This window comes from Xanthomonas sp. F10, from assembly GCF_014206815.1.
In the GTDB taxonomy this organism is placed as follows: domain Bacteria; phylum Pseudomonadota; class Gammaproteobacteria; order Xanthomonadales; family Xanthomonadaceae; genus Xanthomonas_A; species Xanthomonas_A indica.
The window spans coordinates 1,529,575-1,586,115 of record NZ_JACHNP010000001.1; the positions used below are offsets into that span (position 1 = coordinate 1,529,575).

Below are 56,541 nucleotides of genomic sequence, written 5' to 3' on the forward strand. Positions count from 1 at the left end.
GCGGTATTGGCGATCATCGGCGCATTTTAGAGCCTGCGGCGCGCGACCGCTGCAGGACACGCTGCTCCCCACGCACCGGCGACGCGCGCCAAGGCTGGGGCCCGCAGCGCCAGCGCCGTCGCTAGCCGCGCAGCAGCAGGAACGGCAGCAGCACCAGCGAGGCCACCAGCAGCATGCCCAGCAAGGTCGCCAGCACGAACAGCGGGCGCTGCCGCAGCAGGCTGGCGAAGGTCTCGGCGCTGCCGTCGCGCAGCGCCGCGGCGCGCTCGGCACGGGCACGTTGGCCACGTTCGGTCTGGTACTCGGCCAGCAGCGCCTTGGCTCGCGCCTGCTCGGCGTCCTCGCGCAGCCAGATCCCGCCGGCGGAGATGCCGAAGGTGCCGGCGCGGGTTTCGTAGTAGCCGATGCCGGCGGCGTCGAGCAGCGCGCAGACCTCGGCGCGCTCGTCGTCGGGCACGTGGCGCAGATTGAGCAGCAGTTTGGCCATGCGCCGATGATAGCCGCTGCGGCGATGCGCTACCCTTGCACGCCCTGCCCGCCGTGGACGTCCCGCATGCGCCGAATCCTGCTGCTGTTGAGCCTGTCGTTGCCGGCGTGGCTGCTGAGCGGCTGCACGCCGCCGGGTCCGCCGCCCGGCGGCAGCATCGCCGCGTTCCAGGCCACCGACGAGCGCGTCGGCGATGGCGCCGAGGCCCGGCCCGGCAGTCGCGTCACCGTGCACTACACCGGTTGGCTGTACGACGAGCATGCCAAGGACAAGCGCGGCGAGAAATTCGATGCCTCCGCCGACCACGGCCAGCCCTTCAGCTTCGTGCTCGGTGCCGGCCAGGTGATCCGTGGCTGGGACGACGGCGTGGCCGGCATGCGCGTAGGCGGCAAGCGCCTGCTGATGCTGCCGTCGGATTACGGCTACGGCGCCAGCGGCGCCGGCGGGGTGATCCCGCCGGGCGCCTCGCTGGTGTTCGAGGTCGAACTGCTCGATGTCCAGCCGCGTTGAGCCGCGCCCGCACATGTCCGCTGCCAAACACGCCGCGCCGGTGCGCGGCCGACTCGCCATCGTCGGCGGCGGCCCGGCCGGGCTGATCGCCGCCGAGACCGCGCGCGCCGCCGGCGCCGAGGTCGATGTCTACGAGGCCAAGGGTTCGGTCGGACGCAAGTTCCTGATCGCCGGCAAGGGCGGCCTCAACCTGACCCACTCCGATCCGTTCGCCCGTTTCGTCGCGCGCTATCGCGAGCGCGCCACGGCGGTCGGCGACTGGCTGGCCGACTTCGATGCCGATGCGCTACGCGCCTGGGCGCAGGCGCAGGGCGTGGAGACCTACGTCGGCAGCTCCGGACGGGTGTTCCCGCTGGACCGCAAGGCGGCGCCGCTGCTGCGCGGCTGGGTGCGGCGGTTGAAGGACGCCGGCGTGCGCTTCCACGTGCAGCAGCGCTGGCTGGGTTGGGACGCGGACGGCGCGCTGCGCTTTGCCGGCGCCGACGGCGAGCAGCGGGTGCAGGCCGATGCCTGCGTGCTCGCGCTGGGCGGCGGCAGTTGGCCGCAGCTCGGCTCCGACGGCGCCTGGCAGGACACCCTGCGCGCGCGCGGCGTGGAGGTGGCGCCGCTGCAGCCGGCCAACTGCGGCTTCGACGTGGACTGGAGCGCGCATTTCCGCGAACGCCATGCCGGCGCGCCGCTGAAGCCGGTGGTCGCACACTGGCACGATGCGCAGGGCCAGGCGCAGTCGCTGCAGGGCGAATGCGTGGTCGGCGAGCACGGCATCGAAGGCAGCCTGATCTATGCGCTGGCCGCGGACCTGCGCGAGGCCATCGCCGCGCACGGCCCGGCCACGCTGTGGCTGGACCTAGTGCCCGGCCGCGACCTGCCGCGGCTGCAGGCCGAGCTGGGCAAGCCGCGCGGCGGCCGCAGCTTCGGCGAGCACCTGCGCCGCCAGGCCGGCATCGACGGGGTCAAGGCGGCGCTGCTGTTCGAGATCCTCGGCAAGCAGGCCGGCCAGGATCCGGCGCTGGCCGCGGCCACGCTCAAGCGCCTGCCGCTGACCCTGCAGCGCCCGCGCCCGCTGGCCGAGGCGATCAGCAGCGCCGGCGGCGTGCGCCTGGAGGCACTGGATGCGCAACTGATGCTGCGCGCGCTGCCGGGCACCTTCTGCGCCGGCGAAATGCTCGACTGGGAAGCGCCGACCGGCGGCTACCTGCTCACGGCGTGCTTCGCCAGCGGCGTGCGCGCCGGGCGCGGCGCGGTGGCCTGGCTGCAGCGCCAAGCTGCGCACTGACCGCCGCTGCGCCGCGGCGCGGGTGCTCAGAGCACCGCGATCTGCACCCGCGCCTGCGGGTCGCGCTTGGCCACGTACATGGCCTCGTCGGCGCGCTGGGTGAGCAGCACCGGGTCGAAGCCCGGTCCCGTCTGCACGGCGATGCCGATGCTCGGTTGCAGCGGCAGATGCCGGCCGCTGACCACGCAGCCTTCCGCACACGCCTCCATGATCCGCGCGGCGGCGGCCAGCACTTCGTGCCGGGCGTCGGCCAGCCCTTCCAGCAGGACCACGAACTCGTCGCCGCCCAGCCGGGCGATGCTGTCCTGCCCGCGCAGGCAGCGCTGCAGCAGCCGCGCGAAGTGCACCAGCAGCGCATCGCCGACGTGATGGCCGAAGCGGTCGTTGACGCTCTTGAAGTCGTTCAGATCCAGGAACATCACCGCCACCTGGCCCTGGCTGCGGCGCTCGTTCATGCGCCGCCGCAGCGTCTGGTTCCAGGCCATCCGGTTCGGCAGTCCGGTCAGCTCGTCGCGCAGTGCACGCTCTTCCAGCAACCGTGCCAGCCGGGTCTGCCCGGTGATGTCGCTGATCATCAGGTGCAGGCCGACCCGCTGCGGTGCCAACGCCACATCCGGGATCAGGCTGAAGTGCATGATCCGCAGGGCGTCGGTGGCATCGCACAGTTCGGCGTCGAACTGCGCCGGGACGCCCTGCAGCGCTGCCGGCAGATGCGGTTGCAGCAAGGCCTGCTGCTGTGGATCCAGCACCTCGTGCAGGCGGCGGCCGATGATGCGCTCCGGCGCCAGCCCGAACCACGCCGCATACGGCCGGTTGACAAACTGGTAGCGCAGGTCGTGGTCGAGGTAGGCGATCAGCGCCGGCGCGTTGTCGGCGATGGTGCGCAGTTGCGCCTCGCTGTCGCGCAGGCGGTGCTCGGCCAGGTGCTGCTCGGTGATGTCCTGGATGTGGGTGACGAAGTGCAGCGGACGCTGCTGTTCGTCGCGCACCAGTGACACCGCCAGGCGCGCACGCACGGTATGGCCGTCGCGGTGGTGATAGCGCTTTTCGCTGTGGTAGTCGCTGCGGTGGCCGTCGATCAACGCGGCCACCTGTTCCATGTCTTCGGCGAGGTCCTCGGGATGGGTCAGATCCTGGAAGCGCAGCTCCAGCAGCTCCGCGCGGCTGTAGCCGAGCATCGCGCACAAGGCGTCGTTGACGTCCAGCCAACGCCCTTCCAGCGACACCAGCGCCATGCCGTGCGCGGCCACCGAGAACGCGCCGGAGAAGCGCTGCCCGGCCAGCAGCGCCGCGTGCGACGCCGCACGCTCGACACTGACGTCGCGCATCACGCAGACCGCGCCCAGGCTGCGCCCATCGCCGCCTTCCAGCCGTTCCGCATTGCACAGGACGCTGCGCGGCGCTTGCCCCTTGGCGGCGATCATGATCTCCGCATCGCGCACCGACTCGCCGCGCCAGGCACGGACCAGCGGCACCTCCTCGCTGGTCAGCAGGCGTTTGCCGCTGGCGTCGAACAGGTCGAAGTACTGCGGCCACTGCTCGGGCGGCAAGGCGCGCGGATCGGCGCCATGCCACTGCCGTGCCACCTGGTTGAACTCGCCCAGGGTGCCGTCGGCCAGACACGACACCACGCCGTCGGGCATGGTTTCCAACAGCAGGCCCAGGGTCTTGGCCTGGTCGTGGGCGATGCGCGCGTCGCGGCGCGCTTCCAGTTGCGCGGTGACCTGCCTGGCCAGCCGCCGCAGGCCCTCGCGCTGGCGCGCGTCCAGCTGCCGCGGACGGGTGTCGATCACGCACAGGGTGCCGTAGCTGTGGCCCTGGTCGCCGACCAATGGCATGCCGGCGTAGAAGCGCAGGTGCGGCGCACCGCACACCAACGGGTTGCGGGCGAAGCGCGGGTCCAGCGTGGTGTCCGGCACCTCCAGCAACTGCGGCGACAGCAAGGCATAAGTGCAGAACGCGATCTCGCGTGGATAGCCGGTGGTGCCGCTGGGCAGGCCGCAACTGGCCTTGAGCCATTGCCTGCGTTCGTCGATCAGCGAGATCAGCGCGATCGGCACCTCGCACAGCTGGCTGGTCAGCCAGATCAGGTCGTCGAAGGCCGGTTCCTGCGCAGTGTCGAGCATGCCCAGTTCGGCCAGCGCGCGCAGGCGGCCCGCTTCATCGGCGGGCAGCGGCACGGAAGCGACGTCGGGGACCGAGGGTGGATTCATGCGCTGCACGCTGAGGAGGTAGCGGCACGATAGCGGGCGGCGGTGATGATGGCGAGCACGCCGCGAAATGCTGCAGTGCAAAAAGCACGCTACGGCCGGCTGCGACGCCGCCATGGCTGCCGGCGGCGAACCGTAGAGCGTACCGCGCCTGCCAGCCCGACGCCGCACCGACGGCGTCGATCACCCGGTCGCGGCGGTCTTCTCCATGAACACGCAAGCGAGGACGATGCCGCTCGGGTGCGGATAGCCGCCCTCGCGCACCACCGCGTAGCCCTGCGCACGGTAGAACGCCACCGCATTGAGCGCCGCCGCCACCTGGATGCGCGGGCAGGCGGCCAGGCGCTGCTCCAGCGCCTGCAGCAGGCGCCGGCCGAGGCCGCTGCCGCGCAGCGTCGGGTCGACGAACAGGCCGTCGATCTCGGCACCGGCCAGGTCGACGACGCCGAACCCGAGCACGCGACCGTCGGCGTCCTCGGCGACGATCGCGCCGCCCTCGGCGACCAGCGCGCAGTACGAGGCCGGCGCCGGCGCCGCCGACCAGCGCGCGATCACCTCCGGCGGATAATGGCTGCTGCAGACCTCGCGGACACAGCGGGTGCGCAACGCCCAGAGCGTCGGGATGTCCTCGGGCAGACCCGGCCGCAACCGCGTCGGCAGCGCCGCGCCGCTCATTCCGATTTGCTGTCGCGTAGGCGCCGGATCCGCTCCGGCGGCTGGAACGAATCGCTGCGCGCGTCGCCCCAGTAGTCGTGGAAGACCGCATGGTCGGGCACCGTGCGCAGCAGTTCGCCCGGCTCCAGGTAGCGGTACAGCGAGGCCAGCGAGCGGATCTCCACCTGCGAGATGCGGCGCAGGATGTGCTCCGGCCCCAGTTGCGAGGGATGCGCCAGCCCGGCGGCGCTGAGCAGTTCGCGCAGCGCCTTGAGCGTGTTGGCGTGGTAATGCGCGACCCGGGTGGCCTTGTCGGTAGGATCCAGGTGTTGCCAGCGGCGTCGGTCCTGGGTGGCGATGCCGGTCGGGCAGCGGTCGCTGTGGCAGCTCAGCGACTGGATGCAGCCCAGCGCGAACATGAAGCCGCGCCCGGCATTGCACCAGTCCGCGCCCAGCGCCAGGGTGCGCGCGATGTCGAAGGCGCTGGTGATCTTGCCGGCGGCGCCGAGCTTGATCCGCTCGCGGATGTCCAGCCCGACCAGGGTGTTGTGCACCAGCAGCAGGGCCTCGTGCATCGGCACGCCGACGTGGTCGATGAATTCCGCCGGCGCCGCGCCGGTGCCGCCCTCGGCGCCGTCGACGACGATGAAATCCGGGTACAGGCCACTTTCCTGCATCGCCTTGGCGATGGCGAACCACTCCCAGGGGTGGCCGATCGCCAGCTTGAAGCCAGTGGGCTTGCCGCCGGACAGCTCGCGCAGCCGGGCTACGAACTGCAGCAGTTCCAGCGGCGTGGAGAACGCCGAATGCCGCGACGGCGACACGCAGTCGCGGCCCATGGCGACGCCGCGGGTGGCGGCGATCTCGGCGCTGACCTTGGCTGCCGGCAGCACCCCGCCGTGGCCCGGCTTTGCGCCCTGCGAGAGCTTGATCTCGATCATCTTGACCTGCTCCAGCGTCGCATTGGCGACGAAGCGCTGCGGGTCGAAGCGCCCGTCCTCGTCGCGGCAGCCGAAGTAGCCCGAACCGATCTCCCACACCAGGTCGCCGCCGCATTCGCGGTGGTAGGGCGAGATCGAGCCCTCGCCGGTGTCGTGATAGAAGCCGCCCTGGCGCGCGCCGGCGTTGAGCGCGCGGATGGCGTTGGCCGACAGCGCGCCGAAGCTCATCGCCGAGATGTTGAACACGCTGGCCGCGTACGGCTGCGCGCAGTCCGCGCCGATGGTGATGCGGAAGTCGTGGTCGGCGATCTCGCTGGTGGCCAGCGAGTGGTTGATCCATTCGTAGTCCGGCGCATAGGTGCTGCGCTGGGTACCGAACGGCACCACGTCCATCACGTTCTTGGCGCGCTGGTAGACCAGGGCGCGCTGCTGCCGCGAGAACGGCGCCTCCTCGATGTCGCTCTGCAGGAAGTACTGGCGCATCTCCGGGCCGACCGATTCCAGGCCGTAGCGGAAATGCGCCAGGATCGGATAGTTGCGGCGCAGGGTGCTGCGGGTCTGCAGCAGGTCCACGGTGCCCAGCACCGCCAGCACGGCGAAGGCGGCCACGCCCCAGCCCCACAGCGGCCAGATCGCGCACAGGGCAATGGACAGCGCCAGCAGCAGGCAACTGGCGATATAGGCTAGGTAACGGTGCATCGCGTTCCTCGCAGGAGTCGGAAGCCGGCGAGTGTAGAGGGTGTCGCGGGTCGGGCGCGGCGGTGGCGGCGCGGTCCGCTCCGCCCGGGTACAGCTTGCCGGTGCCGCCACCCGCGTTGCGCCGGCGGCGCGGGAGCGCGGACGGCGCTCGGCGGCATGCTAGAGGCGGTCGTCCACCGCCGCGCGCGGCCACACCGACTTGACGTCGTAGACCACCAGGTCGGGTTTGCCGAGCGCCCGGATCTGGGCGGCATCCAGGTCGCGGTAGGCCGCGTGCGCCACCGCCAGCACCACCGCGTCGTAGCGGCCGGGCACCGGGTCGGGCAACAGGGCGACGCCGTGCGCCTGCGCCGCCTGCGGATCGGCCCAGGGATCGCAGGCGTCGACGCGGGCGCCGGCCGCGGCCAGCGCCTGCACCAGTTCCAGCGCGCGGCTGTTGCGCAGGTCCGGGCAGTTCTCCTTGAAGGTGACGCCGAGCACCAGCACCGACGCATCGGCCATCGCCACGCCCTTGCCGGCCAGCAGCGCCTGCACCCGCGCGGCGACGTGCGCGCCGACCCGGTTGTTGACCTGGCGCGCGGTGTGGATCAGGTCCGGGTGGTAGCCGACGCTCTCGGACTTGTGCAGCAGGTAGTAAGGATCCACGCCGATGCAGTGGCCGCCGACCAGGCCCGGCCGGAACGGCAGGAAGTTCCACTTGGTGCCGGCCGCGTCCAGCACGTCCTGGGTGTCGATGCCGAGCCGGTCGAAGATCAGCGCCAGTTCGTTGACCAGGGCGATGTTGACGTCGCGCTGGATGTTCTCCACCACCTTGGCCGCCTCGGCCACGCGGATCGACGGCGCGCGCCAGGTGCCGGCGGCGATGATGCCGGCATACAGGGCGTCCACCGCCTCGGCGGCGGCCGGGTTCGACCCGGAGGTGATCTTGCGGATGTCGGCCAGGCGCCGCTGGCGGTCGCCGGGATTGACCCGCTCCGGGCTGTAGCCGCAGTGGAAGTCGATGTCGCAGCGCAATCCCGAGCCCTGCTCCAGCAACGGCACGCACACCTCTTCGGTGGTGCCCGGATAGACGGTGGACTCGTAGATCACCAGGTCGCCGCGCTTGAGCACGCCGGCCAGCAGTTCGCTGGCCTGGCGCAGCGGCTGCAGGTCGGGCTGTTCCTGCGCATCGATCGGGGTCGGCACGGTGACGATATACACGTTGCGGTCGCGCAGTTCCGCCGCGTCGTTGCTGTAGCGCAGGTGCACGCCGGCGCGCAATTCCTCGGCCTCCAGTTCCAGGGTCTGGTCGTGCCCGGCGCGCAATTGCGCCACGCGCTGCGCATCGATGTCGTAGCCGAGCGTGTCGTGGCGGGCACCGAAGGCCACCGCCAGCGGCAGGCCGACGTAGCCGAGGCCAATCACGGCGATGCGCGGCGGCGCGGAATCGAACACGGGGGCAACGGGCATGCCAGTCCTTCGCGGGCACCGGCAGCGGCGGCCGTCGGCGCATGGTGGTGGATGGGGATGTCCGCGCGTGCGGACCTCGCCCATGGTAAGCCGCGCCACCGGCACGGACCAAGCCGATCTGCGACATGCCCGACGCGTCGCGCGCGGTGCGTCTTCACACGCGCTGGCGCCCGCCTTCACAACGCCGTACGTGAAAGTCGGCGCGCTACATCACGCTTTGCCGCCTGGCACGTGCGACTTTTGTCACGCACACCACGCCAGCACCACCTGACCTTTACGCATCAGGGCCTAGGGTGATGGAGCGGTTGCTGCCAGGGGGGCACCAGCCGCCTCTCTCTTCCCTCTTACTCAAGGAGAACTCGCGTGAGTCACGCTCCGAGCCTGCTCGTGGATGTCGAAGCCGAATTGGCGCATTGGAAAGCGCTGCACGCGGCGGGCAAACTGGGGTCGCAATCGTTCAGCGAGCATGCGCGTCTGATCAAGATGGCCTGCGACGTGTTCCTGCAGTTGCCACGCGAATCCAACGACGTGCGCCTGCAGCGCCTGCGTCAGCGCTACGACGCCGAGCACCCCTGGCCGCGCATCGCCTGGAGCGATGCCGAAACCCTGGTCGTCGCCTGCTGGGCACGCCTCGACGGATCCGAGCAGCGCGACCGCAGCCCCGATCCGGCGCACACCCCCGCCTGATCCACGAGGTCCGCCATGTCCCCGCCCGCCAACCGCGACAACGCCCACGATCCGCAGCAACGCAGCCAGACGCCCGACAAGATCCACAACGACGACGCGCAATGGACCGATCGCGATCAACCCGATAGCGACCCCAAACGCGACCACGCCGATCCGGAACACGACTATCCGCGCCCGGACGGCAGCGAGTAACTAATAAGAAGCAAGCCACTCCCGCTGCGGCAGACCCTCGTCCCCGCAGCGGCAACCTCCCGCTACCCTACCGACCAGACGTGCGGCGTCAGCGCAGGCTCGAGCCGCGCACGATGCAGCGGCCGCTGAGCACCACCTTGCGGGTCGGCTGCGTCGGCGCGTTCATCCGCTCCAGCAGCAACGACATGGCGGTGCGGCCCATCTCTTCCACCGGCTGTTCGATCACGGTGATGCCGGGTTCGACCAGATCGGTCCAGCTTTCGTTATCGAAACCGGCCAGGGCCAGGTCCTGCGGAATGCGCAGGCCGGCGCCGCGCGCGGCCTTCATCGCGCCCATCAACAACAGGCTGTTGCTGGCCACCAGCGCATCCGGCCGCGGCGTCTGCGTCAGCCAGGCCTGGACTTCGGCGATCGCCGCCTCCGCGCTCGGTGCCACCTCGCGGTAGTCCGGGGCCAGGCCATGCCCGCGCATCGCCTCCAGATAGCCGTCGCGGCGCTCGGCAGCGGTGCTGCTGGTCTTGCCGAACAGGCCGCCGATGCGGCGCACGCCACGGCCGACCAGATGGTCGACCAGCGCGGCCATCGCCGCCGCGTTGTCGAGCACCACGCTGTCGTGGGTGCCGCCCTTGCCGGCGCGGTCCAGCAGCACCACCGGATGATCGAACGTCAATTTGCCCAGTTGGCCCTGGGTGGTGCGGGTGGGGGCGAAGATCAGACCGCTGACCCGCTCTTCCTGCATCAGTTGCAGATACAGCGCCTCGCGCTGCGGATCCTCGTCGGTGTTGCACAGGATCACACGCATGCCGGCGCGGTAGGCCACGTCCTCGACCGCGCGGATGGCCGCGGTGAAGAACGGATTGCGGATGTCGGCGACGATCAGGCCCACCACCCCGGAACGCTGCGAGCGTAGCCGCCGCGCCATCAGGTTGGGGCGGTAGCCGGTCTCGCGCACCGCCGCTTCCACCCGTGCCCGTACCTCTTCGCTGACCGGGCCGTGGCCCAGCGCGCGCGACACCGTCGAGGTCGAGACACCGGCGACCCGGGCCACGTCATGGATGCTGACGCTCACTGGCAACGTTCCCGCATCATTTTCATTTCCACTCCCTGTCGCCTAGCGTGAGGAGATAGTAGCACCGGGCTTTTCCGAAGGATTTGTGCACTGCACATTGACGATTGACTGGGAACGTTCCCACACTGCGCCCACTCGCCGCCCACCCTCAAGGAACCTGCGTGTCCCAGACGCCCTCCTCCCCCCTGGTTTCCAGCGATCTGGTCCGGATCGATGTCCAGGCCCGCGACAAGGCCGACGCGATCGCCCAGGCGGCGCAGTTGCTGGTCGCCGCCGGCTGCGTGCCGCCGGCCTACGAGGCCAGCATGCTGCGCCGCGAAGCGCTGGCCAACACCTTCCTGGGCCACGGCGTGGCGATCCCGCACTGCACCGGCGAAGACCGCCACCTGGTGCGCCGCGACGGCATCGCGGTGCTGCAGCTCCGCGACGGCGTGGAGTGGAACCCGGGCCAGACCACGCGCCTGGTGGTCGCCATCGCCGCCCAGTCCGACACCCATATCGCCCTGTTGCGGCGGCTGACCCGGTTGATCCAGGACCCGCCGCGGCTGGAGGCGCTGTTCGCCAGCGACGATCCGCAGGCGATCGTCGCCGCGCTGAGCGAGGACGCGGCCCCCACCGCGCCCGCCGCCCCGGCCAGCGACCTGGCCGAACGCTTCGACTGGACCGTGCGCTACCCCACCGGCCTGCACGCGCGTCCGGCCACGCGCTGGGTGGAAACCGCGCGCGGGTTCGCCGCCCGCATCCAAGTGCGTGCCGGCGACCAGGTCGGCGACGCCAAGAACCTGGTGTCGCTGCTGCAGCTGGGCCTGCATGCCGGCGACACGGTGACCATTTCCGCAGAAGGCCAGGACGCCGCGGCGGCGCTGGCGCGGCTGCGCAGCGTGATCGACGGCCTGACCGCCCAGGAACAGGCCGACGCCGAGGCGGCGGCGCAGCGCCGCGCCGCGCCGGTCGCCGGCTGGACCCCGCCGCAGGCGCAGCCGGCCATCGTCGGCATCGGCGCCAGCCCCGGGCTGGCGATCGGCGTGGTGCACAAACTGGCCGGCCACGCCGTCGCGGTGGCGGACACGCCGGTGCCGCTGAGCGACGGCGGCGCCCTGCTGCACGACGCCCTGCAGCGCACCCGCGCGCAGTTGCAGGCCATCGAGGAGGACACCCGGCGCCGGCTCGGCGCTGGCGACGCGGCGATCTTCCGCGCCCAGGCCGAACTGCTCAACGACACCGACCTGATCACCCTGGCCTGCCAGCTGATGGTCGAGGGCCACGGCGTCGCCTGGTCCTGGCAGCAGTCGGTGGAGCGCCTGGCCAACAAGCTCTCGGCGCTGGGAAATGCAGTGCTGGCCGGGCGCGCCAGCGACCTGCGCGACGTCGGCCGCCGGGTGCTGGCGCAACTGGATCCGAGCCTGGCCGGCGGCAGCCTGGAGCAGCTGCCGGCCGCGCCGTGCATCCTGCTCGCCCACGACCTGTCGCCGTCGGATACCGCCAACCTCGACACCGGTCGCGTGCTCGGCCTGGCCACCGCCGTGGGCGGCCCGACCTCGCACACCGCGATCCTCTCGCGCACCCTCGGGCTGCCGGCGCTGGTCGCCGGCGGCGCCGACCTGCTGGACCTGGAGAATGGCGCCACCGTCATCGTCGACGGCAGCAGCGGCCGCCTGTACCTGGCGCCGTCTGAGGCCGACCTGGCCTCGGCCCGCGCCTACATCGACGAACAGCAGCAGCTGCGTGCGCGCGAGGCCGAGCAGCGCAACCAGCCGGCGCAGACCGAGGATGGCCATCGCCTGGAGATCGGCGCCAACGTCAACCTGCCCGAGCAGGTCGCCGCGGCGCTGGCGCAGGGCGCCGAGAGCGTGGGTCTGATGCGCACCGAATTCCTGTTCCTGGAGCGCGGCAGCACCCCCAGCGAGGACGAGCAATACGCCACCTACACCGCGATGGCGCAGGCGCTGGACGGCCGCGCGCTGATCGTGCGCGCGCTGGACATCGGCGGCGACAAGCAGGTCGCGCACCTGAACCTGCCGCGCGAGGACAACCCGTTCCTGGGCGTGCGCGGCGCGCGCCTGCTGCTGCGCCGCGCCGACCTGCTGCAACCGCAGCTGCGCGCGCTGTACCGCGCGGCCAAGGACGGCGCGCGCCTGGCGATCATGTTCCCGATGATCACGTCGGCCGCGGAGTTGCTGACGCTGCGCGCCGAATGCGAGTGCCTGCGCGCGGAGCTGCAGGCACCGGAGGTGCCGCTGGGCATCATGATCGAAGTGCCGGCGGCGGCGATCCAGGCCGATGCACTGGCCAAGCACGCGGACTTCTTCTCGATCGGCACCAACGACCTGACCCAGTACACCCTGGCCATCGACCGCCAGAACCCGGACCTGGCCGCCGAGGCCGACAGCCTGCACCCGGCGGTGCTGCGCCTGATCCGCACCACCGTCGAGGGCGCGGCGCGCCACGGCCGCTGGGTCGGCGTGTGCGGCGGCCTGGCCGGCGATGCATTCGGCGCGGCGCTGCTGGCCGGGCTGGGCGTGCACGAACTGTCGATGACGCCCAACGACATCCCCGCGGTGAAGGCGCGCCTGCGCGGCAGCCGCCTGGACGCGCTGCAGGCGCTGGCGCAGCGCGCCCTGGACTGCGAAAGCGCGGCCGAGGTGCGGGCGCTCGACGGCGGAGCCGGCGCATGAGCGTCGATGCCGTCACCGTGACGCTGAATCCGGCGATCGACCTGACCGTGGCGATCGACCGGCTGCAACCGGGCCAGGTGCACCGCGCACGCAGCGCCCACGCCATCGCCGGCGGCAAGGGCATCAACGTCGCCGCCTGCCTGGCCGATGCCGGCCTGCGCTGCGCCGCGCTCGGCGTGCTCGGCGCCGGCAATGCGCCGGTGTTCGAGACCCTGTTCGCCGAACGCGGCATCGACGACCGCTGCCTGCGCGTGCCCGGCGACACCCGCAGCAACCTCAAGCTGGTGGCCGCCGACAGCGGCGCCACCACCGACATCAACCTGCCCGGCCTGGCCCTGGACCAGGCGCAGCTCGACACCATCGGCGCGCGCCTGGCCGAACTGCTGCGCCCCGGCCTGCCGGTGGTGCTCAGCGGCAGCCTGCCCGCCGGCCTGGCTGAGGACACCTGGCGGCAACTGCAGGCGCAGGCCGCCGCCGCCGGCGCGCGGGTGCTGCTGGACACCAGCGGTGCGCCGCTGCACGCCGCACTGGACGCGCCGCGCCCGCAACTGCCGTTCGCGATCAAGCCCAACCGCCACGAACTGGAGGAATGGGCCGGTACGCCGCTGACCGCCACCGCCGACCTGCTCGGCGCCGCGCGCGCGTTGCTGGCGCGCGGCATCGGCCTGGTCGCCGTGTCGCTGGGTACCGACGGTGCGCTGTTCGTGCGCGGCGAGCAGGCGCTGCTGGCGCAGCCGCCGCAACTGACTGGCGGCAGCAGCGTCGGCGCCGGCGATGCGATGGTCGCCGGCCTGGTCGCGGCCTTGCGCGCCGACGCCGACCTGGCGACCTGCGCGCGCCAGGCCACCGCCTTCGCCGTGGCCACGCTGGGCAGCGGCGTCGCCCGCCGCCTGCCGCGCGAGCGCCTGCCGGCGCTGGCCGCCGCGGTCCGCCTGGAGACCCTGGCATGACTTCCGCCGCGTCGCTGCTGTGCGCCGCGCCCCCTTGCGCTCATCGGGAGCCCGCATGAATCCGATCCTCGTGGTGATCGCCGCTGGCGATCGCAGTACCGAAGCCGTCCTCGCCGCCGAGGCGCTGCGCCATGCCGCCACGGCGCGGGGCGCGGTGCTGCAGGCCGAGGTGCGCACGCCGCAGGGCGTGATCGCGCCGTTGGACCTGGCCGCGGCAACCGCCGCCGCGCCGCTGCTGCTGGTCGGCGACGGCGACGCCGATGCCGCCCGCTTCGCCGGCCGCCGCGTGCAGCGCAGCAGCCTGGACGCGGTGCTGGCCGATGCCGACGCGGTGCTGGCGCCGCTGCTGGCGGGCGCCGCGGCGACCACGGCCGCCGTTGCAGACGCGGGCGGCAGCGCCGAGGGCGCCGGCAAGCGCATCGTCGCCATCACCTCCTGCCCCACCGGCATCGCCCACACCTTCATGGCCGCCGAAGGCCTGCAGCAGGCGGCCAAGGCGCTGGGCCACCAGATCCGGGTGGAGACCCAGGGCTCGGTCGGCGCCCAGGACGCGCTCAGCGCCGAGGAGATCGCCGCCGCCGACCTGGTGCTGATCGCCGCCGACCGCGAGGTCGACCTGGGCCGCTTCGGCGGCAAGCGCCTGTTCAAGAGCGGCACCAAGCCGGCGATCAACGACGGCCCGGCGCTGATCCGCAAGGCCCTGGCCGAGGCCAGCGTGCATGCGGCCGGCAACGGCGCCAGTGCGCCGACCAAGGCGCAGGGCGGCCGCTCCGCCGGCCCGTACAAGCATCTGATGACCGGCGTGTCGTTCATGCTGCCGTTCGTCACCGCCGGCGGCCTGCTGATCGCGCTGGCGTTCGCGCTCGGCGGCATCTACGCCTTCGACGACGCGCACAAGGGCACCCTGGCCTGGTCGCTGTTCCAGATCGGTGCCAAGGCCGGCTTCACCCTGATGGTGCCCGCCCTGGCCGGCTACATCGCCTACTCCATCGCCGACCGCCCCGGCATCGCCCCGGGCATGATCGGCGGCATGGTCGCGGCCAACCTCGGCGCCGGCTTCATCGGCGGCATCCTGGCCGGCTTCATCGCCGGCTACGGCGTGGCCGCGCTGAACCGCGCGATCAAGCTGCCGCGCACCCTGGAGGGCCTGAAGCCGGTGCTGATCCTGCCGGTGCTGGGCACCTTGCTGGTCGGCCTGGCCATGCTCTATGTGGTCGGCCAGCCGGTGGCCGAACTGCTGGCCTGGCTCACCGAGTGGTTGCGCGGCATGCAGGGCAGCAGCGCGGTGCTGCTAGGCCTGCTGCTGGGGGCGATGATGGCCTTCGACATGGGCGGGCCGGTCAACAAGGCCGCCTACGCCTTCTCCACCGGCCTGATCGCCAGCCAGGTGTACACGCCGATGGCCGCGGCGATGGTCGCCGGCATGACCCCGCCGCTGGGCATCGCCCTGGCCACCTGGGTGTTCCGCAGCCGCTTCACCCAGGAGGAGCGCGGCAGCAGCGCCGCCACCGGCGTGCTCGGCCTGGCCTTCGTCACCGAAGGCGCCATCCCGTACGCCGCGCGCGACCCGCTGCGCACCATCCCCGCGCTGATGCTCGGCTCGGCGCTGGCCGGCGCGATCTCGATGGCCGCCGGCGCCGAACTGAAGGTGCCGCACGGCGGCGTGTTCGTGCTGCCGATCCCCAATGCGGTCAGCCACCTGGGGATGTACCTGGTGGCGCTGCTCGCCGGCACCGTGGTCACCGCGGTGGCGCTGCGGGTGCTGAAGAAGCCGGTCGTCGCCTGATCCCGTCCATGTGCCGGCGCGTCGCCATGCGATGCCCCTCCCCCCGTCGCCGCTGGCGGCGCGCCGGCCTTTTCCTGCTGAGGAGTTCCGCCATGTCCCGTTCCCTCGTCTCGCACCTGCCCGTGGCCACCCTGGCGCTGGCCCTCGCCGCGCCGCTGGCCCATGCCCAGGACGCCAGCGATGCGTTCACGCCCAAGCTCGCCTACACCGGCGAAGGCGCGGTCTCGCTGGATGGCGGCAAGCACCAGGGCAGCGCCTACGCCGGCCAGCTGATGTTCGGCACCGACGTGGACCTGCAACGGCTGATGGGCTGGAACGGCGCGACGCTGAAGGTCTATGGCATCAACCGCCACGGCACCAACCTGGCCAACGGCAACATCGGCAACAGCACCTCGGTGCAGGAAATCTACGGTGGCCAGGGCACCCGCCTGGCCAATTTCACCATCGACCAGAAGCTGTTCAACGACCGCCTGGAACTGGAGGCCGGCCGCAGCGTGGCCAACATCCACTTCCTGGGCTCGGACCTGTGCAACTACTTCCAGGGCAACTCGGCCTGCGGCAACCCCACCTTCGTGTTCCGCACCAGCAACTTCACCTACTGGCCGGTGTCGAGCTGGGCCGCGCACGCCAAGGCCTGGGTGACCCCGAACGTCTACGTCCACGTCGGCGCCTACGAGGTCAACCCGATCCAGGCCGAACGCGGCCAGCACGGCCTGAACTGGAGCACCAACGACCGCACCGGGGTGATCGTGCCCTACGCGATCGGCTACACCACCCAGGCCAGCGGCGCGCGCCTGCCGGCGATGTACGAGATCGGCGGCTGGCAGGACAACTCCGATTACCGCGATCCGCTCAACGACCGCAACGGCAACCCGGCGCGGCTGAGCGGGCTGGACTACGCCAATCGCAACGGCCGCTCCGGCGCGTTCGTGCGCTTCGAGCAGCAGGTCACCCGCCCCGACCCGGACAGCAACCGTGGCCTGGTGCTGTTCGGCTCGGCGCTCAAGGGCACCTCCGGGCAGTTGATCGAAGACCACTTCCTGGAACTGGGCCTGGTCCAGCGCGGCACCTTCGCCAGCCGCCCGCAGGACAACATCGCCTTCGTCGTCACCCAGCAGCACTACAGCGACGACGCCCTGGAAGACCTGCGCCTGGCGCGCGCGGCGGCCGGCGGCAGCGGCACCCCGCACCGCTCCCAGACCATGATGGAACTGAGCTACGGCATCCAGGTGACCCCGCAGCTGCGCATCGCCCCGAACCTGCACTACATCGTGCACCCGGACCAGTTCAACGAGCCGGCGCGCACCCGCGACCTGCCCAATGCCCTGGTGGCGGGGTTGCGGCTGGACTGGGCGCTCTGAGGGGCCGGGATTTGGGATTCGGGATTGGGGATTCGCAAAGGCCGCGGATTGCGGCCTGAGGGGTCGCGTGCAGGCGTGGCGCGCGGTGTGGCGCTGACGGCATGGTACAGACCGGGCCTGCCGTGCGTGATGCCGACATGATTCCTGCTCGATAGCAGCACGTTGAACGCACGAGGCCCCGGCATGCCGGGGCCTCGTGCGTTTTCTTCCCTCTGATTCCGATCGCAGTGGCGCTGCGCCGATCCTTCGGCGTCTGCGGGAGCGAAACGTGGCCGGCGAATCGAGATCCGTTCGATTCCGTGCGAGCCGCCTCCCTGGCGCGGGAGCGGTGACGTTGCCGACACATGCATGATGCCGCCGCCCCGGGGGCGTGAGGATCGGCGGATGCCGTGGCCGGCTATAGGATTTTTCCTACCCTGTAGGGTCAGGACCGGGAGCGCGCGAACGATGTCATGGATGACAATCGTCATCACCGCATCGCAGAATCTGGATGCAGTCTCCACCGAAGCTACATCGACGTATGTGAACGTACTGACTTCGCGGCCGCCGATTACGACGGTTTTCCCACATCCCCGTTGCAAGCATTCGCGTCATGCGCATCCTGGTTGCCGAAGACGATACGTCCATTGCCGTTGCATTGCGCGACTCGCTCGCCGAGTGCGGGCACGTGGTGGACCATGTCAGCGACGGTGCCGCCGCCGAACGCGCGCTCGGTAGCGAAAGCTATCAGTTACTGGTCCTGGACCTGGGCCTGCCACGCCGCGACGGGCTGCAGGTACTGCAGCGCCTGCGCGCCCGCCGCGACGAGATCCCGGTGCTGGTGGTGACCGCGCGCGACGCGGTGGAAGACCGTATCCGCGCGCTCGACCAGGGCGCCGACGACTACCTGATCAAGCCCTTCGAACTGTCCGAGTTCCTCGCCCGCACCCGCGCGCTCCTGCGCCGCAGCAGCAGCGGCGGGGTGCCGGAACTGGTGCTGGGGCAACTGCGCATCAACCTGGCCGGGCGCCGGGTGTGGCTGCAGGACCAGCCGCTGGACCTGACCGCACGCGAGTTCGCGCTGCTGGAGACCCTGTTGCTGCGCAGCGGGCGCGTGGTCAGCCGCAGCCAGCTGACCGAGGCGCTGTGCGACTGGCAACACGAAATCACCGACAACGGCCTGGACATCTCCATGCACCGCCTGCGGCGCAAGCTGCATGGCGCCGGCGTCGGCATCCGCACCATCCGCGGCCTGGGCTACCTGCTGGAGGAGTCGCGCGCCGCCTCACCGGCCGCCGACCACGCACAGATCCCGCAGTGAGCGCGACCACCGCCGCGCACGCGCCGGCCTACCGCCATCCCAGCCTGCGCCAGCGACTGCTGGCGTTCCTGCTGATTCCGACCGTGCTGCTGATGCTGGTGGTGTCGGCGCTGTTCTACCTGCTGATGCTCAAGTACACCAATCACGTCCACGACATGGACCTGAAGGAGGACACCCAGGGCCTGGCCAACGCGGTCAACGACCCCGGCGAGCGCATGCCGCTGACCCTGCAGGCGCGGCAACTGCTGGAGTACAGCAGCGATGGCCGGGTGTTCTTCAAGCTGGACAGCCGTCGCCACGGGGTGATCAGCGGCAGCACCCAGCCGATTCCGATGCACCCGGATCCGGCCGAGGTCGGCCGGGTGATGCTGTACGACGACCGCATGGACAACGGCGTGCCGGTGCGCGTGGCCAGCCTGTTGCTGCCCTCGGCGCTGGAGCCGGGCGACTGGCTCACCGTGTCGGTGGCCGAGACCCTGGACGACCGCCATCGCCGCGCCCGCGAGATCCTGGTGCTGATGCTGCCGACCGAACTGCTGCTCACCTGTTCCCTGCTGGTGCTGGTCTGGCACGGCGTGCGGGTCGGCCTGCGCATGCTGGAGCCGGCGGTGCGCCGGCTCGACGACAGCCAGCGCGACCTCAGCCCGGTGTCCGGGCCGGACATCCCGGTGGAGATCCTGCCGCTGACCCAGGCCATCGACGGCCTGCTTGGCCGCCTCAAGCACATGATGGCGCTGCAGGAACGCTTCCTCGCCGACGCCGCACACCAACTGCGCACGCCGCTGGCCGGGCTGAGCATGCACGTGCAGCGCGCCCAGGCCAGCCAGCGCCCGGGAGACAGCGCACAGGCGCTGCAACACATCCGCCAGCTGACCGACCGCGCCACCCGCACCTCCACCCAGTTGCTGGCGCTGACCCGCACCCAGGCGCCGCGCGAGAGCATCCGCCCACTGCTGCCGCTGGACCTGGCGCAATGGCTGCCGCAGGCCCTGGCCGAGCGCATCCCCGACGCGCTGCACGCCGGGGTGGACCTGGGCTACGACGGCGGCGATGACGACACGCCCGCCTGGGTGGCCGCCGATGCCTATGCGCTGCGCGAACTGCTCGACAACCTGCTGGACAACGCCTTCCGCCATGCCGCCGGGCGCGTGGTCACGGTCAGCCTGCGGCGCGAGCCGCAGTCCGTGCGCCTGGCGGTGGACGACGCCGGCAGCGGCATCGACGAGGCCCTGCTGCCGCGCCTGGGCGAGCGCTTCTTCCGTGCCCCGGACGCGCCCGAAGGCGGCACCGGCCTGGGCCTGGCGATCGTCGCCAACATCGCCGCCCGCCACCACGCCACGCTGCGCTACCGGCGCTCGGCGCTGGGTGGCTTGCGTGCGGAGCTGGACCTGCCGGCCGACGCGGAGCCGCAGGCATGAACCGGATCCGCTTTCGCCCGGCCAGCGTGCTGGGGCTGGCCGCCGCGCTCGCGCTGACGGGCTGCGCCAGCCAGCCCATCCCCGACCTGCGCCAGCCGTCGCTGCCCGCACAGTGGAGCAGCGCGACGCCGCAGGCGGCCGCGACGCGCCCGCCGGGCAGCGCCTGGTGGCAGGATTTCCACGATCCGCAGCTCGACGCGCTGGTCGCGCAGGCGCTGCGGGACGATCTCGAGGTCGGCCAGGCGCTGGCACGGCTGCGCGCGGCGCGGCGGCTGGACGCGGTCGCCGACGCCACCCTGCGGCCGCAACTGCGCGCGCGCACCGAGGACCCGATCGACCCGGACGCCAGCGCCTCGTTCCTGGTCGTGGGTGTGGATTCGGAGTGGGAGCTGCCGCTGTTCGGCCGCGGCGAAGCCACCAACCGCGTGGCCCGCGGCGACCTGCAGAGCGCCCAGGCCAACCTGGCGCAGGTGCGCGCGGCGACGATCTCCGACGTGGCGCACAACTGGATCGACCTGCGCCACGCGCAGCAGGCCGAACGCCTGCTGCAGGACATCGCCAGCGCACGCCAGCGCCAGGCCAGCCTGCAACAGACCCTGGTCGACCTGCATCTGGCCGCGCCGGCCACCGCCGCACAGGCGCAGGCCGCGGCGCTGCAGGCGCAGGGCGCGGTGAACGAGCCGCGCGATGCCGCCGCCGCCGCGGCGCGGCGCCTGGCGGTGCTGCTGGGCCGCGACACGCCCGACCCGGCATGGAGCGCGGCCGCGGCCACCACCGCGCCGGGACAACTGCAGATCGCCGCGGTCGACAGCGTGCCGGCCGACCTGCTGCGGCGACGCCCGGACATCGCGGCGCACGAGGCCGAGGTGATCAGCGCCGCCGGCGCGCTGGGCATCGCCCGCGCCGACCGCTACGGCAGCATCGGCCTGGGCGGCGCGATCCGCTGGTCGACCAGCCTGCTGAGCCACCGCCGCACCGCCACCCACGGCATCGCCTCGTTCGGCCCGGTGATCGACATCCCGCTGTTCGACTGGGGCATCCGCCAGGCCAGGGCCAAGGCGCGCGGCGACCTGCTGGAAGCGGCCACCCTGGCCTACCGGCAGACCGTGCTGGACGCGGTCAACGAGGTCGAGACTGCGCTGACCACGCTGGAGCAGCAGCGGCGCAACACCGAGACCCAGCAGCAGGTGCTGCAGGCGCAGCAGCAGGTCGCCGAGGCGGCGCAACAGCGCCGGCGGCTGGGCCTGGGCAGCGATCTGGACGTGGCCACGCAGCAGGCCGCGCGCGACCAGGCGGCGCTAGAACTGCTGGAAGCGCAGCGCCAGCGCGACCTGGCCTACGTCGCCCTGCACACCGCGCTGGGCAGCGCCACCGCGCCGATCCCCGGCGCCGGTCACGGCAGCGACCGCAAAGGCGCGCAGCCCTGATGGTCGCGCTGGCCCGCCAGACCCTGCGCTACGAGTGGCGCCGCTTCCTGCCGGTGGTGGTGTCGGTGGGCTTCGCCAGCCTGTTGCTGCTGCTGCAGACCGCACTGGTGCTGGGCATCTTCGGCAGCGCCAGCGTCTATGTCTCGGGCTCCGACGCCGACCTGTGGCTGGGCTATCCCGGCACGCAGAGCGTGGACCAGGGCCGCGCCATCGATCCGGACGCGGCCGCGCCGCTGCACCTCGACCCGCGGGTGGCGCAGATCGAGCCGTTCATCTGGTTCGACGGCGACTGGCGCGGCCCCGGCGACACCGGCGCGGTATCTGTCTACATCTCCGGCATCGACACCCGCGACGGCGGGCTGATGTTCTCGCGCCTGCTCAGCCCCGCCCTGCGCGCGGCGCTGCGCGAACCGGACACCGTGGTGGTGGACCGCGCGGAACTGGACAAGCTCGGCGTCGGCGTCGGCAGCAGCGCGCGCATCAACGGCCACCGCGTGCGGGTGATCGGGGTCGGCCGCGGCCTGCGCGCGCTGGGCGGCGTCAACGTACTGGCCTCGCTGGACACCGCGCGCGCGCTCAACAGCGACACCGCGCATCCGGACTGGCCGACGTACATGGTGGCCAGGCTGCGCCCCGGCGCCGACCCGCAGGCGGTGGCGCAGGCGATCGACGGCGCAATCACGCGGCCACGCGTGGAAGCCTGGAGCGCCGACGATTTCGCCCGGCGCAGCATCCTGTTCTGGATGTTCGACACCGGCGCCGGCTCCGGCGTGCTGTTCCTCGGCGGCATCGTGCTGCTGGTCGGCGTGGCCATCACCAGCCAGACCCTGCTCGGCACGGTGCTCGGCGCCGCGCGCGAGTACGCCACGCTCAACGCGCTGGGCGTGAGCATGCGCAACCTGCGCTGGGTGGTGCTGGAACAGGCGGCCTGGGTCGGGGCGCTGGGCCTGATCGGCGCCAGCGCGCTGGGCGCGGCGCTGGTCGCGCTGGCCCGCGCGCACGACGTGCCGGTGGCGTTCAATGCCAGCGGCTGGGGCCTGTGCGTGTGCGCGGTGATGCTGCTGACCGTGGTCTCGGCCCTGGCCGCGCTGCGCGGGCTGCGCCGCGCCGATCCGGCGTTGCTGCTGCGATGAGCCGCATCGTCGCCCCCGCCGCGCTGCACCCGGCCGCCGCCACGCTCAGCGGCAGCGGCCTGTGCAAGAGCTTCGTCTCCGGCAGCCTGCGCACGCCGGTGCTGCGCGACGTGGAACTGCAGGTGTGGCCGGGCGAACTGACCCTGATCTCCGGCCCGTCCGGCTGCGGCAAGAGCACCCTGCTGTCGATCCTCAGCGGCCTGCAGCGCGCCGACGCCGGCCAGGTGCTGGCGCTGGGCGAGGCGCTGGGCACGCTCGGCGCCACCGCACTGGAGCAGTTCCGCCTGCGCCATACCGGCTTCATCTTCCAGGGCTTCAACCTGTTCCCGGCGCTGTGCGCGCTGGACCAGGTGCGGCTGCCGCTGCAGTACATGGGCCTTGCCCCCGCCGAGGTGCGCAGCCGCGCCGAAGAGGCGCTGGCCGAGGTCGGCATCGCCCACCGCCAGCACCTGCGCCCAGCCGAGCTGTCCGGCGGCGAGAAGCAGCGCGTGGCGATCGCCCGCGCGCTGGCCAAGCACCCGGCGCTGCTGTTCGCCGACGAACCGACCAGCGCGCTGGATGCCGGCAACGGCCAGATCGTGATCGACCTGCTGCACCGCATCGCGCGCCGCCACAACACCATGGTGCTGTGCGTGAGCCACGACCCGCGCCTGATCCGCCACGCCGACCGCGTGCTGTCGATGGAGGACGGCCGCATCCTCGACGACCGCCGCGTGAACGCGCCGCCCTCGCCCCTGCCCTCACGGAATCCCGCACCATGAAAGCGTTCGCCGCCGCGCCCCTGCTGAGCCTGCTGCTGGCCGCATGCGCGCCATCGGACCGCACGCCGGCCCCGGCGCCGGCCGCCGCCCCCGCCGCCTACCTGGCGGTGGCGCGCGGCCGCATCGACGTGGAGGGCGGCGTGCTCAAGCTCGGCCTGCCGGTCGCCGCGACCCTGCGCGAGGTGCCGGTGCACGAGGGCGACGCGGTGCAGAAAGGCGCCTTGCTGGTCGCCGGCGACGACCGCGCCGCCGCGGTCGACCTGGACATCGCCCGCACCCGCGCGCAGGCCGCGGCCACCCACCTGAAACAACTGCAGCAGCGCCTGCAAAGCGCCCAGCAGAAGCAACGGCGGCTGGCCGAGGCCGCGCGCCTGGGCGCCAGCGACGGCCAGAGCGCCGACGACGCCAGCGACGCGGTGCAGAGCCTGGTCGACGCGCTGGACACCGCACGCAGCGATGCGGCCCTGGCCGACGCGCAGGTGCGCGCGGCCGAGCTGCAGCGCGCGCAGTACCGGCTGCAGGCGCCGGTCGCCGGGCGCGTGCTGCAGCTGTCGGCCGCGGTCGGCGCACGCAGCGAGGCCAACGCGCCACTGCTGACCCTGCTGCCGGACGCCCCGCGCCTGGTCCGCGCCGAATTGAACGAAAGCTATGCCGGCAGCGTCACTCCGGGCATGGCCGCCGAGGTCATCAGCGACGACGGCCGCCAGACCGTGCTCGGCCAGGCGGTGGTGCGCTGGCTGGCGCCGGCCTACGGCCCCACCCAACTGCACGACGACGCCACGCCCGCCGGCAACGATCGCAGCGTGGCCTGCGTCCTGGCCTTCACCCAGCCCTCGACCCTGCGCATTGGCCAGCGCGTGCTGGTACGCTTCCGCAATCCGGCCGCGGCCAAGCACTGACCCCTTCGCCGCGGCGGCGGCGAAAGGCTGCTGAAACGCGCAGCGGCCACCCTGCACGGATTGCCGAGACTGCGCAGCCGCGCCCATTCCAATGATCGAATCTGCCGAGTTCCACTTCGAAGGCGGCCGCAACGGCGTGCTGCTGATCCACGGCCTGACCGGCACGCCCAGCGAGATGCGCCTGCTCGGCAAGAGCCTGAACCGCGAAGGCTTCAGCGTCCACGGCGTGCAGCTGGCCGGCCACTGCGGCGACGAGGACGACCTGCTGGCCACCAGTTGGCGCGACTGGTACGCCAGCGTCGAGGCCGCCGCCGCGCGGATGCGCCCGCAGGTCGACCGGCTGTTCGTGGCCGGGCTGTCGATGGGCGCGCTGCTTGCGTTGCGCCTGGCCCAGGAGCGGCCGCAGTGGGTGGACGGCGTCGGCGTGCTCGGCGCCACCTTCCGCTACGACGGCTGGAACATCCCCAAGCGCGCGCGGCTGGCGTTCCTGCTGCCGTGGTTCAAGCGCCTGGGCATCGGCAAGCGCCGCATGTTCCTGGAAGAACCGCCGTACGGCCTGCGCGACGAGCGCATCCGCGCCCAGGTCAGCAGCGCCATGCTCGGCGGCGACAGCAGCGCCGCCGGCCTGCCCGGCAATCCGTGGCACGCGCTGGCCGAGATGTACCTGCTCTCGCGCGACGTGCGCCGCAACCTGCCCAAGGTGGTCGCGCCGTGCCTGGTCGCGCACGCGGCAGAGGACGACATCGCCGACCTGCGCAACGCGCGGCTGGTGATCGCCAACGTCTCCGGGCCGACCGAACTGCTGCTGCTGCACGACAGCTACCACATGATCACCCTGGACCGCGAACGGCGCGTGCTCGGCGCGCGCCTGGCGCAGTTCTTCGCGGCGCTCACCGCCCCGCAGCAGGCCGCCGCCTGATGGCGATGACCGGCTCGGTGGTGGCGATCTGGCTGGCGACGGTGGCGCTCGACACCGCCGGCCAGTTGGCCTTCAAGTACGTCGCCAGCCACCCGCAGGGCACCGGCATGGCGCGCTGGCAGCACATGGCGCGGCAGCCGCAGCTGTGGTTCGGCGTGGCCTGCTACGTGTTCGAATTCCTCGCCTGGACCGCGTTCCTGTCGCTGGTGCCGCTGGGCCGCGGCGTGCTGCTGGGCTCGATCAACATCGTGGCGATCATGCTGGCCGGGCGCTGGCTGTTCGGCGAACGCCTCGGGCGCATGCAGGTGGCCGGCATCTGTCTGGTCAGCGCCGGCGTGGCCGTGGTGGGGCTGGGCTCATGAGCCGGCCGCCGCTGCATCGCTACGCGGTCGGCTTCGCCCTGCTGCTGAGCTTCGACACCCTGGCCCAGATCGGCTTCAAGCTGGCCGGCACCCACGCGTTTCCGCCGCAGGCCGAACTGGCCTGGGTGCTGCGCCTGCTGGGCAGCCCGTGGCTGTACGCCGCGCTGCTGGGCTACGTCGGTGCGTTCTTCACCTGGATGAAGCTGCTCGAGCACGCGCCGATCGGCCCGGCCTTCGCCGCCTCGCACCTGGAGGTGGTCAGCGTGATGCTGCTGTCGGCCTGGTGGTTCAACGAACACATCGGCCTGTTGCAGGCGCTGGGCGCGGCGCTGATCGTCGCCGGCATCGTCTGCCTGGCGATCGGCGAACGCGCGGATCCCGCCGATGCGCATTGAGGTGCCGCCGACCGCGGGCCTGCCGCTGCAGTGGCGCGACCTGTGGCCAGGCCGCCCGCGCACGCGGCTGGCCACTGCGCTCGGCCTGCCGCAGGCGCTGCTGACCTGCTCCGGCACCGCCGCGCTGATCGTGGCGCTGCGCACCCTGACCGCGGCCAGCCGGCGCCGGCAGGTGCTGGTGTCGGCCTACACCTGCCCGCTGGTGGCGCTGGCAGTGGCGCACTGCGGCCTGCAGTTGGTGTTGTGCGATCTGCTGCCCGGCTCGCTGGAACTGGACCCGGCGCAGTTGGCGCAACGCTGCGGCAGCGACACCCTGGCGATCATCGCCACCCACCTCGGCGGGCGCCTGACCGACCTGGCGCCGCTGCGCCGCGCCGCCGAAGGCTGCGGCGCGTTGCTGATCGAGGACGCGGCGCAGGCGCTGGGCGGCGTGCACCCCGACGGCCGCCCGGCCGGCCTGGGCGGCGACATCGGCTTCTGCAGCCTGGCCGCCGGCAAGGGCTTGACCCTCTACGAAGGCGGGCTACTGATGTCGCGGCATGCGCCGCTGCAGCGCAGCCTCGCCGACACCGCCGCACGCCTGGGCCAGCGCGACTGGCGCTGGGAACTGCGCCGCAGCCTGGAACTGCTCGGCTACGCCGCGCTGTACCGGCCGCAGCCGCTGCGCTGGGCGTACGGCGCACCGGTACGCCGCGCACTGCGTCGCGGCGACCGCGTGGGCGCGGCCGGCGACCGCTTCGGGACGGCCATCGCCCAGCATGCCGTCGGCGCCTGGCGCGAAGGCGTCGGCGTGCGCGCCAGCGCGCGCTGGCCGGCGTTCCTGGCGCAGATCCGTGAGCAGGGTCGGCGCCGCAGCGCACGCCTGGCCGGCATTCCCGGCCTGACCGTGATCGCCGATACCCCCGGCGCCCAGGGCAGCTGGCCGATCCTGATGGTGCTGCTGCCCGAGGCGGCCGCGCGCGAATCGGTGCTGGCCGCACTGTGGCCGCGCGGGCTCGGCGTGGCGGTGCCGTTCGTGCATGCCCTGCCCGATTACGATTACCTGGACGGCATCGTCGAGCGCACGCCGATGCCCAACGCCCGCGACTTCGCCGCACGCTGCCTGAGCATCAGCAACAGCCCCTGGCTGGACGAGGCGCGCTTCGAGACCATCGTGGCCACGCTGCAGGCGGCCTGCGCCGGCACGGTCGGACCGGCGCCGCTGGATGTCGATCTGGTGCATGCCGCTGCGCCGAGCGCTTGATCGAGCGACGGGCGGCTTCGCCAGCGTCGCGATGACAATGCGCCGCTCGTGACGACGGGAAGCATCCTGTAGGAGCGGCTTCAGCCGCGAGGGCATTACCGGTAACGCCTCTCGCGGCTGAAGCCGCTCCTACACACCGACAAGGCCGCGCTAGCCGACGCTGGACGCGTCCAACGCCGCCAGCAACCGCAGGTTCAATGTATGCTGCTGCGCCTGCCACGCCGACAGATCCGCCGGCGACGGCTCGGGCTGCGCGTCCAGCGCCGCCAGCTTGCGCTTCCACCATTGCGGGTAATGGGCCAGCGAGACTTCGCCGGTGATGTCGCTGCCGCACACCTGGCCGCGCAGCGCGTCGATCGCCTGCAGCAACTGCGGCACGCGCAGCTGGCCCTGGTCCCAGTTGGTACGCACGTCCTGTGGATCCAGCACGTCCTTGTCCAGCGACAGATAGGTCGGCATCGGCGTGCGCCGCAGGTGTTCGACGAAGGCGTCGCTCAGTTCGCTTACGCTGGCGAAGCCGCGCACCGCCTGGCCCAGCCCCAGCCATCGCGCCCAGCCCACGTCCACGCCACTGCACCAGTAACGCAGCTTGCCGCGGTACAGCGGCAGCAGATGGTTCTCCCAGGCATGGCCAGGGCCGACGTCGCTGGAAGTGATGCCGGCCACCTCGACCTGCGCCACCTGCGGCAGCGCGGCGATGCGCCGCACCCACGAGCCGCAGTGCACCCCGAACGGGAAGCGCATGTTGTCCGGATGGTTGTCGAACACCACCACGCGCAACGGCGCCTGCGCGCGCTGCGCCAGGCGCACGATCAGCGGCAGGCTCAGGTGATGGAAATCGCCGCTGCCCAGCAGCACGGTGCCGTACTGCGCCGGCAGCGCCTGCTCCAGCGCCGCGCCGAAGCGGCGCAGCCGCGCCATCGAGCAGGCGAAGCGCAGGCCGTCGCACCAATCGCGCATCGGCAAGCGCACGGCAGCGGGCACCGCGCCCAGCGAATCATCGAGATCGAGCAGGACCGGAGTGCGCATCTCAGTCCTCCTCGGCGGCATCGGCCGCCGGCCCGACGTCGTCGGATTCGAACAGCGGCCGCAACCGCCGCAGCAGCGCGCGCAGCAGCGGATTGCGCAGGTACACCGCATGCCAGGTGTAGGTGAAGCTGGCGCCGAGTTGGGCCTTCACTTCCGGGTCCGTCCAGCCGGCGACATAGGCCGTCAGGCCGTGGCGGCAGGCATAGTCGAGGTTCTCGATCCAGCTCAACGCGTACAGGTTGTGCTCGCGCGCGTCCGGGTAATGCAGGCCGATGTACTTGTCCAGCAGCCGGCCCTGGTGCACGTAGCAAAGGTTCCAGCCGATGATGCGGCCCTGGTGCCGGTACACGAACACCTGCCCGCCGGACTCGGCGTCGGTCAGCAGCGCGTCGAAGAACGGCTGGGTGAGCAGGTCGAAATGGATCTCGCTCTGCGCATACACCTCCTGGTACAGCGCATAGCAGTGCGCGCGCAGCGCCGGGTCGGCGAAGGCCGGGCCGGTCGGCAGCACCTCGATCTCCAGATCGGCGCGCGAGCGCAGCTTGCGGCGGATGTTGCGCCGGCGCCCGCGCGAAAGTCGCGCCAGGTACTCGTCGGTGGAGGCGAAGTCGATCGGCACCCAGGCCAGCGCCTGCCCGCGCAGCAGCACATAGCCATTGCGCTCGCAGGCGTCCAGGAACGTCTGCGCCCAGGAGTTGTCGGCGTCATCCAGCAGCGGCGAATGCTGCGCCACGTCCTTGACGATCAGCAGCGCGCGTTGCCGCCCCAGTTGCGCGCGCCATTGCCGCGGCAACTGCGCCGGGTCGGCCGCGCGCGGCAGCCAGGCGTATTCGCTGACGGTGCTGCCGACGAAGCTGGTGCGCGGCCGCAGCAGGCGCTGCCACAGCCGCTGCAGCGGCAACCGCGCCACCTTCGCGCGCAGCGCCGGTTCGGCGGTGGTGAGCAGGTCGAAATCGGCCTCGAAGGCCGGCACCCCGTGCTCCAGGGGCTGGATCAGGAAACCGGCCGGCGGGTGCTGCAGGAACTGCCGCTGCAAGGCCTGCGGCTCGAGTTGGTTGACGAAAGGCATCTGCAAGATTGATCGTCTAGCGTGGAGAATGGATGCTGCGGCCCAGGCCGCAGCGTGCGATCCACCGGCGGCGGGCGCCGCACGGTGGCCCTTCATTTCGCGGAGCACTGCCATGACCCCGTCCATCGAGTCGCAAATCCACAGCATCGTCGCCAAGCATGGCGAGATCGACCCGGCGCGCCTGACCCCCGATGCCAAGCTGCAGGACCTGGGCGTGGATTCGCTCGAGGCCATCGAAATCCTGTTCGACATCGAGGAACACTTCGACATCACCTTCCCGCAGCGCGACCCGAACCTGGACGACGGTTCGCTCGGCAAGCTGGTGCAGGCGGTCGAGGACGCGCTGGCGGCCAAGGCGGCCAGCGCGGCGCAACCGGCGCACTGACCCGCCATGGGCGCCTCTCCGCACGCGCGGCGCGTCGTCATCACCGGCATGGGCGCGGTCAGCGCGCTCGGCCTCGGCGCCGCGGCGCTGTGGAGCGCGATGCGCGAGGGCCGCAGCGGCATCGCCGCCCTGCCCTCGCCCGATCCGCTCAGCACCCTGAAGATGCGCCTGGCCGCGACCCTGCCCGGGTTCGCGCCCGACGCCACGCAGACCGGCGGCATCGCCCCCGGCCAGCTCGATCGCATGACCCAGATGGCGTTGGTCGCCGCCCAGGAAGCGATCGTCCAGGCCGGCCTGCCGCGCGACGATGCCGCGCTCGGCGCGCGCTGCGCGGTGGTGGTCGGTACCGGCGTCGGCGCCGAACTCAGCCGCGACGAGCAATCGCGCCGGCTGTACCGCGACCAGGCCGAACGCCTGCATCCGCTGACCATCGTGCGCAGCATGGCCAACGCCCCGGCCAGCCAGATCAGCATCGCCTTCGGCCTGCGCGGCCCGGCCTTCGCCGTGTCCAGCGCCTGCGCCTCGGCCAACCACGCCTTCGCCCAGGCCGTGCTGATGATCCGTCACGGCCTGGCCGACGTGGCCATCGCCGGCGGCAGCGAAGCCTGCCTGAGCCTGCCGCTGATCCGTGCCTGGGAAGCGATGCGCGTGGTCAGCGACGACACCTGCCGGCCGTTCTGCGCGCAGCGCAGCGGCTTGGTGCTGGGTGAAGGCGCCGGGATGTTCGTGCTGGAAAGCGCCGAACACGCCGCTGCCCGCGGCGCACGGCCGCTGGCGGAACTGGCGGGATTCGGCATGAGTTCCGATGCCGGCGACATCGTCGCGCCCAGCGTCGACGGCGCCGCCACAGCGATGCGCCTGGCGCTGCAGGATGCCGGCCTGGCGCCGGAACAGATCGACTACATCAACGCCCATGGCACCGGCACGCAGGCCAACGACCGCTGCGAGACGCAGGCGCTGCGCCAGGTATTCGGCGCGCATGCCGAGACGCTGGCGGTGAGTTCGACCAAGGCGGTGCACGGCCACGCGCTCGGCGCGGCCGGCGCGCTGGAACTGGTGGCGGCGCTCGGCGCGCTGCGCGAGCAGGAGGTCCCGCCCACGGCCAACTTCCTCGATGCCGATCCGCAATGCGATCTGGACTACGTGCCCAACCAGGCGCGCGCCCGCCATGTGCAGGCGGTGCTGAGCAATTCCTTCGCCTTCGGCGGACTCAATGCGGTGATCGCGCTGCGCGCGGCGGGCTGAAGCGCCCGCCGCCGCGGCGAACGGCGGGAGGCAACGCGAACCGCGCGCGTCGTCTCCCGCCCGGCTCATGCGACCTGCTTGGCGCGGGTCAGCAACTGGTCCAGCAAGGACAGGCCCAGGTCGATCTCTTCGTGGCTGATGTGCAGCGACGGCGCCAGCGTGATCACGTTCTTGTAGTAGCCGCCCACGTCCAGGATCAGGCCGATGCGCTTGCCGTTGTGGCGCAGCTCGCCTTCCAGGCCCATGTCGACCATGGTGTCGAGCAGCTTGCGGTTCGGCGTGAAGCCGTCCGCCTGGCAGATTTCCGCACGCAGGGCCAGGCCCAGGCCGTCGACGTCGCCGATTTCCGGGTGACGCTTCTGCAGGTCGCGCAGGCCGTCCAGGAAGTGCGCGCCCTTGGCCATGACCATGGACTCGTAGTCGGTCTCGGCCAGCATGCGCATGGTCTCCAGGCCGACCGCGGTGCCCAGCGGGTTGGAGGCGAAGGTGGAATGGGTCGAACCCGGCGGGAACACGGTCGGGTTGATCAGCTCCTCGCGCGCCCAGATGCCGGCCAGCGGATTGAGGCCGTTGGTCAGCGCCTTGCCGAACACCAGCACATCCGGGGTCACGCCGAAATGCTCGATCGCCCACAGCTTGCCGGTGCGGAAGAAGCCCATCTGGATTTCGTCGACCACCAGCAGGATGCCGTACTTGTCCAGCACCCGCTTCAGGCCGGTGAAGAAGTTCGGCGGCGGGATCACGTAGCCGCCGGTGCCCTGGATCGGCTCGACGTAGAACGCCGCGTACTCGCACTGCCCGGCCTTGGGATCCCACACGCCGTTGTACTCGGTCTCGAACAGGCGCTCGAACTTGGCCACGCACTGCTCGCCGTACTCTTCCTTGGACATGCCCTTGGGGCCGCGGAAGTGATACGGGAATTCGATGAACTGGGCGCGGTCGAAATGGCCGAAGCGGCGGCGGTAGCGGTACGACGAGGTGATCGCCGAGGCACCGAGGGTCCGGCCGTGGTAGCCGCCCTCGAAGGCGAACACCAGGCTCTTGCCGGCGCTGGCGTTGCGCACCAGCTTCAGCGAGTCTTCCACCGACTGCGCGCCGCCGACGTTGAAGTGCACGCGGCCCTTGCGGCCCCACTTGCGCTCGGCGTCGACCGCGATGGTCTTGGCCAGCTCGATCTTGGTCGGGTGCAGGTACTGGCTGGCGACCTGCGGCAGGGTCTCGATCTGGCGGGTCAGCGCCTGGTTCAGGCGCGGATTGGCGTAACCGAAGTTGACCGCCGAGTACCACATCTGCAGGTCCAGGTACGGCACTTCTTCGGTGTCGTACAGGTAGCTGCCGTCGCAACGGCCGAAGATGCGCGGCGGCTCGCTGTAGTGCACGGTGTCGCCGTAGGAGCAGTACTGGGATTCGTCGGCCAGCATCTGCGCATCGCTGAGCGCGCGCTGGTGGTCGGCACCGGTGCGCAGCAGCGCCTCCGGATCGGGCGCGGCATCGCCATGCAGCGGTGCGAGCGAGGAAAGCGAAACATTCCGGTTCATCGGGATCAGGCTCGTTGGGTGACGGGAAGCGGGAAGGACACGGCGGCCGTGGCCGGCACGGCCAGGTCGGGCAGCAGGGCGATGGCGTCGTCGAAACCGGTGATCGCGCAGTGGGCGATCCCGTTGGCGCGGCAATGGCGCAGCAGACCGTCCTTGGCGAACACCAGGTCGGCCTTGCCGGCCAGGCAGAAATCGGAGCGGCCGTCGCCGATCAGCAAGGTGGCGCGCTCGGGCGGCTGTTGCGCCATGACCGCGCACTTGCAGGTGCCGCTGGGGCAGTCCGGCCGCGCATGCGGCGAGGCCATGCGCCATTCGCCGGCGTCGGTGCGCAGCAGGCGGTTGGCGATGATCGGCAGATGGTGCAGGCCGTGGCGGGCCAGGATCCGGGCGATACCGTAGTCCAGGCCGTCGCTGACGATGCTCAGCGGGATGCCCAGGCGCTCGGCCTGCGCGACGAAGCGCACGAAGGCCGGGTCGATCCGCACCGCATCCAGCACCCGGTGCAGCGCATCGACGTCGCCGTCGAGCAGCGCGACCTGCTTGCTCATGCACTCGCGGGCGCCGATCCGACCGGCGACCCAGTCGTCCTCCAGCGCCTGCCAACCGGGGCGCCCGAGGTGCTCGAGCAGGCTGTCGGTCACGTCCTGCAGGGACACGGTACCGTCAAAATCGCAAAGGATGTTCCATTGGGCGCGCAAGGTGGCTCTCCGGCTGATGGGGCAGAGCCTAGGCACGCTGTCTTTCGCACTCCTTTCGGCGAGGCGAAAGAAAGCGGAGCGTTCACATTGGGCGTGGTAGGCCGGCGGGACAGCCCCCCTACGCTTTAATCCGGGATGCCCAGCACAGAGACCTCGCCGGCCGAGCGGACAGGCGTGTGCGCTTGCAAGATGCAGAGAGCGCGTCGGCGAAGGTGAGCCAGTCACCGTCCTGGAGCCAGCCAACGCATGTGGCCACCTGTTGCCGGGCGAATGACGCTGCGTGTTCGACGGTCGAAACGCGCTGGATCGTGAGCGGATCCAGGCAGGCGTGTCGTTACACGACAAACCATCCGGTCGGGTACTGCTCCACCATGAACTCCACAAACGCCTTGACCTTCGGGCTTTGCAGGCGACGCGACGTATGCATCACCCAGAGCTGGGTGTCCTTGCCGGCGACGCCCCAGGACACGAGCTCCCCAGTGTCCAACTGGGTTCCGATGATCGACTGCGGCAACAGGGCGACCCCCGCACCCGCCACGACGGCATCGCGGATCGACAGCAGCGAAGACAGCGTGAGCACTGGCTGCGGCTCATAAGCGACCTCCCCCTCTACGGACCAGACGTCTCCTTCGCGATGGGTCCGCATGACGACCGCAGGAACAGGAGCGGGCCCGCCAGAATGCGCTGCAGGAATCCGTAGCGACGGGGCCGCTGCGAGGATCAGCCTGTCTTTGGCGAAGCACCTGCCGACTAGGCCCCCTTCCTCTCTTGGGTTGACACGGATGGCGACGTCGAAATGCTCCTCGACCAGATCGGCCAACCGGTCTTCCGCAACGACCTCGATCTGAACGTCCGGATGTAGGGCCCTGAACCGCGCAGCCAGCCGACCGAGCGCGACCTGCGAGAACAGCTGCGGTGCGGCGACGCGAAGACGTCCACGCGGCCCGGTCAAGCCTTCCCGCGCCGTCATGACCGCCTCGACGATCTCACGCATCGGGCCAACGGTCTGGGACAGCAACAGCGTTCCGGTCTCCGTGAGTACCAGGCTTCGGCCCCCTCGTTCAAGGAGGCGAACCCCCAGGGCATTTTCGAAGTCGGCGAGCCGTCGCGAGAGGGTGGCCTTCGAGCGGCCGCTGGCGCGGCTGGCTTTGCCAAAGCCGCCGTGAGTCGCCACGAGCTGGAAATCCTGGAGGGCGTCGAGATCCATATTCGTCCCATATATGAGACGAGCAGTCTATGTTTTTCCGCCTGTGATTCGCAAATGAAACGACCTACAGTTCATTCGCACCCACCAACCCACCCATCAAGGAGTACTCGCTATGACCATCCTCGTCACTGGCGCAACTGGCCGCGTCGCCGCCACGTCGTCGCACACCTCTCCCAGCGTGGCGCAAGCGTCCGCGTTCTGAGCCGCGACCCTTCCAAAGCCGCATTCGGCACCGATGTCGACGTGGTCAAAGGCGATCTGCTGGACATCGACTCCCTGCGCCACGCGTTCTCCGGGGTCAAGACGCTCTTCCTCCTGAACGCGGTGACCGGCGATGAGTTCACCCAAGCGATCATCACCCTCAACGTTGCGCGAGAGATGGGCGTCGACCGGGTCGTCTATCTGTCGGTGTTCGATGCCGACCGCGCGGTGAACGTGCCGCACTTTGCGGTGAAGTACGGCGCCGAACGGATGCTGGAAGCGCTGGACTTCAGTGCCACGATCCTGCGGCCGACCTACTTCATCGACAACGAGGTCATGATCAAAGACGTCGTGAAGAACTACAACGTCTACCCCATGCCCATCGGCTCCAAGGGCGTGGCCATGGTCGACGCTCGCGACATCGCCGAAGTCGCCGCGATCGAGCTGATTCGCCGTGATCAGGCGCCCGGCAAGCTCCCGATCGAGACGATCAACATCGTCGGCCCCGACACCCTGACCGGCGCGGACGCGGCTGCCATCTGGAGCGAAGCGCTCGGCCGCCCGATCGCCTATGGCGGCGATGATCCGAGCGGCTTCGAAGCGAACATGGCCAGTTTCATGCCGACGTGGATGGCCTACGAAATGCGGGTCATGGCCGAGCGCTACGTCAGCGATGGCATGCTGCCCAACGCGGGCGACCGCGAGCGGCTGGTCGAACTGCTTGGGCGTCCCCTGCACTCCTATCGCGGCTTCGTCGCTGCGCTTGCCGGTTGACGCCCTCGCACGGCTCGGAGGCTGGAGTTCCAGACGTGGAACTCCAGAACCTCGTCCTGATCAGGCATCGTCACAGCAGAGGCCAGCAGCAAGTAGAACGCGGCAAGTGCACGCCCCAACGTTTCTGGTCCTGGAGTCACCGGATCGGTCGGGCCTTCGTTGAATGCGGTCACCCGGCCCAGCGGGTCGTCGTCCAGTTCGACCACGGGGCGAGATTGCCCGGTGCGGTCGGCGCGCCCAGGTCGCCGACCGGGTCGGAGGCAAAGCCCACCGCAACCCATCGCGGCGGACCCAGCCAGAGCGCACGATTTTGCGCGTAGACCGTGAGCGGGTGTGGACTTTTCCGAAGTCCCGATGCGCCCCTGCTCGCGCGGGAGCGGATCACGCGCAGACGTGATGCGCCATCGTCAGGAAGGCTGGGCGCGCTGAGCGGCCGCGTCCCAGACCTGCATGACCTCGGTCACCGCGCTGTCCAGGGCGGCCGACGTCAGGCCATCCCGGGCCAGGGTGGACAAGCCCACCAGAAAGCTCCCGAACACCATCGCCAGCGCGCGCACGTCGGTACCGGCCGGCAACTCGCCCGACTCCACCGCGCGCGCGACGCATGCGGCGATGCCCTCGCGCGTGCGAGCGCGCGCCTTGGCCAGCATTTTTTGCACGTGGGCATGCTCGGGCGAACAGACGGCAGCCGACAACACCATCAGGCAGCCCCTGGGGTGGCCGCGTTCGCTTTGCATCTTGGCCGAGCGGCGCAAGGTCAGTTCGATGGCCTGGCGTGCCGGAACGCTCGGGTCCCACAAGCTTTCCTCCACGCGCCCGTGCGTGGCCAGGTAGTGCGCCACGACCTCCTTGAACAGCGCCTCCTTGGAGCCGAACGCCGCATAGAAGCTGGGGGCCGTGATGCCGCCGCCCATGCCGGCCTTGAGCTGGGCCAGCGAGGTGGATTCGTAGCCATGCTCCCAGAAGATGTGCATGGCCTGATGGATGGCCTCGTCACGGTCGAAGCTGCGGGGGCGGCCCATTTGCGCCATGGTGAACTCCTCTGGGGACGAGATAAATACTAGTCGATATAAAAGTCGTTGACGAGCGGCGCAGCGCATCGCTACATTTGTATCGATCGATATGTAACTAAACCACCTCACGCGGCGCTGGGTCGACCGGCCGCCTGTCCCTTCTCCCCCAACCTCCCAGGGAAGTGATGCGATGACTGACATTATCTTGCCGCCACGCAAGGGGGCGGCACGCCCCGCCGATGCCGGACGACTGCCGATCGCGGCGCTGCTGGCCCTGGCCATGACCGGCTTCATCTGCATCGTGACCGAGACCCTGCCCGCGGGCCTGTTGCCGCAGATCGGTGAAGGGTTGGGCGTGTCCCCATCGCTCGCGGGGCAGATGGTCACCGCCTATGCCCTGGGATCGCTGCTGGCCGCCATTCCCCTGACCATCGCCACCCGCGGCTGGCGGCGGCGCAACGTGCTGCTGCTGACCATCGTGGGGTTCCTGGCCTTCAACTCCGTCACCGCGCTGTCTTCCAATTACTGGTTGACGTTGGCGGCGCGCTTCTTCGCCGGCACGGCGGCAGGATTGGCCTGGAGCCTGCTGGCAGGCTACGCGCGCAGGATGGTCCAGCCGCACCAGCAAGGGCGTGCCATGGCCCTCGCCATGGTGGGAACACCCATCGAGCTCTCGCTGGGGGTGCCACTGGGCACCTAGCTCGGGGCCCTCGCCGGTTGGCGCACGGCATTCGGCATCATGTCGCTGCTGACGCTGGCGCTGATCGTCTGGGTGCAGGTGAAGGTGCCCGACTATCCGGGCCAGTCGGGCCGCGACCCGATGCCGCTGCGCCGTGTCTTCACCACGCCCGGCGTGCGCCCGGTGCTGGGCGTGGTGATCGCCTGGATGCTGGCCCACAACATCCTCTATACCTACGTGGCACCGTTCGTGGCGCCCGCAGGCTTGGCCGCCAAGGTGGACAGGGTCCTGCTGCTGTTCGGGCTCGCTGCGCTGGTGAGCATCTGGATCGCCGGTCGCTGGGTCGATCGCCGTCTGCGCGCGGGTGTGCTGATCAGCCTTGCAGCATTCGCCCTGACGGCGCTGGCGCTCGGGCTATGGATGGCGTCGCCCCTGGTCGTCTACGTGGGCGTGGCCATCTGGGGGTTGACGTTCGGTGGTGCCGCCACGTTCCTGCAAACGGCCCTGGCCGATACCGCGGGCGATGGCGCCGATGTCGCCCTGTCGATGAACGTGGTGGCCTGGAACGGCGCGATCGCTGGCGGCGGCCTGTTGGGTGGCGTTCTTCTGGATACCCAGGGCGTCGCTTCCCTCCCCTGGGCGGTCCTGGCGTTGCTTTGTGTCGGCTGGCTACTGGCCTGGTCGGCTCGCGCGCGGGGATTTCCTTCCGGTCCTCGGTCGTCCAACGTGGCGGTGGCGGGGCATTGAGACGCCCTTTGGTTGAAACGGCTGGCGTGTGCTTCGGTCAGTCCGTGGACGCTGGCACCTGCTGTGGGGCTGCTACACCCCCTGCCCGATGGTGCCCGGAGCCGGAATCGAACCGGCATGGGGTCGCCCCCGGCGGATTTTAAGTCCGATGCGTCTACCAGTTTCGCCATCCGGGCCTGGTGCCGCGTAGCGTGCCTGATCGGGCGGCGCTTGTGAACCGTGGGCGATGCCGATCCTTATGCTTTCCGAATCGGGGCACGGCACGCGGAGACCGGCACGTCCGGACGACACCACCGCAAAGTCCCCAGCAATGCCGCACGGCGGCACTGGGGACACCAACGGCACAGGACGCGCGGCACTCAGATCGCGCGCGAATAGCGCGCCGGCTGGTCCGGCTGGCGCAGGTAGCGGTCGAAGCACATGGCGATCAGGCGCAGCAGCGGGCGGCCGCGAGCGGTGGCCTGGACCACGCCGTCGCGGTCGTCGGCCAGGCCGTCCGCGCAGAGCGGCGCCAGCGCGCGCAGTTCCTCGCGGAAATAACTGGCGAAGTCGATGCCGTGGCGCTGCGCCAGTGCCGCCACGTCCACCCGCCCCTGGCACATCAGCTGCTGGATCAGCTCGGCGCGCAGGGCGTCGTCCGCGCTGAGCTGCAGGCCGCGCAGCACCGGGCTGTCGCCGGCGTCCACCGCCGCTTCCCAGGCCGGCAGCTCGCGCTGGTTCTGGCTGTAGCTGGCGCCGATGCGGCTGATCGCGCTGACGCCCAGGCCCAGCAGGTCGGTCTCGGCGTGGGTGGTGTAGCCCATGAAGTTGCGGTGCAGGCTGCCTTGCCGCTGTGCGCGCGCCAGGTCTTCCTGCGGCAGCGCGAAGTGGTCCATGCCGATGTACTGGTAACCGGCCGCCGACAGCCTGCGCACTGCCAAGCCGAGCAATGCCAGCTTCTGTTCGGCGTCCGGCAGGTCGGCGTCGGCGATGCGCCGCTGCGCCTTGAACAGCTGCGGCATGTGCGCGTAGCCGTAGACCGCCAGGCGGTCCGGGCGCGCGGCGATCACCGTGTCCAGGGTTTGCTCGAACCCGGCCAGGGTCTGCCGCGGCAGGCCGTAGATCAGGTCGACGTTGACCGAGCGCATGCCGTGCACGCGGCAGGCACGCAGGATGTCCAGGGTCTCGTGCACGCCCTGGCGGCGGTTGATCGCCTGCTGCACCAGCGGGTCGAAATCCTGGATGCCGAGGCTGGCGCGGTTGAAGCCCAGCTCGGCCAGTGCGGCGATGTCCTGCGGCGTCACCGTGCGCGGGTCCAGCTCGATGGACATCTCGCGGTCCGGCGCTTGGCTGAAGCGGAACAGGCCGCGCAGTCCCTGCACCAGCTCGCCCAGCAACTCGGGAGCGAGGAAGTTGGGGGTGCCGCCGCCCAGGTGCAGTTGCACCACCTCGCGCTCGCCCTCGAGACACGCCGCCATCATCGCCGCCTCGCGCAGCAGCCGCTGCACGTAGGCGCGGCCGCGCTCTGGGTCGCGGGTGATCACCCGGTGGCAGCCGCAGTAGAAGCAGGGACTGCGGCAGAACGGCACGTGCACGTACAGCGACAGCGGCCGCCGCGGATCGCTGGCCTGGACCGCGGCGAACAACTGCGCCGGGCCGAAGCCGGTCTGGAAATGCGGCGCGGTCGGGTACGAGGTGTAGCGCGGGCCGGGACGGTCGTAGCGGCGCAGCAGGTCGGCGTCGAAGGTCCAGGCGGCGGAGGGATCGGGCGCGGTAAGGATGTCCATGGATCCAGCATGCGCGACGCCCGGCGCGGCCGCCTTGACCTGGATCAATCCGCGCACGCGGCCGGCAGCGGCGACACCGGCTCGAACGGACGCCAGCTCATCTGGTGGCGGCGCCAGAAGGTCTCGGCGATGCGCTGGGCGATGTCGTCGGCCAGCAGGCGCATCGGCTGATTGGTCAGCTCGGCGGTGGTGGCGCGGAACAGGCCCAGCCAGCGCTGGAACAGCAGTGCGCTGAGTTCGCGCATGGCCATGTGCCGGGGCATCGGCGCACCGTGGAAGCGGCGGGTTCCGCGCAGCATCGCCGACCAGAAATCGCACAACTGCTGCTCGTGCGCGTCCCAGTCCTCGATGTGCGCGGCGAACACCGTCGACAGATCGGCGTCGGCGCGGACGCGGCGGTAGAACGCCTCGACCAGGGCCCGCACCTCGGCCTCGCTGCACAGCTCCGGCCCAGGCAAGGGCATCCCCACGATCTCGTCCTGCATGCTGGCTCCGCGTCGCTCGACGCCCACCAGTCTCCACGCCGCCACTGCGACGGCCTTGATCAGGATCAATGTCGGGCCGGCCTTCGCTGCCTAGTCTGCAGCTGCGGCATGCGCCGACGCCGGTGTCGACGGGGGATCGGCGGCCAGGCGGCTGGCAGGCGCGGCGACGTGTGGCGCCGCTGCCTTGGCGCATGCCGCACCCTCCTTTCGCGATGGAATCCACCGTCATGGCTTCTCCCGACGATCCGCTGCTCGACCCGCTCGATCCCGGCACGCCGCGCCCGCTGGTGCAGCGGCTGGGGGTGATCCTGTGGCCGAGCTTCCTGGTCGCCGGGGCCATGAGCGTGCTGTTCTTCGCCCTGGTCGATCCGCTGGCGCTGCGCGACATCACCTTCCCCGGCCGCCAGCTGAGCCGCGAACTGGGCTATACGGTGGGGTTCTTCATGTTCTGGCTGGCGACGCTGGCCTCGAGCCTGCTGACCGGCTTCCTGTTGCGTCCGGCGCCGCACGGCGACGACGCCGCGCCGCTGTCCTGAGCGGGCTGCGCATGCCCCGCCCCATTCCATTGCGCCTGGTCACCCCGCCCGCCCACGCGGCCTGTCCGGCGCCGCCGCATCGCTACACGCAGCTGCGCCGCAGTGCGCTGTGGCTGCTGTTCGCCGGGTTCTACCTGCTGCCATGGCTGCGCTGGCAGGGCCGCCAGGCGCTGCTGCTGGATCTGCCGGCGCGGCGCTTCGACGTGTTCGGCTGGACCCTGTGGCCGCACGACGTCGGCTGGCTGCTGCTGGCCCTGGGCGTCGCCGCCGCGGCCCTGGCGGTGTTCACCACCCTGGCCGGGCGCCTGTGGTGCGGCTTCGCCTGTCCGCAGACGGTGTGGAGCCATGCCTTCGCCTGGATCGAACGCCGCTTCGCCGACTGGCCGCCCGCAGCGCGGCACCTGGTGTGGGCGACCGTGGCGCTGTGGACCGGGGTCAGCTTCGTCGGCTACTTCGTGCCGATCGCCGACCTGGTCGCGCGCCTGCATCCGTTCGCCTGGAGCGGCTGGGAGACGTTCTGGGTGCTGTTCTACGCGCTGGCCACCTGGGGCAATGCCGGCTTCCTGCGCAGCCAGGCCTGCCGCTACCTGTGCCCGTACGCGCGCCTGCAACCGCTGCTGTGCGACCGCGACACGCCACTGATCGGCTACGACGCGATGCGCGGCGAACCGCGTGGCGTCCGCGACGGCGGCCACGGCAGCATCGCCCAGCGCGGGCGGCGCCTGCTCGACCCGGTCACCGCCCGCGACTACGCCTTGCGCGCCAGCATCGCCCAGCTCGCCGGCCAGGGCGGCAGCCGCGGCGAGGCGCTGGCCGCGTATGCCGGCACCCTGCCCAAGTTCAGCGCCGAGCAACTCGGCGACTGCGTGGCCTGCGACGCCTGCGTGCAGGCCTGCCCGGCCGGCATCGATCCGCGCAACGGCGCGCACTATGCATGCACTGCATGCGGCGCCTGCGTCGACGCCTGCGACCGCAGCATGGATCGCCACGGGTTCGCCCGCGGCCTGCTGCGCCGGGCCGGCGCCAATGCCATCGACCGCCAGCCGCGGCGCTGGTGGCGGCGGCCGCGCTTGCTGGGCGGTACCGCGACCTTGCTGGTGGCGTTGCTGGCGTGGTGGTGGCTGGCGGCGTGAGCCGGGCCGCGGCGACGGTGGCGACTCCTTGGGCGCGGCGGAACCGCCTGCCGCCCGCCTGGGCCAGCAAGGGACATTTTTTTGCAACGAAGGGCTAGCGCAGCCCCCGGCAGGCGTGTAGAATGCGCGGCTCCCAAGCGGGAATAGCTCAGTTGGTAGAGCGCAACCTTGCCAAGGTTGAGGTCGCGAGTTCGAGTCTCGTTTCCCGCTCCAAATTGCGTCACTTGCCTCCTGCGATGCGAGTGAGCCACTGAAAAAAGGAGCTTCGGCTCCTTTTTTCGTTTCCGCGATCCGCGGATTCGGCAGCAGCGCTGCCCGGATCAGCGCCGCTCCGGCAATCCGCCGCGGAGCGAACCCTCACTTCAGCGGATTCTCCGGCTCCTTGCCCCGCAACGCCTTGTCTTGCCGGCAGGTCGTCAAGGGCTGCACTGTGGCGGACACGATCGTGGTCACCTCCCGGGCGTCGTCACGTGTGCGCACCTTCAGACAGGCGCAGCCATAGCCGGCACTGCCGGTCCCGGTCGCCACCCAGCGCGCGCGGGGAAACGTCGGCCACGTGCCGTCGGCCTGATGTCCGCCCTGCTGGCCGACCGTCCATTCGCCGTCCCTGTCCACGAGCGTGGCGTTGCCTGGCGAGGGATTGTCGAACCAGCCGCAACGTGTCACGGTCTCCGCCGGCGGCGCGGCCTGCGCGACAGCGCACAGGCTGAGCGCGGCGACCACAGCCGCACCGCACATGCTTGCGAAACGCACAACCGGCTGCGATGGCGTCATGACATCAGGATCGCATGGCGAGGCCGGCATCATCGCAAAGTGGCGTTCGCCGGCGTCGCCGAGAGACCGCGACAGGCGTCGGAGCACCGCGCCGGCGCCGCGCATCAGCGCCCCTGCTCCTGGTAATCGGTCAGGTAGTGCTCCGGGTTACTCTGCGCCGACAGGTCCGCGTCGTAGCGCACCCAAGACGGCTTCGGCGTACCCGGCAGGTACAGTTCGCCGGCAGCGTCGCTGACGATCAGCAGCACGTAGGGGCGCCCGTCCAGTTGCACGGTATAGCGGGTGTCCTTGTCGGTGGCGCGGGTGCTGGCGAGCAGGATCTTGCCATCGAGGGCGCTGTCCGCATCGATGACCTGGATCAACGCCTGCTGGCGCTCGCGCGGCCCGTAGCGCAGCGTGGACACCTTGACGCCATCGGCCGAGGCGTAGGCCTTGACCTGCTTGGCCACCTCCGGCCGCGCCGGCTCCGCATGCGCGGCAACCGTGGCGCCGGCGAGCGGCAGGGCGCACAGCAGAAGGGCGAAAGTGTGGTGACGCAAACGGGACAGCAGGTGCATTGGCCGGGTCCTTGGTGGGAAACTAGAGGGATGAGCGGGCCGATCGCCTCGGCCCGTGCTGGAATAGACGAAGCAGACCGCCGCTTCCCCCATGGCAGCGGCTCAAGGAGAAGCGCGTGACAGGACGCACCCTGCTTTGCCGCTGCGGCGGTTGCCTGGCATTACCGACGCCGCCTCGTGCAGCGACGCGCCGGCCCCGTCGTCTGCGCCGCGCCGGCCGTGCGCGGCGCGCCTGCAGGGAACGACGCGATGCGCAATGAACTGGACCGCTGGTTCGCCCAGCACATCCTCATTCACGAGTCGGCGCTGGTCGCCTACCTGATGCGGTGCTGGCCGCATCCGCAGGAAATCCACGATCTGCGCCAGGAGGTCTACACCCGGGTCTACGAAGCGGCGCGGCGCGCCTTGCCGGACACGCCGCAGGCCTTCCTGTTTGCCACCGCGCGCAACCTGATGGCCGACCGGGTGCGGCGCAGCCGCATCGTCTCCATCGAGGCGGTGGGGAATCCGGACGACTTGAACGTCTTGATAGAAGAACGCTCGCCGGAACGCTGGCTCGGCGGCCGCCAGGTGCTGGCGCGGCTGGCCCACGCGCTGGACCGGCTGCCGGACCGCTGCCGCGAGGTGCTCTGGCTGCGCCGGGTGGAGGAACTTTCGCAGAAGGAGGTGGCGGTGCGCCTGGGGATCAGCGAGAAGACCGTCGAAAAACACATGGCCAAGGGCGTGCGCCTGCTCGCCGATCATTTCCATGGCGCGGTGGTGACCGCCGCGCCGATGCCCGTGGTGGTGCAGGAACCGCAAGATGGAAAGCTGGGCGATTGAAGCGCTGGCCGCGCAGTGTCTGACGCGGCGCGAGAGCGGCAACTGGAGCGAGGCGGATCAGGCCGAACTCGACGCATGGCTGGAGGCGTCCACCGCGCACCGGGTGGCGTTCCTGCGCCTGGACGTGGCCTGGAACGAAGCTGCGCGCCTGCGCGCGCTGGGCGCCGGCATTCCCGCCGGGCAACCGGCGCCGCGCGGCTTGAGCACCGGTCTGGCGGTGACGGCGGGGCCGTCGATCCCGCCGCCGCTGCAGGTGCCGACCGTCGCGCGCTCGGCCCGCACGCACCGGCGCGCCGTGCCCCGCCGCCGTGGCTGGCTGCTGGCCGCGCTCGGCACCGCGGCCAGCGTTGCCGTTGCCGCCGGCCTGTACCTGGGGCTGGCGCCCGCGGCACCGACGGCCCAGGCCTACCGCACCGAGATCGGCGAACTGCGCACCGTCGCCCTCGCCGATGGCTCGCAGGCGACGCTGAGCAGCGACAGCCTGCTCGAGGCCAGCATCGGGCCGCAGGCGCGCCGGGTGGTGCTGCAGCGAGGCGAGGCGTTCTTCGCGGTGCGCAAGGATCCGGCGCGGCCGTTCGTGGTGCAGAGCGGCACACGCCGCGTGGTCGCGGTCGGCACCCGCTTCGACGTGCGCCAGGACCGCGACGCGCTGCGCGTGGTGGTGACCGAGGGCCTGGTGCGCATGGAGGATCCCGGCGTCGCGGACCGAACCCAGGCCGTGCTGCTGCCGGCCGGCAGCATCGCCACGGCCGGCGCGCAGGGCACACGCGTTCATCGTGCCAGCATCGCCGAGGCGGAGCGGCAACTGGACTGGCGCCAGGGCTACCTGAGTTTCGACGACGTGACGCTGCCGCAGGCGGTGGCCGAGATCAACCGCTTCAACCGGCGGCCGCTGGTGCTGGCCGATCCGGCGCTGCAGGCGCTGCGGATCAGCGGCAGCATCCGCTGGAACGATCTGGAGGGCTTCGCGCGACTGCTGGAACGCGAGTATCCGGTGCGCATGGAATCGCATGCGGAAGCGGTGATCCTGCACAGGCGTTAGCCGTCGCGGCCGCGTCATGCCGCGGCGCGCGCCCTTCCCCGTTCCGTCGCGCCACCAGGAGATGCATATGTCGCAGCGGTCGATCCAGCGGAGACGGACGTGGGGCGTGCTGCTCGCCACGGCCGCCGGCTCGGCGATCGCGCAGCCGGGCGGCTTCGACATCCCGGCCGGGCCATTGGCACCGGCGCTGAACACGCTGGCGCGGCAGGCGGGCCTGCAACTGCTGTATCGGCCCGATCTGGTCCGCGACCTGTCCACCCCCGGCGTGCACGACATCGCCGATCCGCTGCGGGCGCTGGACGCACTGCTGCAGGGCACCGGCCTGCAGGCGCAGCGCGAGGGCAGCGACATCGTGCTGCGACGCCAGGCCGCGGTCGTTGCCCCGGCGGTTGCAGCGGCGCCCGCGAAGACGCCGCCCGTCGCTGCGGCGCCGGCGCAACTGGCCACCCTGCACGTCACCGGCTCGCGGATCCCGCGCGCACAACTGGAAGGGCCGGCGCCGGTGACAGTGATCGACGCCGAGCAGATCCGCGCCAATGGCTTCCGCCGCCTGCCGGACGTGCTGCGCGCGCTGACCCAGAACGGTGGCGAGACCCAGAGCCAGCAATCGGCCAGCGGCGCCGACTACACGCCCGGTGCCGAACAGGTGAGCCTGCGCGGACTGGGGCCGAACCATACCCTGGTGCTGATCAACGGCCGCCGCGTGGCCGACTTCCCGCTGCCGTACAACGGCCGCAGCAACTTCGTCGACGTGGCCAGCATGCCGCTGGCCATGGTCGAGCGCATCGAGGTGCTGAGCGGCAGCGCCTCGGCGATCTACGGCTCCGACGCGATCGCCGGGGTGATCAACATCCTGCTCAAGCGCGACGCCGACGGCACCACGCTGGACGCGCGCGTCGGCCAGAGCAGCCGCGGCGATGCGCGCACGCTGCAGGCCAGCCTCACGCACGGTTTTACCGGCCAGGCGCTGTCCGGCCTGGTCAGCATCGAGGCGAATCTGCAGCAGCCGCTGTGGGCCTACCAACGCGACCGCCAGGATTCCAGCAGCGACGCCCCCACCGCGCGCGCGGCCGCGCCGCGGCGTGCGTTCCTGCGCACCGATGCCGACGACCGCTACCTCGACCCGGGCGCCGCGGCCTGCGCAGGGCTGGCGTCGCTCAACGGGCACGACACCGGCTACAGCGCGCGCGACGGCGCCGGTGCCGGCGGCCTGCCCGGCTACTACTGCGGCAGTCCGCACGCCATCGCCTACGGCACCGTGCTGCACCGTCGGCGCAGCCTCGATGCCTATGCCACGCTGCACCGCACGATGGGCACGCGTGCCGAGTGGTTCGCCGACGTGCAGGTGGGCCTGCAGGACATCGCCCTGATGCGCGGCGTCCAGACCTGGGCCTACATGCGCCCGGACGGCAACGAGGAAGGCTATTTCTACAATCGGCATACCGCGCAGGTGGAGTACTGGTACCGGCAGTTCGCGCCGGAGGAAATGGGCGGCCTGGCGGTCGGCATGGTCCACAACCGGCAGCAGCGCCTCAGCATAGCCACCGGCGTCGAGGGCGAGCTCGGCACCGGCGGTTGGTCGTACGAGGCGGTGCTGAGCCACGCCCAGGCGCGCCTGCGCACCACCTGGCCGCAGATCGTCGCCGCGCGCGCCAATGCCTGGTTCCTCGGCGAGCAGGTCGGCGTGGACCCGCGCTCGGGCTATCCGAGCTTCGACGCCGATCCGGCGCGGCTGTACACCGCCCTGACGCCCGCCGAGTACGCCGCGATCGCCGCGCGCACCACCTACCGCCCGCAAACGCGGGTCGATGCGGCCACACTGACGCTGCGCCAGCCTGCGCTGTTCGGCCTGCGCGGCGGCGATGCCGGCCTCGCGCTCACTGCCGAAGTCGGTGAGCAGGCCTACGCCCTGCACCCCGATCCGCTGGCGACCCGGTCCTACTACTACAGCTGGCGCGATGCCGACGGCGCCGGCCAACGCCGGCGCTGGGCGTTGGCCGCGGAACTGCGCCTGCCGCTGCTGGAACCGCTGACCGTGGACAGCGCGGTGCGCTACGACCGCTACGCCTATGCCGGCCGGCAGATCGGCCGCTTCACCTGGAGCACCGGCCTGGAGTGGCGGCCCAGCGACCGCCTGCTGCTGCGCGCCTCGCAGGGCCTGGGGTTCCGCGCACCCGACCTGCACTACCTGTACGCCGGCGAGGGCATCGACGAAAGCCAGGGCACCGACTACGTCCGTTGCGCCCGCGAAGATGCCGCCGTGGCCGCAGCCGATTGCCGCTTCGACAACGAGCCGCTGCTGCGCCGGCGCGCCGGCAATCTGGAGCTGAAACCGGAAACCAGCCGCGCCTGGACCGCCGGACTGGTCTGGTCGCCGCTGCAGGGGCTGGACCTGAGCGTGGATTACTTCGCCATCGATCTGCGCGACCAGGTCGAGGATCTGTCCGCCGACCGCGCACTGCGCGACGAAGCCGACTGCCGCCTCGGCCGCCGCCCGCTCGCCTCGCCCGCCTGCCAGCAGAGCGTCTCGCGGGTCGTCCGCACCGCAGACGGACGGCTCTACGCCGTGGCCTTGGGTCCGATGAATCTGGCCCGCACCACCACCAGCGGCGTCGATGCGCTGCTGCATGGGCAACGCGAAACCCGCTTCGGCACGTTCGACGCATCGCTCGCCTACACCTGGGTCCGCGAATACCGCACCCAGCTCTACGCCGGCGAACCGATGCAGGACGCATTCGCGGTGAACAGCCGGGTCGACATGCCGCGCACCAAGGCCAGCGCCAGCCTGACCTGGTCGCGCCAGGCCTGGTCGGCGACCCTGCATGCGCAGCGGCTGGGGCGCCTGCCCAGCTGGGCCTCCTCCACCGGCACCTACGACCCGAGCAGCGGGCTGCCGGCATGGATCGGCGCCAGCTACCGCGTCAATGCCAGCGTGGAATGCCAGCTGGATGCGCGCAGCACGCTGTCCCTGGGCGCCACCAATCTGTTCGACGCGATGCCGCCGCGCGACCGCAGCGCCGTCGTGTACCCGTTCTACGACCTGTCCTGGTTCGATACCGTCGGCCGCCAGCTGTTCATGCAGTACAACCGACGCTTCGGGGCGGCGGCGCCCTAGGGCGTGTCGCCCAGGTACGGTACGCGCAGTCCGTCTCGCGCCCGATCGGCTCCGAGCACGGTAGGGAAAGCCGCCACTGGCTCGTCTATCTACCGCAACGTCCCCCGCGGGAGACGCTGCCGCGCGCTGGTGCCGGTTCCCGCACCGCCCTGTTCCGGAGCACCCGCTGCATGCAGACCCTGATCCAACGCGGCATGGCCGCCCTTCACCAGGACGACTTCGCCGGCCTGTACACGCTGTGGTCCGGCACGAGCGCGCTCGATCATCTGCAGGAGGCCGACCTTGCGCTGCTGATGCAGCGCTGCGACGCACGGATCCAGGCCGCGCCGGGCGACGCCGGACCGTGGTGGGTGAAGTGCCTGATCTACCTGGACCGCAGCGCGCACTTCAACAGCAACCGCGAGCAGGCGCTGCGCACTGTCGCCGACTGGGCCGGGCGCGCGATCGGCCTGGCGCCGGACAAGGCCGAGGCGCACCGGTTGCTCGGCAGCGCGCACTACTGGCTGGACGAACACGCCGCCGCGATCGGCGCCTACCGCAATGCGCAGGCGCTGCAACCGCAGGTGGACCTGCAGGTCCGCCTGTTCGAGATGGAATCGCTGCCGGCCGGGCAGTCGCCGCAACTGCTGCAACTGGACTTCCGCGACGGCAACGCCTGCCACTACTACGGTGCCGGTGTGTCCATCGGCAAATGGAAGCGCGCGGGGCTGGATCCGGCCGACGCCGGCTACGTCGACGCCGTGCAGTTCGCGCTCTACGAACACTGCACCACGCTGTTCCGGCAGGGCCTGGAACTGGGCGACGCGGCCACCTGCAACACCGACACCCACACCTTCGCGATGTGCTGCAACAACCTCGGCATCCTGTACATGGACCGCGGCCTGTACGCGCAGGCGCGGGCCATCCTCGAGGAGGGCCTGCGCCACAGCCAGTTCCAGTTCCTGTACCAGAACCTGCGCGAGGCCTATCGTCATCAGGGCATGCGCGCCGAGGCGGCGGACCTGGCGCTGACCCTGATGATGGACTACGAACTGGACACGCCGCTGTTCCTGGATTGCGCGCAGGCGGCCTGCAGCCATCTCAACCGCGTCGGCCGCCATGCCGACGTGCTGGAGATCGCCGAGGCGGCGCAGGAAGCGTTCGAGGCGCTGCCCGACGATGCCCAGGCCGATCCGGAACTGCTGCGGATGTACGCGCTGGTGCAGGCGCACCACCGGCTCACCGCGGCGCGGGCGCTGGGCCGGCTGCAGCCGCAGCAGGTCGACACCGCCCTGTCGCGGGCGGCGGCGGAGGCGAATCCGCACGACCTGGACACGCTGTTCGTGCACGCCAGCGCGCTCGGCGAGGCGCGCGAATATCCGGCCGCGGTCGACGCCTACACCACGCTGATCGCCCAGGCCGCACAGCAGCAGGACGCGCAGGCGCTCAAGCGCGCGCGGCACGGGCGCGGCTACCTGCTGCTGTACTATCTGCCGGACGCCAAGGCCGCGCTGCAGGACTTCCTCGCCGTGCAGCGCGACGGCACGGACGACTTCTACACGCACTATTACCAGGCCAACTGCCATTACGTGCTCAAGGACTACCGCAGCGCATTGCCGGCCTGCGACGCGGCACGCGCCCTGCTCGACGACGCGATGTTGCAGGCGGACCCCGGCTCGGCGGCGCAGCTGTACATGATGGAGGCCAATTGCCACATGAACCTCGGCGCCTACCCCGCATCGCTCGCCGCCTTCGAGCGCTCGCTGGCATTGCACGAGCGTGCGGACGTGCGCGAGAGCTACGAGCTGGCCCGGCAACTGGCGGCCAAGCCGAAGAAGCGCCTGTTCGGGCTGTTCTCATGATGGCCAGCGCATGAGCCGCGCTGCGCACATTGCCTGCCCGACGGTGCCGTTGCCGCACCGCGGCCGCGTGCGGCCGTGCGTGGCCTGACCCGGCCGTCGTGTCGCTGTGCCGCGCGCTCCTCGGGCTGAGTCTGCTGCTTGGCGGCTGCGCGGCATCGGCACCGGCGCCACTGGAACAACAGGTCTACGTCTGGCAACGGCAATGGAGCGGCGCGCATGCGATGGCGCTGGCCCAGACCCGCGCGGACTTCGCGGCGCTGCGCGTGCTGGCGTTGCAGGCGCATCCGCGCGCCGGCTGGGGCCGCGCCGCGGTGGATCTGCGGCAGCTCGCCGCCGATGGCCGCCCGGTGATCGCCGTGGTGCGGCTGGACGGGCAGTTGCCGGCACTGGACGCGACGCGCATCGACACCGAGATACTGCAGGTGGTGCGCCGCTGGCGCACCGCCGGCGTGGCGCTGCGCGGGGTGGAGATCGACCACGATTGCGCCACCGCACGCCTGCCCGCCTATGCGGCACTGCTGCGGCAACTGCGCGGCGCGTTGCCGGCCGAGCTGACGCTGAGCATCACCGCCCTGCCCGCCTGGCTGGAGAGCCCGGCGCTGACGCCGCTGCTGCGCACGGTCGACAGTTCGGTGCTGCAGGTGCATGCGGTCAATGCGCCCGCCACCGGCCTGTTCGATCCGGTGCAGGCGCGGCGCTGGGCCGACCGCTACGCCCAGCGCAGCGCCACGCCATTCTGGCTGGCCCTGCCGGCCTACGGCGTGGCGCTGGTCGACAGCGCCGATGCCAACGTTGCCCCGCTGGTCGAGAGTGAAGCGCCGCTGGCGGCACGCGGCACACGCCACGAACTGCGGGTGTCGCCGCAGCAGCTCGTCGCGTTCGTCGCTGCGCTGCGCGACCGCCGTCCGCCGCACCTGGCCGGGCTGGTCTGGTTCCGCCTGCCGCTGCCGGGCGACCGCCGCGCCTGGCCGCTGGCGACGCTGCAGGCCGTGGTGCACGGGCGCCCCTTGCAAGCGGCGGTGCAGGTCCAGGCCAGCGGCACCGGCCCGGTCTACGATCTGACCTTGACCAACCATGGCAACACCGTGGCCGCGCCGCCGCAGCACGTGGTCCTGCACGGCAGCGCCTGCGAAGCCGGCGACGCGCTCGGCGATTACCGCCTGCAATTGCCGGCACAGGCGCCCCGTTTCGACCGCACCACCACATCCCCGCCCCTGGCCGCCGGAGAACGCCGCGCGCTCGGCTGGGTCCGCTGCCGCACCCTGCACCCAGGTGCCATCGATGTCCTGCCGTGATTCCCGACCCGCGGCCGCGCTCGCCGCCGCGCTGACGCTATCCCTGCTGCCGCTGGGCGGCGCCCGCGCCTGCGGCCCGGATTTCCCGTACCGCCTGCTCGACGACCGCGCCGGCGCCCTGGCGCAGTTGCCGGACGGCAGCTTCGCCCGCGAGGTGCAGCGCCTGGGTGCGCCGATCGACGGCCTCGGACGCGCCAGCGCAGCGACCTTGCCGCGCTACTGGGACGCCGGCGCGCAATTCCCGCAGCAGCGCAGCGACGTCGAACGCACGCAACTGAGCGCTGCGCAGTTCGCCCGGATCGAACAGCTCCGCGCGCTGGACGATGCGCGCCGAGTGGAGCGCGAAGGTGCCGACCTGCCGCCGGAACTGCGCCTGTACACCGCCGGCGCGGTGGCGTTCGCGCAGGGCCAGTATCCTTCGGCGGCGGACTACTTCCGCCAGGTGCTGGCGCTGCCCGAAGCGCAGCGCCGCGCGCGCAGCACCTGGGCCGCCTACTCGCTGGGGCGCAGCCTGGCGCTGGGCGCCGAGCGCGCGCTGCCTGGCGATGCCGCCGCGCAGCGGCAGGCGGACCGAGAGCAGGCGCAGCAGGCCTTCCAGCAGACTCGGACGTTGCGCCTGGCCGGGTTCGACGATCCGCTGGAGCTGGGCATCGCCAGCCTCGGCGAGGAGGCGCGCCTGCTGCTGGCCGCCGGCGACTGGAACGGCGCGATCGGCCTGTATGCAGTGCAGGCCGCGCAGGGCTCGGCCACCGGCATGAGCTCGCTGCAGCAGGTGGCCGCCGATCTCGCCCGCCGCAGCGATGCGGCACTGGCACCGCTGCTGCGACAGCAGGCGGTGCGCCGGCTGCTGATCGCCAAGCTGCTCAGCGACACCACCGCCTTCGATCCCGAGACCGGCAGCGCGCTGTCCTCGGCACGCTTCCTGCGCCTGCTGCAGGACGTGCAACGCGATCCGGTGGAAGACGCCGACCGGCTGGCGGCACTGGCCTACCGCCAGGGCGATTATCCCGGCACCGCGCGCCTGCTCGCGCATGCCGGCGACAGTGGCCTGGCGTGGTGGCTGCGCGCCAAGATGGCGCTGCGCGACGGCGACGCCGCGCGCGCGGCACAGGCCTACGCGCAAGCATCGCGGCGCTTCCCGCCGAACGAGGACTGGGGCACACGCCGTGCCGCCGGCTGGAGCAACGAGACGGTCAAACCGCAGTGCCGCATCGACGGCGAAGCGGCGATCCTGGCATTGCAACGCGGCAGCTACGTGGAGGCGTTCGCGCAGCTGTACCGCAGCGGCGACCTCTACTGGGAAGACGCCGCCGCGGTCGCCGAGCGCGTGCTCACCGTGCAGGAACTGCAGGATTACGTGGATCGCCACGTCCCCGCCGCACCGCCGGCCGCCGCGGACGCGACAACGAATGACTGGGAACGGACGCCGCCGCTGAAACTGCGCGAACTGCTGGCGCGCCGGCTGATGCGCACGGGCCATTACGACGACGCGCTGCCCTATTTCGCCCAGCCCGAGTTGCGCGAGGCGGCACGCCGCTATCGCGATGCGCGGCGGCAGGCGGCCTCGGCCTGGACCGGCATCGGCCGCGCCGAGGGCCACTACCAGGCCGCGCTGATCGCACGCCGCCACGGCATGGAATTGCTGGGCTACGAGCTGGGGCCGGACAACCGGGTCTATGCCGGCAACTATGCCGACACCACACCGCACGCGCGGTTGCGCCCCGGCGGCCTGGTCGCCGCCGCCGAAGCGCAGCGCTGGGACGCCACCGCCGCGCAACCCTACCGCCGTTACCACTACCGCTGGATCGCCGCCGCCCTGGCCGATCGCGCCGCGGACGACCTGCCGGCACGCAGCCAGGCCTACGCCGCGGTGCTGTGCCAGGCCACCGACTGGCTGATCACCCTTGACCCGGCACAGGCACGCCGTTCCTACCAGCGCTACGTCGCGCACGGCGCACTCAATCCGGTGCCCGGCAAGGCCTATGTGTTCGGCGTGGGCGCCTGCGAGACACCGGATTTCGACGGCGCGCGGCGGCGCCTGTGGAGCGATCGCGGCCAGGCCTTGCGCCAGTTCGTGCACGCGCACCGACTCGCCCTGGGCGCGACCGGGCTGGCGCTGCTGACCGCGGCGGGCTGGCTGCTGCGCCGGCGCATGCGACGCAAGGCGCGCACCGCCACAGCGTCGCCACCGCAGGACTGATCCATGGCGCGGGGCCGGACGCGGTCCGGCACGTGACCGCCCTCGCCTGCATCAACCGCGAAACCGTCAGGCGCGCTGCGCCGCTCTGACCAATCCCCAATCCCGACTCCCCAATCCCCAAGGTAGGGATCGCCGCCGCTCGCTCGTCTCTTCAACAGGACTTTCCTCTTTCGGGCTGGAATCGCGTCGGCATACGCGGCACCGCCCGCTCCGCCGTCCTGGACGACCGTTCTCCCGATGCAGCACCGCACCACGCGCGACAAGGACGTCACCGCCCGCGGCATGCGCCGCGCGGTGCGCGTGTGCCTGCGTGCATCGTGTGCGCACGCGGGGTGGAGACTGCGCTCAGTTCCAGCAAGACCAGGCCAGGCAGACCAACGCCATCGCGCCCAGGCAGCACCCACGCACCCAACGGCGACGGCTGAGCAACGCGTGCACGCCCTGCAGCAGCACCAGCGCGACCAGCACGCACAGGCCGACCAGGCGCCCATTGCCGCTGTCCTGGAAACCGGCCGAGGACAGCGACGGATCGCTGCCGTCCACCCACGCGTACGGGCTGCCGGAGACGGCGTACAGCAGCAACATGCCCAGCACGTAGACGCTCCAGGACAGCACCTGCGCGGCGATCGCCACGGCCTTGCGCGGGCGTGCCATCGAGCGGCCTCACTCGCACACGAACAGGATGCCGGCGGTCGCATCGGCGCTGCTCGGGCGCACCGGCGTCGCCTCGCAGCGCGCGACATCGCCGACACGCCGGGAGACCTGCACCCGGCCGTCCGGCCCGTATCCGCACACCAGATAGAGGCCATGCGGATCGGGCGCATCGAAGCGCCAGATCGACACGCCCGCATCGCCGGGTCGGCGGGTGTCCTCGTTGCTCGGCACCAGCGCGGCCATCTCGCGCGGCGGCCCGGAATAGACGCCGCTGGAGAACAGCCGCAGCGGCGGCGCGGCGGCGAGATCGACGCGGGCCCCCGCCGGCAGGTCCGGGCTCTGCAACGGCGCATCGGCGACGCGCAGGCGCGCGGGGCAATGCAGCGTCTCCCTGGCCGCGGCAGGCGCCACGAACAGGGTGGCGATGAGCAGCGGCAGCGCGCGGCGCGCCGTGGCGGACATTTCCTGCAACTCCATCGCGTGCTCCTTGTCGACTGCCGCATCGAGACCGGCCGACACCGCGTCCCGGCCTTCCACTCCCGGGGGCGTCCCTCGCAAACACCGCAGGCCGCCTCGCCGGAACGCGCCTACGGTGCCCGCGCCGCCGACAAAGGTCAACGCGGCACCGCCGCACACGGCCGGCGCCCTGGCGCGCACTAGCGCGCGATCACCCATCCCCCGCCCCATCCACCTGCAGAAGAGAACCACGATGCACAGCACCACCCACGATTACAGCCAGTACAGCCCCAAATGGCAGTTCCGCTTCCACTTCTACGACACCTACGGCGAGCCCAAGTCGGCGCGCTTCAAGGACGCGATGAAAGCGCTACCGTTCAAGGAGAAGCTGCGCCTCAACATGAACTGGTTCGCCTTCTTCTTCGGCTTCATCTACCTGTTCGTCATCGGGCTGTGGCGCAAGGCGCTGATGCTGCTCGCCATCTCGCTGTGCTGCGGGATCGCGTTGACCTTCCTTCCGGACGCGGCCAGCCGGGCCTTCGGCATCGCCTATTCGATCCTGGTCGGCATGACCGCCAACTACGCCTACTATCTGGACAAGGTGAAGGGCAGCACCAGCTGGAACCCGTTCGAAGGCATCCGCTGGTAACCGCTCCCTCGCGCAACGCCTTGCATGCGCACCGGTCCGCCGCCGCAGTGGCGGCGGACAACCCCATCCCCTCGCCACCCAGGCCCGCGCCCAGGCAGCCCTTCCCTCCGCCTGTGCGCCTCGTTGGTCGCGCGCAGGCTCCGCAAAGGAGTCGCCTGATGTCGCCCACTTTCTACCGCCCGGCGTTCGCGCGCCGCACCCGCCGCGTCGCACCGCTGGCCGCCGCCATCGCCGTCCTCGCCACGGCCGGCTCACCCGCTGCCGGCGCGCAAACCGACGCCACCACCCTGCCCGCGGTGCGGGTCAGCGAGCGCAGCGATCCCGGCAAGCGCAGCCGCGCCGCCACCAAGACCGACACCAGCCTGCTGGAAACGCCGCAGTCGCTGTCGGTGATCGACGATGCGCGCATGCAGGCCCAGGGCGCGCAGACCCTCAAGGACGCGCTGAGCTACACGCCCGGGGTGATCCCCACCCGCTACGGCACCGACTCGCGCTACGACTGGATCTCGCTGCGCGGCTTCGACGCCTATGCGCCCGGCTTCTACCTGGACGGCATGCCGCTGCGCAATAACGGCAACTGGGGCATCTGGCCGATCGAGCGCTACGGCGCCGAACGCATCGAGGTGCTGCGCGGCCCGGCCTCGGTGCTGTACGGGCAGAGTGGCCCGGGCGGGCTGGTCAACGCGGTCAGCAAGCGCCCCACCGCCGAGCCGCTGCACGAACTGCAAGTGCAGCTCGGCGATCATCGGCGCCGGCAACTTGCGGGCGACCTGTCCGGGCCGCTAAGCGAGGACGGCACCGTCCTGTACCGCCTCACCGCCTTGGCGCGCGAGGCCGAGCTGCCGGCCGGCGGCATGCGCGACGACCGCCGCTTCCTGGCCCCGGCGCTGACCTGGGCGCCCAGCGAGACCACCCGCCTCACCCTGCTCTCGCAACTCGGCCGCACCCGCGCCGGCGTCTACCTGCGCATGCGGCCGGCGGTGGGATCGCTGGTGCCGACGGCGATCGGCACCTATCTGCCCAGCCGCCTGTTCGAAAGCGACCCGGCCTACAACCGTTTCGACCTGGACACGGCGATGTTCGCCACGCTGTTCGAACACCGCATCAACGAGGTGCTGCGCCTGCGCCAGAACGCGCGCTACGGCCGCCTGAAGGTGGACTACCGCAGCGTGCAGGGACGCGGCTTCGTCATCGACGACCCCGCCGATCCGCTGGACCCGGCCAACTTCGCCCGGCTGCGCCGCACCGCCTCGGACAGCAAGGAAACGGTGCACGCGCTGAACCTGGACAACCAGCTCGAGCTGCGCCTGCACGCTGGCGCCGTGCAGCACACGCTGCTGTTCGGCCTGGACTATCAACGCACGCGCATCGACCAGGTCAGCCACAGCGGCGGCACCACCACGCCGCTGGACATCCGCCATCCGGTCTACGGCGATCCGGTGCAACTGCCCGCCCCCTGGTACGACGGCATCGCCACGGTGAGCCAGACCGGCCTGTACGTGCAGGACCAGGTGCGCTGGCGCGAGCGCTGGCTGCTCACCATCGGCGCCCGCTACGACCGGGCCGACAGCACGCTGGACAGCCGCCTGGACGGCAGCCGCAGCGACATCGTCGAACGCAAGGCCAGCAAGCGCGCCGGCCTGACCTACGTGGCCACGAACGGCTGGGCGCCGTACCTGAGCTACAGCGAGTCCTTCGTGCCGACCGCCACGCGCGACCCGCTGAGCGGCCGCGCGTTCCGCCCGGAAAGCGGGCGCCAGTACGAAGCCGGCCTGCGTTTCCAGCCCGATGGCGGCACGCAGACGTACAGCGCCGCCGTGTTCGACCT

At 71.3% G+C, this 56,541-nt stretch carries 49 protein-coding genes, 2 tRNA genes and 2 pseudogenes (2 of these 53 cut by a window edge); 33 read left to right on the forward strand and 20 right to left on the reverse strand.

The window, feature by feature from the left end; genetic code table 11:
• A protein-coding gene (locus FHR56_RS06760; protein WP_160947435.1) for a sulfurtransferase crosses the window boundary here: on the reverse strand, positions 1-17 show its beginning. Its footprint begins 721 nt before the window's first position; 17 of the gene's 738 nt are visible here — the first part of the coding sequence; the start codon lies at positions 15-17; the stop codon falls past the left edge of the window.
• A gap of 104 nt (positions 18-121) precedes the next feature.
• The gene (locus tag FHR56_RS06765) at positions 122-487 is read right to left on the reverse strand and encodes a DUF6164 family protein (RefSeq protein WP_160947434.1); all 366 of its coding nucleotides are present in this window, start codon (positions 485-487) and stop codon (positions 122-124) included.
• Positions 488-553: 66 nt separating this feature from the next.
• Between FHR56_RS06765 and FHR56_RS06770 the strand changes: the two genes are divergently transcribed.
• Positions 554-997, forward strand: a complete 444-nt coding sequence (locus tag FHR56_RS06770) for an FKBP-type peptidyl-prolyl cis-trans isomerase (RefSeq protein ID WP_184502444.1) — start codon at positions 554-556, stop codon at positions 995-997.
• A gap of 13 nt (positions 998-1,010) precedes the next feature.
• Positions 1,011-2,273 carry a TIGR03862 family flavoprotein gene (locus FHR56_RS06775; protein ID WP_160947432.1) on the forward strand — a complete coding sequence of 421 codons (1,263 nt, stop codon included), beginning with the start codon at positions 1,011-1,013 and terminating at the stop codon, positions 2,271-2,273.
• 26 nt (positions 2,274-2,299) lie between these two features.
• Here the strand turns inward: FHR56_RS06775 and FHR56_RS06780 are convergent, their stop codons facing one another.
• From FHR56_RS06780 to FHR56_RS06795, 4 genes are all read right to left on the reverse strand, one after another.
• The gene (locus tag FHR56_RS06780; protein WP_160947431.1) at positions 2,300-4,486 is read right to left on the reverse strand and encodes a diguanylate cyclase; all 2,187 of its coding nucleotides are present in this window, start codon (positions 4,484-4,486) and stop codon (positions 2,300-2,302) included.
• A gap of 180 nt (positions 4,487-4,666) precedes the next feature.
• A complete protein-coding gene (locus FHR56_RS06785) occupies positions 4,667-5,158 on the reverse strand; it encodes a GNAT family N-acetyltransferase (RefSeq protein ID WP_184502445.1) in 492 nt (163 codons plus the stop codon).
• Positions 5,155-6,777, reverse strand: a complete 1,623-nt coding sequence (locus FHR56_RS06790) for an FMN-binding glutamate synthase family protein (RefSeq protein WP_160947430.1) — start codon at positions 6,775-6,777, stop codon at positions 5,155-5,157. The genes FHR56_RS06785 and FHR56_RS06790 overlap by 4 nt, the downstream gene beginning before the upstream one ends.
• Positions 6,778-6,936: 159 nt before the next feature.
• Positions 6,937-8,226 carry a nucleotide sugar dehydrogenase gene (locus FHR56_RS06795; RefSeq protein ID WP_160947429.1) on the reverse strand — a complete coding sequence of 430 codons (1,290 nt, stop codon included), beginning with the start codon at positions 8,224-8,226 and terminating at the stop codon, positions 6,937-6,939.
• Positions 8,227-8,589: 363 nt separating this feature from the next.
• On the opposite strand from FHR56_RS06795, the gene FHR56_RS06800 reads away from it, so the two are divergent.
• Together FHR56_RS06800 and FHR56_RS06805 are read left to right on the forward strand one after the other, a co-directional pair.
• Positions 8,590-8,913, forward strand: a complete 324-nt coding sequence (locus tag FHR56_RS06800) for a hypothetical protein (RefSeq protein ID WP_048488963.1) — start codon at positions 8,590-8,592, stop codon at positions 8,911-8,913.
• A 15-nt stretch (positions 8,914-8,928) separates the two neighbouring features.
• Positions 8,929-9,105 (forward strand): hypothetical protein, encoded by a 177-nt coding sequence (locus FHR56_RS06805; protein ID WP_019797532.1) that lies wholly within the window; start codon positions 8,929-8,931, stop codon positions 9,103-9,105.
• Between the two features lie 88 nt (positions 9,106-9,193).
• Here FHR56_RS06805 and FHR56_RS06810 read toward each other — a convergent pair whose 3' ends face one another.
• Positions 9,194-10,174, reverse strand: a complete 981-nt coding sequence (locus tag FHR56_RS06810) for a LacI family DNA-binding transcriptional regulator (RefSeq protein WP_019797533.1) — start codon at positions 10,172-10,174, stop codon at positions 9,194-9,196.
• Between the two features lie 161 nt (positions 10,175-10,335).
• Between FHR56_RS06810 and ptsP the strand changes: the two genes are divergently transcribed.
• From ptsP to FHR56_RS06880, 14 genes are all read left to right on the forward strand, one after another.
• Positions 10,336-12,849 (forward strand): phosphoenolpyruvate--protein phosphotransferase, encoded by a 2,514-nt coding sequence (ptsP, locus tag FHR56_RS06815; RefSeq protein ID WP_160947428.1) that lies wholly within the window; start codon positions 10,336-10,338, stop codon positions 12,847-12,849.
• The gene (gene pfkB / locus FHR56_RS06820) at positions 12,846-13,799 is read left to right on the forward strand and encodes a 1-phosphofructokinase (RefSeq protein ID WP_160947427.1); all 954 of its coding nucleotides are present in this window, start codon (positions 12,846-12,848) and stop codon (positions 13,797-13,799) included. The genes ptsP and pfkB overlap by 4 nt, the downstream gene beginning before the upstream one ends.
• A gap of 55 nt (positions 13,800-13,854) precedes the next feature.
• Positions 13,855-15,585 (forward strand): fructose-specific PTS transporter subunit EIIC, encoded by a 1,731-nt coding sequence (locus FHR56_RS06825; RefSeq protein ID WP_160947426.1) that lies wholly within the window; start codon positions 13,855-13,857, stop codon positions 15,583-15,585.
• Between the two features lie 92 nt (positions 15,586-15,677).
• Positions 15,678-16,946: a carbohydrate porin gene (locus FHR56_RS06830; protein WP_160947425.1), complete on the forward strand. Its 1,269-nt coding sequence runs from the start codon at positions 15,678-15,680 to the stop codon at positions 16,944-16,946.
• Positions 16,947-17,538: 592 nt separating this feature from the next.
• Positions 17,539-18,246, forward strand: coding sequence for a response regulator (locus FHR56_RS06835; protein WP_160947424.1), 708 nt, complete (start codon positions 17,539-17,541; stop codon positions 18,244-18,246).
• Complete coding sequence (locus tag FHR56_RS06840; protein ID WP_160947423.1) at positions 18,243-19,664, forward strand: sensor histidine kinase; 1,422 nt, start codon at positions 18,243-18,245, stop codon at positions 19,662-19,664. The genes FHR56_RS06835 and FHR56_RS06840 overlap by 4 nt, the downstream gene beginning before the upstream one ends.
• Positions 19,661-21,091: an efflux transporter outer membrane subunit gene (locus tag FHR56_RS06845; RefSeq protein ID WP_160947422.1), complete on the forward strand. Its 1,431-nt coding sequence runs from the start codon at positions 19,661-19,663 to the stop codon at positions 21,089-21,091. The genes FHR56_RS06840 and FHR56_RS06845 overlap by 4 nt, the downstream gene beginning before the upstream one ends.
• Positions 21,091-22,224, forward strand: coding sequence for an ABC transporter permease (locus FHR56_RS06850; protein ID WP_160947421.1), 1,134 nt, complete (start codon positions 21,091-21,093; stop codon positions 22,222-22,224). The genes FHR56_RS06845 and FHR56_RS06850 overlap by 1 nt, the downstream gene beginning before the upstream one ends.
• On the forward strand, positions 22,221-22,985 hold the full coding sequence (locus FHR56_RS06855) for an ABC transporter ATP-binding protein (protein ID WP_160947420.1): 765 nt from the start codon (positions 22,221-22,223) through the stop codon (positions 22,983-22,985). Before FHR56_RS06850 ends, FHR56_RS06855 begins: the two co-directional genes overlap by 4 nt.
• Positions 22,982-23,884, forward strand: coding sequence for an HlyD family efflux transporter periplasmic adaptor subunit (locus FHR56_RS06860; protein WP_160947419.1), 903 nt, complete (start codon positions 22,982-22,984; stop codon positions 23,882-23,884). Before FHR56_RS06855 ends, FHR56_RS06860 begins: the two co-directional genes overlap by 4 nt.
• A 91-nt stretch (positions 23,885-23,975) precedes the next feature.
• Positions 23,976-24,803 carry an alpha/beta fold hydrolase gene (locus FHR56_RS06865; RefSeq protein ID WP_160947418.1) on the forward strand — a complete coding sequence of 276 codons (828 nt, stop codon included), beginning with the start codon at positions 23,976-23,978 and terminating at the stop codon, positions 24,801-24,803.
• Positions 24,803-25,165, forward strand: a complete 363-nt coding sequence (locus FHR56_RS06870; RefSeq protein ID WP_010342593.1) for an EamA family transporter — start codon at positions 24,803-24,805, stop codon at positions 25,163-25,165. The genes FHR56_RS06865 and FHR56_RS06870 overlap by 1 nt, the downstream gene beginning before the upstream one ends.
• Positions 25,162-25,560: a DMT family transporter gene (locus tag FHR56_RS06875; protein WP_160947417.1), complete on the forward strand. Its 399-nt coding sequence runs from the start codon at positions 25,162-25,164 to the stop codon at positions 25,558-25,560. Before FHR56_RS06870 ends, FHR56_RS06875 begins: the two co-directional genes overlap by 4 nt.
• Positions 25,550-26,803, forward strand: coding sequence for a DegT/DnrJ/EryC1/StrS family aminotransferase (locus FHR56_RS06880; RefSeq protein ID WP_160947416.1), 1,254 nt, complete (start codon positions 25,550-25,552; stop codon positions 26,801-26,803). Before FHR56_RS06875 ends, FHR56_RS06880 begins: the two co-directional genes overlap by 11 nt.
• 150 nt (positions 26,804-26,953) lie before the next feature.
• Here the strand turns inward: FHR56_RS06880 and FHR56_RS06885 are convergent, their stop codons facing one another.
• The gene (locus FHR56_RS06885; RefSeq protein WP_160947415.1) at positions 26,954-27,832 is read right to left on the reverse strand and encodes a hypothetical protein; all 879 of its coding nucleotides are present in this window, start codon (positions 27,830-27,832) and stop codon (positions 26,954-26,956) included.
• Position 27,833: 1 nt separating this feature from the next.
• A complete protein-coding gene (locus FHR56_RS06890) occupies positions 27,834-28,901 on the reverse strand; it encodes a GNAT family N-acetyltransferase (protein ID WP_160947414.1) in 1,068 nt (355 codons plus the stop codon).
• 112 nt (positions 28,902-29,013) lie between these two features.
• On the opposite strand from FHR56_RS06890, the gene FHR56_RS06895 reads away from it, so the two are divergent.
• Complete coding sequence (locus FHR56_RS06895) at positions 29,014-29,286, forward strand: acyl carrier protein (protein WP_160947413.1); 273 nt, start codon at positions 29,014-29,016, stop codon at positions 29,284-29,286.
• 6 nt (positions 29,287-29,292) lie between these two features.
• The gene (locus tag FHR56_RS06900; protein WP_160947412.1) at positions 29,293-30,531 is read left to right on the forward strand and encodes a beta-ketoacyl-[acyl-carrier-protein] synthase family protein; all 1,239 of its coding nucleotides are present in this window, start codon (positions 29,293-29,295) and stop codon (positions 30,529-30,531) included.
• Between the two features lie 65 nt (positions 30,532-30,596).
• Here FHR56_RS06900 and FHR56_RS06905 read toward each other — a convergent pair whose 3' ends face one another.
• The 3 genes from FHR56_RS06905 to FHR56_RS06915 all read right to left on the reverse strand — a co-directional run bounded on the left by FHR56_RS06905 (position 30,597) and on the right by FHR56_RS06915 (position 33,974).
• Complete coding sequence (locus tag FHR56_RS06905; RefSeq protein WP_160947411.1) at positions 30,597-32,069, reverse strand: aminotransferase class III-fold pyridoxal phosphate-dependent enzyme; 1,473 nt, start codon at positions 32,067-32,069, stop codon at positions 30,597-30,599.
• Between the two features lie 5 nt (positions 32,070-32,074).
• The gene (locus tag FHR56_RS06910; RefSeq protein WP_160947410.1) at positions 32,075-32,767 is read right to left on the reverse strand and encodes an MtnX-like HAD-IB family phosphatase; all 693 of its coding nucleotides are present in this window, start codon (positions 32,765-32,767) and stop codon (positions 32,075-32,077) included.
• A 334-nt stretch (positions 32,768-33,101) separates the two neighbouring features.
• Positions 33,102-33,974, reverse strand: coding sequence for a LysR family transcriptional regulator (locus FHR56_RS06915; RefSeq protein WP_160947409.1), 873 nt, complete (start codon positions 33,972-33,974; stop codon positions 33,102-33,104).
• A 112-nt stretch (positions 33,975-34,086) separates the two neighbouring features.
• Between FHR56_RS06915 and FHR56_RS06920 the strand changes: the two are divergent.
• Positions 34,087-34,949: pseudogene (locus FHR56_RS06920) on the forward strand (NmrA family NAD(P)-binding protein).
• Positions 34,950-35,356: 407 nt separating this feature from the next.
• On the opposite strand, the gene FHR56_RS06925 reads toward FHR56_RS06920, so the two are convergent.
• Positions 35,357-35,980, reverse strand: a complete 624-nt coding sequence (locus tag FHR56_RS06925) for a TetR/AcrR family transcriptional regulator (protein ID WP_160947408.1) — start codon at positions 35,978-35,980, stop codon at positions 35,357-35,359.
• Positions 35,981-36,242: 262 nt separating this feature from the next.
• Between FHR56_RS06925 and FHR56_RS06930 the strand changes: the two are divergent.
• Positions 36,243-37,388: pseudogene (locus FHR56_RS06930) on the forward strand (MFS transporter).
• An 89-nt stretch (positions 37,389-37,477) separates the two neighbouring features.
• Here the strand turns inward: FHR56_RS06930 and FHR56_RS06935 are convergent.
• The 3 genes from FHR56_RS06935 to FHR56_RS06945 all read right to left on the reverse strand — a co-directional run bounded on the left by FHR56_RS06935 (position 37,478) and on the right by FHR56_RS06945 (position 39,639).
• Positions 37,478-37,564 (reverse strand) — tRNA-Leu (locus tag FHR56_RS06935).
• A gap of 183 nt (positions 37,565-37,747) precedes the next feature.
• On the reverse strand, positions 37,748-39,154 hold the full coding sequence (gene hemN, locus FHR56_RS06940; RefSeq protein ID WP_184502446.1) for an oxygen-independent coproporphyrinogen III oxidase: 1,407 nt from the start codon (positions 39,152-39,154) through the stop codon (positions 37,748-37,750).
• 44 nt (positions 39,155-39,198) lie between these two features.
• Positions 39,199-39,639, reverse strand: a complete 441-nt coding sequence (locus FHR56_RS06945) for a group III truncated hemoglobin (protein ID WP_184502447.1) — start codon at positions 39,637-39,639, stop codon at positions 39,199-39,201.
• A 227-nt stretch (positions 39,640-39,866) separates the two neighbouring features.
• Between FHR56_RS06945 and FHR56_RS06950 the strand changes: the two genes are divergently transcribed.
• From FHR56_RS06950 to FHR56_RS06960, 3 genes are all read left to right on the forward strand, one after another.
• Complete coding sequence (locus FHR56_RS06950) at positions 39,867-40,175, forward strand: hypothetical protein (RefSeq protein ID WP_184502448.1); 309 nt, start codon at positions 39,867-39,869, stop codon at positions 40,173-40,175.
• A gap of 11 nt (positions 40,176-40,186) precedes the next feature.
• The gene (locus FHR56_RS06955; protein WP_237473287.1) at positions 40,187-41,308 is read left to right on the forward strand and encodes a 4Fe-4S dicluster domain-containing protein; all 1,122 of its coding nucleotides are present in this window, start codon (positions 40,187-40,189) and stop codon (positions 41,306-41,308) included.
• Positions 41,309-41,445: 137 nt separating this feature from the next.
• Positions 41,446-41,521 (forward strand) — tRNA-Gly (locus FHR56_RS06960).
• A 144-nt stretch (positions 41,522-41,665) separates the two neighbouring features.
• On the opposite strand, the gene FHR56_RS06965 is transcribed toward FHR56_RS06960, so the two are convergent.
• Positions 41,666-42,187, reverse strand: coding sequence for a DUF4087 domain-containing protein (locus tag FHR56_RS06965; RefSeq protein WP_237473285.1), 522 nt, complete (start codon positions 42,185-42,187; stop codon positions 41,666-41,668).
• Positions 42,187-42,639 carry a hypothetical protein gene (locus FHR56_RS06970; RefSeq protein WP_237473277.1) on the reverse strand — a complete coding sequence of 151 codons (453 nt, stop codon included), beginning with the start codon at positions 42,637-42,639 and terminating at the stop codon, positions 42,187-42,189. Before FHR56_RS06970 ends, FHR56_RS06965 begins: the two co-directional genes overlap by 1 nt.
• 249 nt (positions 42,640-42,888) lie before the next feature.
• Here FHR56_RS06970 and FHR56_RS06975 point away from each other — a divergent pair, with 249 nt between their 5' ends.
• The 6 genes from FHR56_RS06975 to FHR56_RS07000 all read left to right on the forward strand — a co-directional run bounded on the left by FHR56_RS06975 (position 42,889) and on the right by FHR56_RS07000 (position 52,954).
• Positions 42,889-43,461 carry a sigma-70 family RNA polymerase sigma factor gene (locus FHR56_RS06975; protein WP_160947406.1) on the forward strand — a complete coding sequence of 191 codons (573 nt, stop codon included), beginning with the start codon at positions 42,889-42,891 and terminating at the stop codon, positions 43,459-43,461.
• The gene (locus FHR56_RS06980; protein WP_160947405.1) at positions 43,442-44,503 is read left to right on the forward strand and encodes a FecR domain-containing protein; all 1,062 of its coding nucleotides are present in this window, start codon (positions 43,442-43,444) and stop codon (positions 44,501-44,503) included. Before FHR56_RS06975 ends, FHR56_RS06980 begins: the two co-directional genes overlap by 20 nt.
• Before the next feature lie 67 nt (positions 44,504-44,570).
• A complete protein-coding gene (locus FHR56_RS06985) occupies positions 44,571-47,618 on the forward strand; it encodes a TonB-dependent receptor (protein WP_160947404.1) in 3,048 nt (1,015 codons plus the stop codon).
• Positions 47,619-47,788: 170 nt separating this feature from the next.
• Positions 47,789-49,459 (forward strand): hypothetical protein, encoded by a 1,671-nt coding sequence (locus tag FHR56_RS06990; RefSeq protein ID WP_160947403.1) that lies wholly within the window; start codon positions 47,789-47,791, stop codon positions 49,457-49,459.
• Between the two features lie 98 nt (positions 49,460-49,557).
• A complete protein-coding gene (locus tag FHR56_RS06995; RefSeq protein WP_184502449.1) occupies positions 49,558-50,754 on the forward strand; it encodes a DUF3142 domain-containing protein in 1,197 nt (398 codons plus the stop codon).
• Positions 50,741-52,954, forward strand: a complete 2,214-nt coding sequence (locus FHR56_RS07000; RefSeq protein WP_160947401.1) for a hypothetical protein — start codon at positions 50,741-50,743, stop codon at positions 52,952-52,954. The genes FHR56_RS06995 and FHR56_RS07000 overlap by 14 nt, the downstream gene beginning before the upstream one ends.
• A 345-nt stretch (positions 52,955-53,299) precedes the next feature.
• Here FHR56_RS07000 and FHR56_RS07005 read toward each other — a convergent pair whose 3' ends face one another.
• Positions 53,300-53,608, reverse strand: coding sequence for a hypothetical protein (locus FHR56_RS07005; protein ID WP_160947400.1), 309 nt, complete (start codon positions 53,606-53,608; stop codon positions 53,300-53,302).
• Between the two features lie 9 nt (positions 53,609-53,617).
• Positions 53,618-54,226, reverse strand: coding sequence for an STY0301 family protein (locus FHR56_RS07010; RefSeq protein ID WP_237473269.1), 609 nt, complete (start codon positions 54,224-54,226; stop codon positions 53,618-53,620).
• A gap of 91 nt (positions 54,227-54,317) precedes the next feature.
• Here FHR56_RS07010 and FHR56_RS07015 point away from each other — a divergent pair, with 91 nt between their 5' ends.
• Positions 54,318-54,713, forward strand: a complete 396-nt coding sequence (locus FHR56_RS07015; protein ID WP_160947399.1) for a DUF2628 domain-containing protein — start codon at positions 54,318-54,320, stop codon at positions 54,711-54,713.
• A gap of 158 nt (positions 54,714-54,871) precedes the next feature.
• Positions 54,872-56,541: the 5' portion of a TonB-dependent siderophore receptor gene (locus FHR56_RS07020; RefSeq protein WP_160947398.1), read on the forward strand. It continues 496 nt past the right edge of the window; only the first 1,670 of its 2,166 coding nucleotides appear in the window; its start codon is at positions 54,872-54,874; the stop codon falls past the right edge of the window.

Excerpts from the sequence above, each read along its gene's own strand:
- FHR56_RS06765 (WP_160947434.1), bottom strand. The coding sequence starts at position 487 with ATGGCCAAACTGCTGCTCAATCTGCGCCACGTGCCCGACGACGAGCGC.
- FHR56_RS06770 (WP_184502444.1), top strand. The coding sequence starts at position 554 with ATGCGCCGAATCCTGCTGCTGTTGAGCCTGTCGTTGCCGGCGTGGCTG.
- FHR56_RS06775 (WP_160947432.1), top strand. The coding sequence starts at position 1,011 with ATGTCCGCTGCCAAACACGCCGCGCCGGTGCGCGGCCGACTCGCCATC.
- FHR56_RS06780 (WP_160947431.1), bottom strand. The coding sequence starts at position 4,486 with ATGAATCCACCCTCGGTCCCCGACGTCGCTTCCGTGCCGCTGCCCGCC.
- FHR56_RS06785 (WP_184502445.1), bottom strand. The coding sequence starts at position 5,158 with ATGAGCGGCGCGGCGCTGCCGACGCGGTTGCGGCCGGGTCTGCCCGAG.
- FHR56_RS06790 (WP_160947430.1), bottom strand. The coding sequence starts at position 6,777 with ATGCACCGTTACCTAGCCTATATCGCCAGTTGCCTGCTGCTGGCGCTG.
- FHR56_RS06795 (WP_160947429.1), bottom strand. The coding sequence starts at position 8,226 with ATGCCCGTTGCCCCCGTGTTCGATTCCGCGCCGCCGCGCATCGCCGTG.
- FHR56_RS06805 (WP_019797532.1), top strand. The coding sequence starts at position 8,929 with ATGTCCCCGCCCGCCAACCGCGACAACGCCCACGATCCGCAGCAACGC.
- pfkB (WP_160947427.1), top strand. The coding sequence starts at position 12,846 with ATGAGCGTCGATGCCGTCACCGTGACGCTGAATCCGGCGATCGACCTG.
- FHR56_RS06825 (WP_160947426.1), top strand. The coding sequence starts at position 13,855 with ATGAATCCGATCCTCGTGGTGATCGCCGCTGGCGATCGCAGTACCGAA.
- FHR56_RS06830 (WP_160947425.1), top strand. The coding sequence starts at position 15,678 with ATGTCCCGTTCCCTCGTCTCGCACCTGCCCGTGGCCACCCTGGCGCTG.
- FHR56_RS06835 (WP_160947424.1), top strand. The coding sequence starts at position 17,539 with ATGCGCATCCTGGTTGCCGAAGACGATACGTCCATTGCCGTTGCATTG.
- FHR56_RS06845 (WP_160947422.1), top strand. The coding sequence starts at position 19,661 with ATGAACCGGATCCGCTTTCGCCCGGCCAGCGTGCTGGGGCTGGCCGCC.
- FHR56_RS06850 (WP_160947421.1), top strand. The coding sequence starts at position 21,091 with ATGGTCGCGCTGGCCCGCCAGACCCTGCGCTACGAGTGGCGCCGCTTC.
- FHR56_RS06855 (WP_160947420.1), top strand. The coding sequence starts at position 22,221 with ATGAGCCGCATCGTCGCCCCCGCCGCGCTGCACCCGGCCGCCGCCACG.
- FHR56_RS06860 (WP_160947419.1), top strand. The coding sequence starts at position 22,982 with ATGAAAGCGTTCGCCGCCGCGCCCCTGCTGAGCCTGCTGCTGGCCGCA.
- FHR56_RS06865 (WP_160947418.1), top strand. The coding sequence starts at position 23,976 with ATGATCGAATCTGCCGAGTTCCACTTCGAAGGCGGCCGCAACGGCGTG.
- FHR56_RS06870 (WP_010342593.1), top strand. The coding sequence starts at position 24,803 with ATGGCGATGACCGGCTCGGTGGTGGCGATCTGGCTGGCGACGGTGGCG.
- FHR56_RS06875 (WP_160947417.1), top strand. The coding sequence starts at position 25,162 with ATGAGCCGGCCGCCGCTGCATCGCTACGCGGTCGGCTTCGCCCTGCTG.
- FHR56_RS06880 (WP_160947416.1), top strand. The coding sequence starts at position 25,550 with ATGCGCATTGAGGTGCCGCCGACCGCGGGCCTGCCGCTGCAGTGGCGC.
- FHR56_RS06885 (WP_160947415.1), bottom strand. The coding sequence starts at position 27,832 with ATGCGCACTCCGGTCCTGCTCGATCTCGATGATTCGCTGGGCGCGGTG.
- FHR56_RS06890 (WP_160947414.1), bottom strand. The coding sequence starts at position 28,901 with ATGCCTTTCGTCAACCAACTCGAGCCGCAGGCCTTGCAGCGGCAGTTC.
- FHR56_RS06895 (WP_160947413.1), top strand. The coding sequence starts at position 29,014 with ATGACCCCGTCCATCGAGTCGCAAATCCACAGCATCGTCGCCAAGCAT.
- FHR56_RS06900 (WP_160947412.1), top strand. The coding sequence starts at position 29,293 with ATGGGCGCCTCTCCGCACGCGCGGCGCGTCGTCATCACCGGCATGGGC.
- FHR56_RS06905 (WP_160947411.1), bottom strand. The coding sequence starts at position 32,069 with ATGAACCGGAATGTTTCGCTTTCCTCGCTCGCACCGCTGCATGGCGAT.
- FHR56_RS06915 (WP_160947409.1), bottom strand. The coding sequence starts at position 33,974 with ATGGATCTCGACGCCCTCCAGGATTTCCAGCTCGTGGCGACTCACGGC.
- FHR56_RS06925 (WP_160947408.1), bottom strand. The coding sequence starts at position 35,980 with ATGGCGCAAATGGGCCGCCCCCGCAGCTTCGACCGTGACGAGGCCATC.
- hemN (WP_184502446.1), bottom strand. The coding sequence starts at position 39,154 with ATGGACATCCTTACCGCGCCCGATCCCTCCGCCGCCTGGACCTTCGAC.
- FHR56_RS06945 (WP_184502447.1), bottom strand. The coding sequence starts at position 39,639 with ATGCAGGACGAGATCGTGGGGATGCCCTTGCCTGGGCCGGAGCTGTGC.
- FHR56_RS06950 (WP_184502448.1), top strand. The coding sequence starts at position 39,867 with ATGGCTTCTCCCGACGATCCGCTGCTCGACCCGCTCGATCCCGGCACG.
- FHR56_RS06955 (WP_237473287.1), top strand. The coding sequence starts at position 40,187 with ATGCCCCGCCCCATTCCATTGCGCCTGGTCACCCCGCCCGCCCACGCG.
- FHR56_RS06965 (WP_237473285.1), bottom strand. The coding sequence starts at position 42,187 with ATGCGCGGCGCCGGCGCGGTGCTCCGACGCCTGTCGCGGTCTCTCGGC.
- FHR56_RS06970 (WP_237473277.1), bottom strand. The coding sequence starts at position 42,639 with ATGCACCTGCTGTCCCGTTTGCGTCACCACACTTTCGCCCTTCTGCTG.
- FHR56_RS06975 (WP_160947406.1), top strand. The coding sequence starts at position 42,889 with ATGCGCAATGAACTGGACCGCTGGTTCGCCCAGCACATCCTCATTCAC.
- FHR56_RS06980 (WP_160947405.1), top strand. The coding sequence starts at position 43,442 with ATGGAAAGCTGGGCGATTGAAGCGCTGGCCGCGCAGTGTCTGACGCGG.
- FHR56_RS06985 (WP_160947404.1), top strand. The coding sequence starts at position 44,571 with ATGTCGCAGCGGTCGATCCAGCGGAGACGGACGTGGGGCGTGCTGCTC.
- FHR56_RS06990 (WP_160947403.1), top strand. The coding sequence starts at position 47,789 with ATGCAGACCCTGATCCAACGCGGCATGGCCGCCCTTCACCAGGACGAC.
- FHR56_RS07000 (WP_160947401.1), top strand. The coding sequence starts at position 50,741 with ATGTCCTGCCGTGATTCCCGACCCGCGGCCGCGCTCGCCGCCGCGCTG.
- FHR56_RS07005 (WP_160947400.1), bottom strand. The coding sequence starts at position 53,608 with ATGGCACGCCCGCGCAAGGCCGTGGCGATCGCCGCGCAGGTGCTGTCC.
- FHR56_RS07015 (WP_160947399.1), top strand. The coding sequence starts at position 54,318 with ATGCACAGCACCACCCACGATTACAGCCAGTACAGCCCCAAATGGCAG.